Genomic DNA, 56,160 nt, shown 5'->3' on the forward strand with positions numbered 1-56,160 from the left:
GCTCGACGCTCGCGTTCATCTTCGGCGCAGTCGCGGTGCTCGCGGTGCCGGCCGGCGCCGACACGATGGACGCGGTCAAGCAGGCGACGGGCGCGCTCGGCCCGCTGATGCTCGTGCTGTTCCTGCTCAGCGTGATCAGCCACAACGCGCTGAACCTGTACGGCGCGGTGCTCGCGGTCATCACGTCGGTGCAGACGTTCGCGTACCGGTGGATTCCGACCGCGAAGGCGCGCGCGGTGCTGTCGGTCGTGATTTTCGTGGCGTGCTGCTACGCGGCGATCGGCGCGTCGACGAACTTCATCGGCCACCTCGTCGATCTCGTGCTCGCGCTGCTCGTCGTGCTGGTGCCGTGGACCGCAATCAACCTGATCGACTTCTACGTGATCCACAAGGGGAAGTACGACATCAAGTCGATCTTCCTCGTCGACGGCGGCATCTACGGACGCTTCAATCCGCAGGCGCTGCTCGCCTATGCGGTCGGGATCGTCGTGCAGATTCCGTTCATGAACACGCCGATGTATGCAGGCCCGATTCCCGCGCATCTCGGCGGTGCGGATCTGTCGTGGCTGGTCGGCCTCGTGCTGACCTCGCCGCTGTACTACTGGCTCGCGACGCGCGACAGCGCGTATCGCCGCAAGCAGACGGCCGCGTCGCTGCCGTCGAGCGCCGCGCGCTGAGCCGGGCGCGCGACGCGGGCGGCAAGCGCTGCGCGGCCGGCGCACGGCATGCCGCGCGCCGGCCCGCCGCTCAGACGGTCGCCGAGCGCACGACGCGCACCGGCACCGACTTGTACGACGGCGTGCCGCTTTCCTTGTCGATATAGTCGAGCGGCACGAGCACGTTCGCTTCCGGGTAGTACGCACCGACCGAGCCGGGCGCGATGTCGTACTCGATCGCGGTGATCTTCTCGAGACGCAGCGTGCGGCCGGACGCGCTGATCGTCTCGATGTCGACGAGATCGCCGTGCTCGAGACCGTACTTCTCGAGATCCGCCGGATTCATGAACAGCACGTCGCGCCGCCCGAACACGCCGCGATAGCGATCGTCGAGCCCGTAGATCGTCGTGTTGTACTGGTCGTGACTGCGCAGCGTGATGAGCCGCAGCACCTGCTCGCCGCCGAGCACTTCCGCGTCTTCCGCGACGCCCTTGTACACCGAGAACATCGCCTTGCCGGTCGGCGTCGGCCACACGCGTTCGGTCGGCGGCAGCGGCAGCCGGAAGCCGCCCGGCGTGCGGATCCGTTCGTTGAACGCTTCGAAGCCGGGAATCGTGCGGTCGATCAGATCGCGGATCCGGTCGTAGTCGGCGATCAGGTCGAGCCATGCGACCTTGCTGTTCGGCAGCGTCGCATGCGCGATGCCGGCGACGATCGCGGGCTCCGAGCGCAGATGCTCGGAGGCCGGCTTCAGCTTGCCGGCCGACGCATGGACCATCGACATCGAATCCTCGACCGTCACCGACTGCGGGCCGCCGGCCTGCACGTCGAGCTCGGTGCGCCCGAGCACCGGCAGGATGTAGGTCTCCTTCGCGACGAGCAGATGCGAGCGGTTCAGCTTCGTGCCGAGATGCACGCTCAGATCGAGCTTCGACATCGCGGGGAACGACTGCTCGGGATCGGGCAGCGCGACCGCGAAATTGCCGCCGAGACAGAGCAGCGCCTTCGCGGTGCCGTCGATCATCGCCTGCATGGCCTGCACCGCGTCGTGACCGTGATGCGACGGCGGCGTGAAGCCGAACACGTCCTCGAGCTTCTTCAGGAACTCGGCGGACGGCTTTTCGGTGATGCCGACCGTGCGGTTGCCCTGCACGTTCGAATGGCCGCGCAGCGGACAGATACCGGCGCCCGGCTTGCCGATGTTGCCGCGCAGCAGCAGCAGATCGGCGATCAGCCGCACGTTCGCGGTGCCCTTGTTGTGCTGCGTGACGCCCATCCCGTACGTGACGATCGTCGCGTTCGACTTCGCATAGGCGAGCGCGACCTGTTCGAGCTGTGCCTGGCTGAGCCCGCTCGCATGCTCGATGTCGTCCCACGACGTCGCTTCGAGATCGGCCGCGAATGCGTCGAAGCCTTCGGTGTGCTGCGCGATGAACGCGCGATCGAGCACGTCGCCGCGCTCGGCCTCGAGCTGCAGCAGCGCCTTCATGATGCCCTTCAGCGCGGCCGCGTCGCCGCCCGCATCGACCTGATAGTACGTCGATGCGATCCGCGTCGAACCGAACGACGCCATCTCGATCATGTCCTGCGGATCGGCGAAGCGTTCGAGCGCGCGCTCGCGCAGCGGATTGAACACGATGATCGGCACGTGGCGGCGCGCGCATTCGTGCAGCGTGCCCATCATCCGCGGATGGTTCGTGCCGGGATTGTGGCCGATCGAGATGATCAGCTCGCACCGGTCGAAATCCTCGAGCGACACGGTGCCCTTGCCGATGCCGATCGACTGCGGCAGCCCGACGCTCGTCGGCTCGTGGCACATGTTCGAGCAGTCGGGGAAGTTGTTCGTGCCGAGTTCGCGCGCGAACAGCTGATACAGGTACGCGGCCTCGTTCGAGGCACGGCCCGACGTATAGAACTCGATCTGCTCGGGCGGCAGCGCGCGCAGCACTTCGCCGATGCGCGCGAACGCGTCGTCCCATTCGACCGCGCGGAACGTGTCGGTCGCGCGATCGTAGACGAGCGGATGCGTGAGCCGACCCATGTTCTCGAGCTCGTAGTCCGACATGCGCAGCAGCGAGGAAACCGTATTCGCCGCGAAGAACTCGGGCGTCACGCGCTTGGTCGTCGCTTCCCACGTGACGGCTTTCGCGCCGTTCTCGCAGAACTGGAACGTCGACTTGTGCTCCTTGTCCGGCCACGCGCAGCCGGGACAGTCGAAGCCGTCCGGCTGGTTGGTGCGCATCAGCGTGATCGGTGCCTCGATGGTCTCCATCTGCGTGCGGACGGCCTCGGCTGTCGCGCGAAGCGCGCCCCAACCGCCGGCGGGCCCGTCGTACTTCCTGATGCCTGGCACTTCGCGTCGATTTGTCATGTGATTCTCCATCAGCTGCGCCGCCGTGCGGGCAGCCCGGGTTGCGCCGTGCGACGGCGGGGACGTCTGCGCCCGGCGGACGCAGACGCTCATGCGCGCCCCGATGTCGGGCCGCGCGGGTTCATCGGCGGCCGGCGCGCGCGGCGACGTGCCGCCGCGCAACCGGCCGGGGCCTCACGGCGCGTCCTTCTTCGCGCCGGACGATTTCTTGCCGGACTTCTTCGCGGGCGGCGGCACCTCGGCCGGCGCGCCGTCGCTCGCGCCGGCCTCGCCGTCGGGCCGGCCGTCGGCGGCAGCGGCACTGCCGTTGCCCTTCGCGCTGCCGTTGCCGGCCTGCTTGGCGGCCTTCGCATCCTTCGCCTCGTCCGGCGCCAGCTTGTTGAACGTCACTTCGCCGCGGCCCTTGTCGTAGTCGACCTCGACGCGATCGCCGGATTTCAGCGCGTCCGCGAGGATTTCCTTCGCGAGCCGCGTCTCGATCGTCTGCCGCACCTGACGCTTCAGTTCGCGCGCGCCGAATTCCGGCTGATAGCCCGCTTCGGTCAGATGCTCGATCAGCGATTCGCCCATCACGAGCTGGATGTCCTGCGCGGCCGCGGTGCGTACGACGCGATCGAGCTGGATCTGCACGATCGAGCGGATGTTCTCCTTCGACAGCGCATGGAACACGATCACTTCGTCGATCCGGTTCAGGAACTCGGGGCGGAAGTGGCCCTTCAGCACCTGCATCAGTTCTTCGCGGATCGCCTTGTCGGTCTTGCGCGCGGCTTCCGGCTGCGTGAGGTTGTCCATGATGATCGCCGCGCCGAGGTTGCTCGTCGCGATGATGATCGTGTTGCTGAAGTCGACGACGCGTCCCTTGCCGTCGGTGAGCCGGCCGTCGTCGAACACCTGCAGCAGCACGTTGTAGACGTCCGGATGCGCCTTCTCGATCTCGTCGAGCAGGATCACGCTGTACGGGCGGCGCCGCACGCGCTCGGTCAGCTGACCGCCTTCGTCGTAGCCGACGTAGCCGGGCGGCGCGCCGATCAGCCGTGCGACCGCGTGCCGCTCCATGTATTCGGACATGTCGATCCGGATGATCGCCTGCTCGTCGCCGAACACGCTTTCGGCGAGCGCCTTCGCGAGCTCGGTCTTGCCGACGCCGGTCGGCCCGAGGAACAGAAACGTCGCGATCGGCCGATGCGTCTGACCGAGCCCCGCGCGCGACAGGCGCACCGCATCGCTGACCGCGACCACCGCGTCGTTCTGTCCGACCACGCGCTCGCGCAGCTGCTCTTCCATCTTCAGCAGCTTCTGACGCTCTTCCTGCGTGAGTTCGGACACCGGAATGCCGGTCAGGCGCGAGACGACCTCGGCGACCGATTCGACCGTGACCTCGAGCGTCTCGGAGCCGGTCTTGCGCTGCCACGCTTCCATCTTCTCGTCGAGCGCCTTCTGTTTCGCGTTGATCCGTTCTTCGAACTGCTTCGCCTCGTCGAAGCGCTTGCGCGAGGTCGCGTAGTCCTGCTCGCGCTTGAGCTGCGCGATCTGCGCTTCGTCTTCCTGGATGTCGACCGGGCGCGAGGTCGCGCCGATCCGCACGCGCGCGGCCGCCTGATCGATCAGGTCGATCGCCTTGTCGGGCAGAAAGCGCGACGTGATGTAGCGGTCCGCGAATTCGGCGGCGGCGACGAACGCGTCGTCGGAGAACGTGACCTGGTGGTGCGCTTCGAGGCTGTCGCGCAGACCGCGCAGGATCACGATCGTCTGCTCGACGCTCGGCTCCGGCACGAATACGGGCTGGAAGCGCCGCTCGAGCGCCGCATCCTTCTCGATGTACTTCTGGTATTCGTTCAGCGTCGTCGCGCCGATCAGGCTCAGCTCGCCGCGCGCGAGTGCCGGCTTCAGCACGTTGGCGATGTCGAGCCCGCCTTCGCCGCCGCCTTGCCCCGCGCCGACGATCGTATGCAGCTCGTCGATGAACAGGATCAGTTCGTCCTGCTTCGCGGTGACCTCGTCGATCAGCTGCTTCGCGCGCTCCTCGAACTCGCCGCGATATTTCGCGCCGGCGACCATCGAATTGATGTTGACCTCGACGAGGCGCTTGCCGCGCAGCACTTCCGGTACGTCGCCATTGACGATCCGCTGCGCGAGCCCTTCGACGATCGCCGTCTTGCCGACGCCCGGCTCGCCGATCAGCACGGGGTTGTTCTTCTTGCGGCGCGCGAGCACCTCGATCGCGTTTTCGATTTCCTGCGCGCGGCCGAGCACGGGGTCGAGCTTGCCCTGGCGTGCAAGCGCGGTCAGGTCGCGGCCGAACTTGTCGAGATTCGGCGTGCCGGTCGGCGTGTCGACGCGGCCGTCTTCGGCGCCCTTGCCCACGACCTTCACGACCTTCTGGCGCAGCGCCTCGGGCGTCACGCCGTATTTCTTCAGCAGCGTGCCGGCGATGCTGTCCGGCACCGATGCGAGCCCGATCAGCAGATGCTCGGGCCCGATGTACGAATGGCCGAGATCGCGCGACGCCTGGAACGCGTACTGCACGGCCTTTTTCACGCGCGGCGAGATCGACAGCTTCTCGAGCGACTGGTCCGGATCGGCGTTGCCGGTGTGCGCATGTTCGTCGATGTAGGCCTTGATGTCCTGCGGCGACAGCTTCAGTTCCTTCAGCAGTGCCGCGCATACGTCGGTGTCGGCGAGCGCGTACAGCAGGTGTTCGGTGTCGAGTTCGTTGCGGCGCAGCTCGTGTGCCTTCTCGGCCGCGCGCTGCAGCAGCTCGAGCGTCTGCTCGCTGAACGCGTCGGTCGGATCGACCGATTCGCGCGGGATTTCCGCGGCGAGCGGCGATGCTTCGCCGAGGCCGCCGAACAGCGACGACGGACCGCCGCCGAGCAGCGAGTCGAACGGATTCAGCATGCTCTGATGGCGCATCAGCTGCCGGAAGTGATAGTCGCAGATCGAGATCGTCTTGCGTTCGCCGTCCTGCATCACGGTGGCGCGCGCAACGGCGGGCCGGGCGTGACAGATGTCGCAAAGTGCGGGCATGGTGGTCTGGCTCCTGTCAATGAAAGTGGATCGAAGGGCGACGTCCCGATGCGTGGCGGCAACGGAACGTGCTGACCGCGACACGCGGCGCGGCGCGGCGGCGCGCGCTCGGCGCCCGTACCGTCGCGCAGCGCGCGACGCGGCAGCCGGCGACGGCGTTCGGCACCGCGTACGCGCGCGCTTCGTGGAGCCCGCGGCTCGACTTCGACTGCGTTCAAAATAGCGAATCGCCGCAAGCCATCCAAGACACAGTTCCGTGTCGGTCCGTCGGCAAATTGCACCCTCGCATGCGCGCGAACGCGGGCCGCGAGGAGTACAGACGCGCGTGCGCAGCTCCGCACGGGCGGGCGCGGCGCAGGACGAGGGGAAAGGCGGCGCCAGGCGGCGCGTGCGGCGCGTGCCGCGACCTCGGCGCGCAACGCGCCGGGCGGCGGTGCGGGGCGGACGATGCGCGCGGGAAACCGCAGCGCGAGCGCGAGCGCGCGACGGCGCGCGGCGGCTGCGGTGGCCGGTGTGTCAGGGGCGGGCGCGCGGGCGGCGCAACCGCTGTGCGCCGCGCAAGCGGCGACGAAGAGGGCGGCTTGCATGGCGCGAGCCGGCCGGCGCTCGCGCGCGACGCGGCGGCGTCACGCGTCGAACGTCATCGCGAGCCGCTGTCGCGCGATCTGCTTGACGCTCGCGGACAACGCGGCGTCCGACAGACCGTCGGCCCATACGGAAAAGGAATCTTCGATCAGATTGCGCGTGTCGGGCGGCAGTTCGGCCAGCATCAGCGACACGACGGTGAACAGCACGGCGACCTCGGCGGCCCGGCTGCCGGCGTTGGCGTCGACGGTTTGCTTCAGCCCGTCGACGGCGGCTTGCAGCTTCTGCATTGCATCATTCGTATCGCTCATGATTCCCTCCATGCGGGATGGGTTCGATCGGCGACGAACGGGCGGCCGCGGTGCGGCCGCAAAGCGCGCGACGCCGGGCCGGCATCGCGCGCGGGCGGCGCATCAGGCGGCCGTGCCGGCAGCCGGCGCGACCGCGACCGACGCTTCGCTCGTCAGCATCAGGAACGTCAAGGTTTCGCGCAGATACAGGCGAACGACCTTGTCGGTGTGGCTCGCATAGCCGATCGACACGTCTTCGCCGAGATGAAGCTCGTAATCGCCGCCGCGCGTCGACAGCACGCAGCCGCCGCTGATCGCCGGCGCCCAGACGATCTCGCCGCTGACGATCCGCTTGATGTGCTCGATGACCGGATAGCCCTGATCGCGCGCCTCGCTGAGCGCGGTATAGGCGTCGGCGCCGAGCAGCACCGAGTACGGGCCGTCGACGCCCGCGAGGCGCAGCGCCTCGAGCGCATCGCTGATGGCGTCCGGATAGGCGCCGACGTCGCTCGGCAGCGTGAGCTTGCGGTTCGACGTGCCTTCGCGGATCCCGACGATGCCGGCGGCCGGATAGCCGTCGAAGATCGCGCTGTCTTCCGCGAACGCGAGTCGCTGCGCGGCTTCCTTGGCCGCCTGCCAGTCGGCGTCGCGTGCACCGCGCTCGACGCTGTCGATCGCGGCGCGGTCGAGTTCGAACGGCACCGTCAGCTCGACGATCGTGCGCACCTCGCGCAGCCGCGCATCGACGTGCTCGCGCGGCGCCGCGACGTCGCGCAGGTGCCCGGTGCCGACGGCCGAGAGTTCGGGCCCCTTCGGGCCTTCGACGTCGACCACGCGGCGGCCGGCCACCGAACGCTTGAAGGTGCGCGCGACTTCTTCCTCGATTTGCTCCCAGGCGGCGCTGGAGATCGGCGCGAGTTCGCGGTGCAGATTGTTCATACGCTTTTGACTCCTTTGAGCGATCCGATTTTCAGCGAGCCGTCGCGGTGCGGCTCGTTCGATGACGGGGCGGCCTCCGCGGCCTCGACGGGTGCGGCGCGGTCGGGCAGCGCGTCGAGCAGGTCGGCCGACGGCACGAAGAACAGCGAGCCGGTAACCGCGCGGCTGAAATCGAGCAGCCGGTCGTAGTTGCCCGGCGGGCGGCCGACGAACATATTCTCGAGCATCTGCTCGATCGGTGCCGGCGAGCGCGCATAGCCGATGAAATAAGTGCCGAATTCTCCGGCGCCCGGCCGGCCGAACGGCATGTTGTCGCGCAGGATCTTCACTTCCTTGCCGTTCTCGTCGAGCGTCGTCAGCGAGCTGTGCGACGACGACGGCTTCACGTCCGGCGCCAGCTCGATGTCGGACAGCTTCGTGCGGCCGATGATGCGCTCCTGCGTCTCGACCGGCAGCGCGTTCCAGCCGGCCATGTCGTGCAGGTACTTCTGCACGATGACGTAGCTGCCGCCGGCGAACGGCGCATCCTCGTCGCCGATCACCGTGAAGTCGACCGCATCGCGGCCTTCCGGATTCTCGGTGCCGTCGACGAAGCCGATCATCGCGCGCTGGTCGAAGTTGCGAAAGCCGTGCACTTCGTCGACGACGGTCACCGCATCGCCGAGCGCGGCGAGCAGTTGCGTCGCGAGCTCGAAGCAGAGGTCCATCGCATCGGCGCGAATGTGCAGCAGGATGTCGCCGGGCGTCGCGATCGCGACGCGCTGGCCGGCGCCGAATTCGCGGAACGGATGCAATGCCGCGGGACGCGGTGCGCCGAACAGCGCGTCCCATGCGTCCGAGCCGAAGCCGCAGACGCACGACAGGTTGCCGCCCGGCACGCGCTTGCCGACCGAGCGCACAAGCGCGGCGATGTCGCCGCACCACGAGCGGATCGTGTCGGCATGCGCGTCGCCGGGATTGATCGTCGCGACGAGAAAGATCGCGCTGCGCGTGATCGGACTGTGGACGGCCTGGGAGAGCGGGGGACGTGTTTCCATCGCGGCCTGCCGGTCAGTCATGTCGGGAAGGACGGCGCGCGGCTGCCGCGGCGCGCGAACGGAAACGGATGAACTCGGTCATGCGACTGTTCTCTTGTATGACATGCGGATGAAACGCGCTGCGTACGGTCGCAACGCGCAATGCGGCGCAATCGCCGCGCATGCGGAAAAGCGATGCACGCGGGCGCGGCGCATGCGCCCGGTGCGCGACGTTCGCTTCGCATCGCGCGGTCGAGCCTGCAATCTAGCAGCTTCGGCGAGTCTTTGGAACACGTATCGCCGATCTGTCCTGCGAATGCGCAAACCATGCACCGAATCCATCGTGCCGATGCGCGGCTGTACTCCTGCCGCACGCGCGGCTGTGCTCTTGTTTGTGCAGGTGGCGTGCAGTAGATTGGGTTCGCTCGGCCGCCGACGAGGAGCACGACGATGAATCTGCTTGAAGCGATGCGCATCTATGTTGCGGTGGTCGAGCACGGCGGACTGCCCGGTGCGGCGTCCGAACTGAAGCTCGCCGCCGCGCACGTGAGCGACCGGATCGACGGCCTCGAACGCTATCTCGGCTGCCGTCTGCTGTTGCGCTGCGCCGATGACGGCATCGCATGCACCGATGCCGGCATCGCGTTTCATCAGTGTTGCGTTCGCACGCTGTCGGCCGTCGACGATGCGACGGCCGATGCCGGCATCCGGCCGCCCGACGCACACGTCGCCGAGGCGCGCCGCGCTGCGCCGCACGCGCTGCATGCGGCGCGTCGCTGAGCTGCGCGCGTTTTCCATCGAATCACGAAACATGCTGAATACGTCCACCGTCGCCTGTTCGCCCGCCGAGCGCATTCGCCGCCGCTTCGGCCATTTTCTCCATGCGGCCGAACTCGCGGGGCTGATCGTGATCGGCCTCGCGACGGCGTTCGCGATGGCGCAGGAGGCGTGGAAGGTCGTGCTCGCGGGCGAGGTGTCGCTGACCGACCTGCTGCTGATGTTCCTGTATCTCGAAGTGCTCGCGATGGACGTGCGCTATCTGCGGCTCGGCCGCCTACCGGTGCGCTTTCCGCTGTTCATCGCGATGACGTCGCTCGCGCGCGACCTGATCCTGCGCGGCGCGACCGACAGCCCCGCGCGGATGCTGATGACGACGTTCGGCATCGTGCTGCTCGCGCTCGGCGTGCTGATCCTCAGTTTCGGCCAGCACCGGTATCCGGCCGAAGTCGGCGACGTCGAGGACGATGTGCGTGCGAGCCGGTGATCGACGCACGCGCAAGCTTTCGGTTGGCAAACGGCACGGCGTCGCGGCGCGACGCGCACGACGGAGGCTCACGCATGACGACGAACGCGAACGACTTCGCGCGCGCGATCGACTTGCAGCACGCGGCCGAGCAGGCGTACCGGCAGGCGCGCGCTGCGCACGACGCGGCCGGCGCGCAGCCTGAACCGGCTGCGGCGATGCAGGCCGCGGCCGCACGTGCGTATGTCGATGCCGCACGCGCCCGCGAACGCGCAACCGGCATCTGAACGCACGCCGGCCGCGCGGCTGCTTCGCGCCGGCCGGCAAGCGCCCGCGCCGAACCGTCGCGCCGCGGCGGGGCGCGCCTTGCAAACGAGGGGGATCGGATGAGCAAGCAACTGATCGTTGCCGTATTCGGCAGCGCGGACCTGGCCCGACGCGCGGCGAACGATTTCGACGCGTTGTCGGAGAAGAACGAAGGATTCACGATCGACAACGGTGTCGTCGTCGAACGCGATGCGGCCGGCAAGCTCGCGGTGCTCGACGCCCAGGCGCGGCCGTTTCGCGGCGGCGCGATCGGCGCGATCGCCGGCGCGCTGCTCGGCCTGCTCGCGGGCCCGCTGGGCGTCGTGACAGGCTTCGCCGCCGGTGCGGGCGCGGGCGTGCTCGCCGATGCGGCGGGCAGCGCGCTGCTCGACGGCCGCTTCGTCGAATCGGTCGCGGCGACGCTCGCACCCGCCAGCGCCGCCGTGATTCTCGAGGCGAAGGAGGCGACGCCGTTCTCGGTCGACAACGTCGTGACGGGATTCGGCGGCAAGGTGATGCGCCACGCGCTCGGCTGAGCACGGCGTCGATGCATGCCGATCGCGAGGAAGCGATGCAGATCGAACAGACATACCGGCGCTTGGACATCTCGGCGCCGCTGTCGCCGCTGCCGGCCAACCGCGCGATCGCGGCCGTCGACGTGAGCACCGACGATGCCGAACGCGTCGCCGATCCCGGCACCGGCCGGTGCCTGCAGATTCGCCGATGGGTCGAAGCGCTCGACGCGGCGCAGCTGACGGTCGTCGTCGGCGCATGCAAGGTCGCGATCGACCACGACGCGCACGACGTCGACGACGCGTGAGCGCACGCGTGCGCATCGCGCGGCAACGAAGGCGTCGCGCGGTGCGCCGATCTGTTCATTACACCCGATGAAATTCGCGTCGGCCCGCGAAACTGTCACTTACATTCGCCGAATTGACGCAGTAGGATGCCGATCCTTGTCACGATGGAATCCGCATTGCTACCCGCCTTCACTTACGGTACTGGACGATGCCCGAGCCCGCATGCCGCGGGCCGTGCGCGGCTTTCCGGCCTCGTGCGACGATGCAGGCGCGCGCCGCGCGCCGACGCGGGGCCCGTCCGATCATCGCCGACGAGGCGAGGCGGATGAAGCTCTACGAGAAGTTTGCGAACGACATCGAGAGACTCATTCGGCAAGGCGTGTACCGGCACGGCGATCGTGTGCCGTCGGTGCGGCAGGCAAGCCAGCAGCATCGGATCAGCATCACGACCGTGCTGCATGCGTACCTGCTGCTCGAAAGCCGCGGGTTGCTCGAAAGTCGGCCGCAGTCGGGCTACTTCGTGAACCTGCGCCGCGACGACGCGCATGCGCCGGTACGCGAACTGCGTCCGTCGAAGCCGATCGCGATTTCGTCGTCGGTCGACGTGAGCCGGCTCGTGCTGTCGACGCTGCGCTCGATCGGCACGGACGACGCGGTGCCGCTCGGCTCGCCGTATCCGGACCCGAGCCTGTTTCCGTTCGAGAAGCTGAACCGCTACGCGTATGCGGCCGGGCGCGACAAGTCGCTGTGGGGCGTGACCGACGGGCTGCCGCCCGGCCATCCGCGGCTGATCCGGCAGATCGCACGGCGCTACCTCGAAAACGGCATGTCGGTCGATCCGAACGAGATCATCGTGACGGTGGGCGCGACGGAGGCGATCAATCTCTGTCTGCAGGCGGTCGCGAAACCGGGCGACACGATTGCCGTGGAGTCGCCGACGTTCTACGCGATGCTGCATGCGATCGAGCGACTGGGGATGAAGGCGATCGAGGTTGCGACGCATCCGGAATACGGCATCGACATCGCGGCGCTGGCGGCGATCGCGAAATCGCAGCCGATCGCCGCGTGCATGGTGATGCCGAACTTCCAGAACCCGTTGGGCTTTCAGATGCCGGACGAGCGCAAGCGCGAGCTGGTCGAATTCGCGACGCGCGTGAACATGCCGCTGATCGAAAACGGCGTGTACAACGAACTGTATTTCGGCAATGCGCATCCGAGCGCGCTCAAATCGTTCGACCGGGAAGGCATCGTCTTGCATTGCTCGTCGTTCTCGAAGAGCCTGACGGCCGCGTACCGGATCGGATGGGCGCTGCCGGGGCGCTATCGTGAACAGGTCGAGAAACTCAAATTCCTGAACACGCTCGCAACACCGTCGCTGCCGCAACTCGCGATTGCCGAGTTTCTCGAACGCGACGGCTACGAGCATCACCTGCGGCGCTTGCGCAAGGCCTATGCGCAGCAGGCGAACCTGATGCGCGCGATGGTGTCGCGTTTCTTTCCGGAAGGCACGCGCATCTCGAGCCCGGCGGGCGGCTACGTGTTGTGGATCGAGTTGCCCGCGCAAGTCGACGCGATGCGGCTGTATCAGCTCGCGCTCGACGAAGGCATCACGATCGGGCCCGGCTACATGTTCTCGATCACCGACAACTATCGAAACTTCATCCGGCTGAACTACAGCAGCCCGTGGTCGCCGGAAATCGAGCAAGCCGTGATTACGGTCGGCAAGCTCGCGGCCGCGCGCGTCGGCTGAGCGCGCCGCGCGTCACGTGAGCCGGTACGACTGCTCGCCGGTGCCCGCGAGCGTGCCGCCGTCGACGATTAGGTAGGCCTCGCGAATCGGCCGGCGCTCGAACCAGCACTGCAGAATTTCGAGCGTACCGGCCGCGTAGCGCGCCTGCGCGGATAGCGACGTGCCCGAGATATGCGGCGTCATCCCGTTGAACGGCATCGCGCGCCACGGATGATCGGCCGGTGCGGGCTCGGGAAACCACACGTCGCCGCCGTAGCCGGCAAGATGGCCCGAGGCGACCGCACGCACGATCGCGTCGCGATCGACGAGTTTCGCGCGCGCGGTGTTGATCAGATACGCGCCGCGCTTCATGCGCGCGATCATTGCGGCATCGAACAGATGCTCGGTCGACGGATAGAGCGGAATCTGCAGATTCACGATGTCGACCGCGCTCGCGAGCGACGCGACGTCCGCGTGATAGGTCAGCGCGAGTTCGTGTTCGATCGCCGGATCGAGCCGATGCCGCTGCGTATAGTGCAGCGCCAGCCCGAACGGCTTCAGCCGCCGCAGCACCGCGAGCCCGATGCGGCCGGCGCCGACCGTGCCGAAATGCATGCCTTCGATGTCGTAGCTGCGCGATACGCAGTCGGCGATGTTCCAGCCGCCTTGCTGCGCGATCGCGTGCGACGGCAGATAGTTGCGCACGAGCGCAAGCGTCGTCATCACGACATGCTCGGCGACGCTGACGCTGTTCGATCCGGTGACTTCCGCGACGGTGATGCCCGCGCGGGCGGCCGCCGCGAGATCGACGTGATCGGAGCCGATGCCCGCAGTCAGCGCGAGCCGCAGCTTCGGCGCGCGCGCGATCCGCTCGGCGGTCAGATACGCGGGCCAGAACGGCTGCGAAATCACGACGTCCGCTTCCGGCAGCCGGCGCTCGAATTCGGAGTCGGGGCCGTCCTTGTCGCTCGTCACGATCAGCGTATGACCGTGCGCCGCCAGATAGTCGCGCAAGCCGAGCGCGCCCGATACCGAGCCGACGAGTTCGCCCGGCCGAAAACCGGGCGGCCCGGACGGCGTCGGCGCGAGCTGGCCGTCCGCGTAGTGCGTGATGACGGGAATCGTGTCGCGCACGTAGCGCGGCGGATAGCCGTCGACGGGGTCGGGGTACAGCACGCAGAGGACGGTCGCCATCATGCACTCCGGACGCGGGTCGGGACAGCGGCGCGGCAGGCGCGCCGCCGATGCGGCGTGCTGCGCCGCAACGGTGCTGACGTTCTACGCCGGCCGCGCATCGCGCACAAGCTACAGTCGCGTTTGCGTGCGCTGCGGCGCGCGCTGTACCTGTTCTTTTCGTGAAGGACGCCGATAATGGGAGCGTTGACGAACCGTGCGGGAGCGATCCCATGTCTGGAAACGCCTCCTCGGCGCCGCGTTCCGATCTCGCGCAAGGCATCGCGCTCGACGACATCGCGGACGGCGCCATGATCGAAGGCCGCGTCGGCGACGAAGCCGTGCTGCTCGTGCGGCGCGGCGATGCGCTGTTCGCGGTCGGCGCGCAGTGCCCGCATTACGGCGCACCGCTTGCGCAAGGGCTGCTGGTCGGCGACACGCTGCGCTGCCCGTGGCATCACGCGGCCTTCTGTTTGCGTAGCGGCGCACGCTTGCGCGCGCCCGCGCTCGACGGACTCAAATGCTGGCGCGTCGAACGTCGCGACGGCCGCGCGGTCGTCGTCGATGCGCGCGCGTCGGCACCGTCGCCCGCGCCGATCGAGGCGCCCGAGTCGATCGTCATCGTCGGCGGCGGGGCGGCCGCGATCTCGGCCGCGGTCACGCTGCGCGACGAAGGCTACACGCGCGCGATCACGCTGCTCAGCGCCGACGACGAACCGCCGTACGATCGCCCGAACCTGTCGAAGGACTATCTGGCCGGCACGGCCGAGGCCGACTGGCTGCCGCTGCGCGCGCCGTCGTTCTACACGGACAGGAAGATCGACCTGCGCTGCGGCACGCGCGTCGCACGCATCGATGCCGCGCAGCGTGCGGTCGAGCTCGCGGACGGCAGCCGGCTCGGCTACGGTGCGCTGCTGCTCGCGACGGGCGCCGTACCGAACCGGCTGACGGTGCCGGGCGCCGATTTGCCGCACGTGTGCGTGCTGCGTTCGCGCGCGGACTGCGATGCGCTGATCGCGCGGCTTGCGACCGCGCGCCGCTGCGTGGTCGTCGGCGCAAGCTTCATCGGGCTCGAGGCGGCCGCCGCGCTGCGCACGCGCAAGCTCGACGTGCACGTCGTCGCGCCCGGTTCGCATCCGATGGCGCACGTGCTCGGCGACGCGCTCGGCGATGCGGTGCGCGCGCTGCACGAGTCGCACGGCGTCGTGTTTCATCTCGGCGCGACGCTCGCGCGGATCGAGCACGATCGCGTGACGCTGTCGACCGGCGACGTGCTGCCTTCCGATCTCGTCGTGGTCGGCATCGGCGTTCAGCCGGACGTCGCGCTTGCGCAGGACGCGGGCCTCGAGGTCGACCGCGGCGTCAGCGTCGACCGCTATCTGCAGACGAGCGCGCCCGGCATCTATGCGGCCGGCGATATCGCGCGCTGGCCCGATCCGCTGACGGGCGAGCGCATTCGCGTCGAGCACTGGGTCGTCGCGCAACGGCAGGGCAGCACGGCCGCGCACAACATGCTCGGCCGGCAACGGCCGTTCGATGCGGTGCCGTTCTTCTGGACGCAGCACTACGACATGACGATTCGCTATGTCGGCCATGCGGAGCACTGGGATCGCGTCGAAATCGAAGGCGACCTGCGCGCGCACGACGGCTCGGTCAGCTACTGGCGCGGCGATGTGCGGCTCGCGGTCGCGACGATCGGCCGCGATCTCGATTGTCTGCGTGCGGAGGCGGCGCTCGAAACGCAGATCGCCGGCGGATGACGGCGAAGGCCGTGCGCAGGCGGCGCCATCGCGCGCGTCCGGCACGGCATCGGTCTTGACGCAAACGGCTTCGGCAACGTTGCGTACGCAACGAATGCGCGAGCCTGACGGGAAACGGAATGGACAAGTATCTGGTCGACGCACTGCTCAACGCGATCGCCGAGCGCAACATCGGTCATCGGATCGTCGATCGCGACACTGCGGGCTCGACGTCGGTCGAGCTGACGCTGGACGACGTATCGCGGCTGATGCGCGACGCGTTCGATGCGGGCCGCTGCGTGCGTGCGCCCGCGCGGCCCGGCGGCGAACGATGAGCGCGTCGCGCTCAGCGGTCGTGCGTCTTCAGCATGATGCGCCCCTGGTCGAGGCCGCCGCGCAGCGCCTCGTCGCAGGTGAGCCATTCGGGCGTGACGAGCTCGGGCGCCGGCAGGTCGACCGGTGCGCCGTCGCGGAAGATCCGCACGTGCGCGACCCACGCGCCGCGTTCGTTGCGCGTCGCCTCGACGCGAATCTCGTGACCCATGAACATTTCGCTGGCGTGCATCGTTCGAAACCCTCCATCGATCGTGATCGTCGCTTCGGTGCGACGATCGTACCAGCGCCGCGCGCACGTTGCATCCGAAGCCGATGACGACCATCCTCCGATGGGCGAGGCGGACCGCCGTTGCGGCGGTCGCGATGCAGGCGTGCCCCGCCGGCCTGCCGCCTGCGGCGCGACGCACCTCCAGCCGGAGTTGCCGATGAATACGCTGATTGCATTGTCCTACCCCGATCTCGACACGGCGCATCGCGCGCTCGCGGCGCTCGCCGCGCTGCGCGACGCGCAGACGGTCGCGCTGTCGGGCGTCGTGATCGTCGAATGTGCGCGCGACGGTAGCCGGACCGCGCACGCGGCCGATCCTGCACGCGTGTCGCACGGTTCGCTGCTCGCCGACGCGTTCGCGCGCATCGACGCATCGCTCGATGCGCTGCGCGATCGGCCGGTCGACGATGCGCTGATCGGGCGCGTCGCGCGCAAGGTGCGCGCGGGCACCGTGACGCTCGCCTTCGCGGTCACGCAACTGGACGTCGTCCGGCTCGGCGCCGCACTCGCGCCCTTCGGCGGTGACGTGCTCGACACGACGCTGTCGCTCGACGACGAGCTGAAGCTCGTCGAGGCGATCTCGAAGGCGCGCGACGGCGCGGCCGACGCCGAGCCCGATTGACGGCCGGCGTCCGCCGCCGCAGCGGGACGGCCGAACGTCCCAGCCAGCGACCGCGCCCACCGTCGCTACCAAAGTGGCCTTATAACTTGACGACAAGTGGCTATTCGCCATAAAGCCAGTGTGCTCTAGAGTTCGCTCGACATCCATACGACGAGCGAGGGCGAACATGACGCGCGTGAAGGTCGATTCATCGAGCGGCGGGGGCGCATGCCGGCCGGCAGGAGGCGACGATGCATGATGCCGCCGCCGGCCCGCTCAGGCACGACACGCTGTTTTCCGTCGCATCGCCGCGCATCGGCATCGACGAAGCGGAGGCGCTGGCGGCCGACGCGTTCGGGATCGTCGGCACGGCAAGCGCGCTGGCGAGCGAACGCGACCAGAATTTCCGCATCGACGCGGCGGACGGCGCGTCGTACGTGCTGAAGCTCACGCATCCGGCCGAGCAGGCGGGCGTGACGGAGTTCCAGACGTTCGCGCAGCTGCAGGTGATCGAGGCCGACGCGGCGCTGCCGGTGCCGCGGCTGATGCGCGACCGGTCGGGCCGTTACATTCACTGGCGCGACGTCGCGGGCGAGCACGCGCGCCAGGCAGTGCGGATGATCACGTTCGCGCCCGGCATCCCGCTGCATCGCGTCGAGCGCTCGCGACGGCAGCGCCGCGCGCTCGGTACCGCGCTCGGCCGCTTCGACCGCGCGCTGCGCGGCTTTACGCACGCGCATGCGGGGCACCGGCTGCTGTGGGACATCCAGCATCTGTCGCAGCTGCGCCCGCTGCTCGACTACGTCGACGGCGGCGAGCCGCGCGCGCTCGCGCGCCATCTGCTCGACCGCCACGACGCACACACCGCGCGCCGCATGACGACACTGCGGCGTCAGGTGATTCACAACGATCTGAACCCGTACAACGTGCTCGTCGACGAGACCGACACCGACCGCATCACCGCGATCCTCGATTTCGGCGACATGGTGCACGCGCCGCTCGTCAACGAGCTCGCGGTCGCGTCGTCGTATCAGCTTGCCGATACGACGAATCCGCTCGAGACGGCCGTCGACTGCATCTGCGCGTACCACCGCGCGAACCCGCTGAGCGGCGACGAACTGGCGGTGCTGCCGGAGCTGATCGTCGCGCGGCTGCTGATGACGGTACTGATCACGGGCTGGCGCGCGCGCGAGCATCCCGAGAACAGCGCCTACATCCTGCGCAACAATGCGCTGTCGTGGACGGGCCTGCACCGGCTCGCCGCACTGCCCGACGGCGACGCGGCGCGCATCATCGGCGACGCGATCCGCCGCGAACAGGAGAATCTTCATGCGCAGTGATCCGGCGATGCTCAACGCGTTCGACCCGCAGCGCGCATCGGCACTCGACGCGCAGGCGCGTGCGCTCGTCGAGCGGCGTGCGCGCGTGCTCGGGCCCGCGTACCGGCTGTTCTACGAAACGCCGCTGCACATCGTGCGCGGCGAAGGCGTGTGGCTCTACGACAGCGCGGGCCGCGCATATCTCGACGCGTACAACAACGTGGCGTCGATCGGCCATTGCCGGCCCGAAGTCGTCGAGGCGATCGCGAAGCAGGCGAGCACGCTGAACACCCATACGCGCTATCTGCACGACGGCATACTGGATTACGCGGAACGGCTGCTGCGCACGATGCCCGACGCGCTGTCGCAGGCGATGTTCACCTGCACGGGCAGCGAGGCGAACGATCTCGCGCTGCGCATCGCGAAGCAGTACACGGGCGGCACCGGCGTGATCGTCACGCAGCTCGCCTATCACGGCGTGACGGCCGCGATCGCCGAGATCTCGCCGTCGCTAGGCCGGCACGTGCCGCTCGGCCTGCACGTGCGCGCGGTCGCGCCGCCCGACACGTATCGCGGCGACGACGCCGACGTCGGTGCGCGGTTCGCACGCGACGTGCAGCGCGCGATCGACGACCTCGTGCGGCACGGCGTGCGGCCCGCCGCGCTGATCGTCGACACGCTGTTCACGAGCGACGGCGTGTTCGCCGATCCGCGCGGTTTTCTGCAGGGTGCGGTCGCGGCGATCCGGCAGGCCGGCGGCGTCTTCATCGCGGACGAAGTGCAGGCCGGCTTCGCGCGTACCGGCTCGAAGATGTGGGGCTTCGAGCGGCACGACGTGGTTCCGGATCTGGTGACGATGGGCAAGCCGATGGGCAACGGTCATCCGATCGCCGGTCTCGCCGCACGCGCCGAGGTGCTCGAGCGGTTCGGCAAGGACACGCGCTATTTCAATACGTTCGGCGGCAATCCGGTGTCGTGCGCGGCGGCGGCCGCGACGCTCGACGTGATCGTCAACGACGGTCTGCAGGCGAACGCGAGCCGGATCGGCGCGTATCTGCGCGAAGGGTTCCGCACGCTCGCGCGCAAGCACGGCCTGATCGGCGACGTGCGCGGCGACGGGTTGTTCCTCGGCGTCGAGCTCGTGCGCGACCGCCACGCGAAGACGCCGGCCGAAGACGAGACGCAGCGCGTCGTCAATCTGATGCGCGAGCGCGGCGTGCTGATCAGCGCGACCGGCGTGCGCGGCAACGTGCTGAAGATCCGTCCGCTGCTGCCGTTTACGCAGGAACACGCGGATCTGCTGCTCGCGGCCGCCGACGGCGCGCTCGCCGCCCTGTGACGGTTCGCGCGCAGCCGCGGCTACGTCGCCTCGAGCGTGCGCGCATACGCGCGCCCGAGCCGCTTCACGCCATCGCCGATCGCGCTTTGCGCGACGCCGCCGTAGCCGAGCACGATGCTGCGATCGGCGAGCGCGTGCGGCGCGACGAAATGCGGCCGGCCGAGAATCAGGCCGTCCGCGCGCGCGACGTCGGTCAGCGCACGCGTCGACACGTCCGCATCGAAGCTCGCGAACAGATGCAGTCCCGCGCGCGCGTCCGACAGCCGGATCGTGCTGCCGAATTCCGCATGCAGCGCGTCGCGCAGCAACTGCTGACGCTGCGCGTATTCGATCCGCATCCGCCGCACGTGCTGCGCGAAGTGGCCGTCGTCGATGAAGTCGGCGAGCGCGGCCTGGATGTGCAGCTGGCCGGGGCGGTACAGCTTCGCGCAGGCCTTCGCGAACGTGTCGGCCAGATGCGCGGGCACGACCAGATAGGCGATGCGCACGCCCGGATACATCGCCTTGCTGAACGTGCCGCCGTAAATCACGCGCGCGTCGCTGTCGAGTCCTTGAAGCGACGGCAGCGGCATGCCGTCGTAGCGGAATTCGCTGTCGTAGTCGTCTTCCATCACCCACAGGTTCCGGGTGCGTGCGCTCTGCAGCAGTTCGAGCCGGCGCGACAGCGGCATCACGGCGCCGGTCGGATACTGGTGCGACGGGCTCGTCACGACCAGCCGCGCGCGCGCCGGCGTATCGATGTCGTTCAGCGACAGGCCGGCCGCATCGATCGCGCTCGCGACGAGTTCGAGGCCGGCGGCCGACAGCACGGTCGGGAACGCCCAGTGACACGGGTTCTCGACGATCGCGACGTCGCCCGGATCGGCGAGCAGCCGCGCACAGAGATCGATCGACTGGTGCGTACCGGACGTGATGATGACCTGCTCGGGCTCGCAGACGACCGAGCGCGAGATCTTCAGGTAGCGCGCGACCGCGGCGCGCAGCGGCGCGTAGCCGCCGTCGAGCGCATAGCCGGACAGCGACAGGTCGCCCTTGCCGATATGCCGCGCGATCAGCCGGCGCCATACGTGAAACGGGAACATCGGCGTGTCGGCGACGCCGGGCACGAACGGGCCGTAGCTTTGCGTGACGCCGCCCGGCAGCCGGTCGAGCATCGCGCCGCGCTGCGACAGCGTCATCGAATGGCGCGTATGCACGATTTCGCCGGGGCCGCTCAGCGGCCGCGGGCTCGTCGGCGCGACGAACGTGCCGCTGCCGGTGCGCGCGACGAGATAGTTCTCGGCGATCAGTCGATCGTAGGCGAGCGAGACGGTGATCCGGGAAATGCCGAGTTCCTGCGCGAGCGTGCGCGACGACGGCAGTTTCTGCCCCGCGGCGAGCGTATGATCCAGCACACCGCGCCGCACGACGTCGTAGATCCGGTGCTGCAGCGTATCGCTGCCGCCATCGGACAATGCGCGCGCCAACAGGTCGGTCAACAGGACGGCTCGCATGAAATGGCATTATCATCGAGTGCGATTTGGCTATACAGGCTATAGCCATTGATTGCTATAGTCAATTCACGCGCGCGGGGTAACCGGCGGCCGCCGAATACGTAGAACGAGAACGGCGCCGGCATGCGCGCGATGCATCGGACACGGCTTCGCAGGAGACCAACAGAATGAAGGCCGATGATGTGATCGTCAGTTTTCGCGGCGTGCGAAAGACCTACGACGGCGAGACGCTCGTCGTCAAATCGCTGGATCTCGACATTCGCCGCGGCGAATTCCTGACGCTGCTCGGGCCGTCCGGCTCGGGCAAGACCACGTGCCTGATGATGCTGGCGGGCTTCGAATTCCCGACCGGCGGCGAAATCCGCCTCGACGGCGAGCTGCTCAATCACGTGCCGCCGCACAAGCGCAACATCGGCATGGTGTTCCAGAACTACGCGCTGTTTCCGCATCTGACGGTGGAGCAGAACGTCGCCTATCCGCTGACGGTGCGCAAGCTGCCGGCGGGCGAGCGCGCCGAGCGCGTCGCACATGCGCTGAAGATGGTGCAGATGGAGCGCTTCGCGAAGCGCTATCCGGCGCAGCTGTCCGGCGGCCAGCAGCAGCGCATTGCGCTCGCGCGTGCGCTGGTGTTCGAGCCGAAGCTCGTGCTGATGGACGAACCGCTCGGCGCGCTCGACAAGCAGCTGCGCGAGCACATGCAGTACGAGCTGAAGGCGCTGCACGAGAAGCTCGGCGTGACATTCGTCTACGTGACGCACGATCAGGGCGAGGCGCTGACGATGTCGGACCGCGTGGCGGTATTCGACAAGGGCATCGTGCAGCAGCTCGACACGGTGGACCGGCTCTACGAATCGCCGTGCAACGAATTCGTCGCGAACTTCATCGGCGACAGCAACCGGCTGCGCGGCACGATCGCGCGCGTCGACGGCGAGTTCTGCGAGCTGCGGCTCGGCGACGGCACGCGCCTCGTCGGGCGCAACGTCGCGAATGCCGCGCCCGGCGCAGCCGCAATCGCGTGCATCCGTCCGGAACGCATGCGTCTTTCCCGCGAGCCGGAACCGCCGGCCCCGCACGACGTCGCCGCGAATCGCGTCGCGGGCGAAGCGCTCGGGCTGATTTATTTCGGCGATCATGTGCGCATGCGTTGCGCCGTGCCCGGACAAGGCGAGTGCTTCGTCAAGGTGCCGCTCGGCACCGAAGCGCTCGACAACTTTTTCCCCGGCGCGCCGGTTTCGCTGTCGTTCGCGCCCGCGCATCTGCGCGTGTTCGCGTAACGCCGGCGCGGCCGCCGGTTTCCCCGCAGTCTGTCAGTTGTCGTCGATCACCGCCACTACGCATTTTCACCGCGACCGGAGAGGAACCACCATGAATCGAACCCGCTTTACCGCACGCCGCATTGCCGTTGCGCTGACGTTGGCCGCATTCGGCGCGTCGGCATCCGCTGCCGAACTGACGGTCGTCAACTTCGGCGGCGCGAACGGCGATGCGCAGAAGGCCGCTTTCAACCAGCCGTTCGAGAAGGCGACCGGCAACAAGGTCACCGCCGTCGAATACAACGGCGAGCAGGCGAAGGTGAAGGCGATGGTCGAGGCGAAGCACGTGAGTTGGGACGTCGTCGACGTCGAGTCCGGCGACGTCGGCCGCGGCTGCGACGAAGGCCTTTACGAGAAGCTCGACTGGTCGAAGATCGCGAAGAAGACCGATCTGATTCCCGAGGCGTACCAGACCTGCGGCGCGGGCATTTTCGTCTGGTCGACGGTGCTGTCGTACAACGCCGACAAGCTGAAGACCGCACCGGCGAGCTGGGCCGATTTCTGGGACGTGAAGAAATTCCCCGGCAAGCGTGCGATGCGCAAGGGTGCACGCTACAACCTCGAGTTCGCGCTGATGGCCGACGGCGTCGCGCCGAAGGACGTCTACAAGGTGCTGAACACGAAGGCCGGCCAGGATCGTGCGTTCAAGAAGCTCGACGAGCTGAAGCCGAACATTCAGTGGTGGGAAGCGGGCGCACAGCCGCCGCAGTTCCTCGTTGCCGGCGACGTCGTGATGTCGACCGCGTTCAGCGGCCGCATCGACGCGGCGCGCAAGGAAGGCAAGAACCTGAAGATCGTGTGGAACGGCAGCATCTACGATCTCGACTACTGGGCGATTCCGAAGGGTTCGCCGAACAAGGCGCTCGCCGAGCAGTTCATCGCCTACACGCTGACGCCGAAGCCGCAGCAGGCATATGCACAGCACATCGCGTACGGCCCGGTGAACCTCGCCGCGATCAAGTCGCTCGACGCGAAGACGCTCGCGAATCTGCCGAATTCGCCGGCCAACGGCAAGAACGCCGTGCTGCAGGACATCGGCTTCTGGACCGACCACGGCGACGAGCTCGAGCAGCGCTTCGCCGCGTGGGCGTCGAAGTGAGTCCGCAGTGCGCGGGCGCGTGCGCGTCCAGGCACTGACGTTGTCCGCCGTGCGATGCAGCGGTACGCATCGCACGGCTTTCCGCCGGACCGCGAGTCGCGGTTCGCGGTCCGGTCCGGAGACACCTCCGTTGAACACGATGACGATCGCTTCTTCCCCGACGTCGACGGCCGCGCTCAAGCGTGAACTGAAAGCCGCCGAAGCGCGCAAGCGCACGATGGCGCTGCTGCTGATCGCGCCGCTCGCGATCTTCCTGCTGCTGGTGTTCGTCGTGCCGATCGGCACGCTGCTCACGCGCGCGGTGCAGAACCCCGAGATCGCCGCCGCGCTGCCGAACACGGTCGCCGCGCTGTCGAAGTGGGACCGCAAGACGCCGCCCGCCGACGCCGCTTACGCGGCGCTCGCCACCGACATGACGAAAGTCGCCGACAGCGACGCGATGGGTGCGCTCGCACGGCGGCTGAACACCGAGATTCCCGGCTATCGCTCGCTCGTCGCGAAAACGGCGCGCGCGATGCCGCTGAAAAGCGACGATGGCACGGCGCTGACGCCGGCCGGCACGCGCGGCAAACTGCTCGAACTCGATGCGCGCTGGGGCGAGATCGCCTACTGGCAGGCCATCGCCAAAAACGGCAGCGCCTATTCGCCGTTCTATTTGCTGGCCGCGCTCGATCACAAGCAGGACGGCTTCGGTAACATCGTGCACGCCGATCCGGATCAGTCGATCTATCTGGCGATCTTCGGTCGCACGTTCGTGATCGGCATCGCCGTGACGCTGTTCGCGCTGCTGCTCGGCTATCCGCTCGCCTACTGGATCTCGACGCTGTCGGAGCGGCGCGCGAACCTGGCGATGATCCTCGTGCTGATTCCGTTCTGGACCTCGGTGCTCGTGCGCGTGGCCGCGTGGATCGTGCTGCTGCAGAACGAAGGGCTGATCAACAAGGCGCTGATCGGCAGCGGCCTGATCGCGCATCCGCTCGCGCTGCTGTTCAATCGCGTGGGCGTCTATATCTCGATGACGCACATCCTGCTGCCGTTCATGATCCTGCCGCTGTACAGCGTGATGAAGTCGATTCCGCCGACCTACCAGCGCGCGGCCGTCTCGCTCGGCAGCCATCCGTTCGCGGCGTTCTGGCGCGTGTACGTGCCGCAGACGTATCCGGGCGTCGGCGCGGGCGCGCTGCTCGTGTTCATCCTCGCGATCGGCTACTACATCACGCCGGCGCTGCTCGGCGGCCCGAACGATCAGATGGTGAGCTACTACGTCGCGTACTTCACGAACGTGACGATCAACTGGGGAATGGCGTGTGCGCTCGGCGGGCTGCTGCTCGCGGCGACGCTCGTGCTGTATGCGGTGTACGGGCGCTTCACGCGCACCAACGTGAGCCTCGGCTGAGCGCGGGCCGACAGGGAAAGGAGAACAGGACCATGAAACTGGCCAGGCCGCTGTTTGCGCCGCACATGTCGTTCGTCGAGCGCGCGTGGTACGTCGCGTTGCGCGTGCTCGTCGTGCTCACGCTGCTGTATCTGATCCTGCCGGTGCTTGCGATCGTGCCGCTGTCGTTCTCGTCGAGCACGTTCCTCGTGTATCCGATTCCGGGGTTCTCGACGCGCTGGTACGAGAACCTGATTGCGTCGGACGAGTGGCGCATGGCCGCGAAGAACAGCTTCATCGTGGCGCCGTCGGCGACGCTCGTGGCGACCGTGCTCGGCACGCTGGCCGCGATCGGGCTGACGAAGGCCGAGTTCCGCGGCAAGGGGCTGCTGATGGCGGTGCTGCTCTCGCCGATGATCGTGCCGGTAGTGGTGGTCGGTGTCGGCATGTATCTGTTCTTCGCGCCGCTGGGGCTCGCGAACACGTACATGGGGCTGATCGCGGCGCACGCGGCGCTCGGCGTGCCGTTCGTCGTGACGACGGTGGCCGCGACGCTGCAGGGGTTCAACCAGAACCTCGTGCGCGCGAGCCTGTCGCTGGGCGCGAACCCGATGACGACATTCTTCCGCGTGACGCTGCCGGTGATCGCGCCGGGCGTGATGTCGGGCGCGCTGTTCGCGTTCGCGACGTCGTTCGACGAAGTGGTCGTCACGCTGTTTCTGGCCGGTGCGGACCAGACGACGCTGCCGCGGCAGATGTTTACCGGCATCCGCGAAAACATCAGCCCGACGATCGCGGCGCTCGCGACGATCCTGATCGTGTTCTCGACGAGCCTGCTGCTCGCGCTCGAATGGCTGCGCGGCCGTCAGGCGCGGCGCGCGGTGGCGTAACGCAGAAGACGCCGCCAAAGACGCGAGGGACGCGAGAAACGCCGGAGACGAGCGCGCACGCGCGCGTGCGCCGCACGCTGCAAGTTCACCCATCGCGTATAGCGAATTGCAACCGGCGTGAACGGCCGCGCGAGCGGCATCGCGAAGATCGCAAGGCCGTGCATCGCCAACTCGCCCGCCGCAGCCCCCATCCCTGCCTGCTTCCTTGTCGATCCGCGCCGCGCATCGGTCACGCGCGCGATGCGGGCGCGCACCTTGCTCGACCGCGTGGCGGCGACGATGCCGTTGCCGCATTCGACAAGGAGGTCCGACATGAAAGCAGTCGTATTTCACGGTATCGGCGACATCCGCATCGATACCGTACCCGATCCGGAAGTCGCCGACACCACCGACGCGGTCGTGCGCCTGACGGCCAGCGCGATCTGCGGCACCGATCTGCACATGGTGCGCGGCACGCTAGGCGGCATGAAGCCGGGCACGATTCTTGGGCACGAAGGCGTCGGCATCGTCGAGGCGGTCGGCCGCGACGTGCGTAATCTGCGGCGCGACGACCGCGTGCTGATTCCGTCGACGATCGCATGCGGCCACTGCGTGTACTGCCGTGCCGGCTATACCGCGCAGTGCGACGTCGCGAATCCGGGTGGGCCGCGCGCGGGCACCGCGTTCTTCGGCGGCCCGGCCGACACGGGCGCGTTCGACGGACTGCAGGCCGAATACGCGCGCACGCCGCTCGCGAACGCGAGCCTGATCCGTCTGCCCGACGAAATCGACGACGATCGCGCGATCCTGATGTCCGACATTTTTCCGACCGGCTATTTCGGCGCGCAGCTCGCCGAAGTGAAGCCGGGCGATACGGTCGCCGTGTTCGGCGCGGGCCCGGTCGGGCAGTTCGCGATCGCGAGCGCGAAGCTGATGGGTGCGGGCCGCGTGATCGCGATCGACCGGATCGCATCGCGTCTCGACATGGCCTGTGCGCAGGGCGCGGAAGCGGTCGACTTCTCCGAGGAAGATCCGGTCGACACCGTGCTGCGTCTGACGGGTGGAATCGGCGTCGATCGCGTGATCGACGCGGTCGGTGTCGACGCGATGCGCGCGACGCATGGGCCCGCTGCGGCCGACCACGAGGCCGCGCGTGCGTTCGATGCGGAGGTCGACGCGGTCGCGCCGCGCCGCAAGCCGGACGGCCGCTACTGGGTGCCGGGCGACGGGCCGTCGCAGGTGCTGCAATGGGCGGTGCGCGCGGTCGCGAAGGCGGGCACGGTCGCGGTGATCGGCGTGTATCCGCCGCAGGCGCGCGTGTTTCCGATCGGCGAGGCGATGAACCGCAATCTCACGATCAAGATGGGCAACTGCAATCACCGGACGATCACGCCGCAACTGATCGAATTGGTGCGCAGCGGTGCGTTCGATCCGTTGTCGGTGCTGACGCAGCGCGAGCCGCTGACCAATGCGATCGACGCGTATCGCGCCTTCGACGTGCGCGAGCCGGGCTGGATCAAAGTGAAACTGGAGCCGTGATCATGGAACCCGCAACGAACCGCACCGAACTGAACGCGCGCTACGACACGTGCATGGCGGCATGCGACGCATGTGCCCATGCGTGCGACGCCTGCGCCGGCGCGTGTCTCGCGGAGCCCGACCCGCGCGCGCTGACCGCATGCATCGCGCTCGACATCGACTGCGCGCTGCTGTGCCGCTTCGCGTCCGGCGCGATGGCCCGCCGCAGCGTGCTCGCACCGCAGATCTGCGCACTGTGCGCCCAGGTGTGCGAGCGCTGTGCGGCGGAATGCCGACGCCATACGCACGAGCACTGCCGGCGCTGCGCCCTCGCCTGCGATGCCTGCGCGGCGATGTGCCGCGCGATGGCGTGAGCGCGGCCGCTTACGGGCGAGCGTGGAATTTGCGTGCGACGCGCTGAAGCAGCGCGTCGAGCACCGGCATTTCGACGGGCTTCACGAGGTGGTCGTCGAAGCCTGCGCTGGTACTGCGCGCACGGTCCGACGGTTGCGCGTGCCCCGACAACGCGACGCACGCGGTGTCGGCGAGCGCGTCGATCCGGCGCAACGCCTGCAGCAGCGCATACCCGTCGACGTCCGGCATCGTCAGATCGATCAGCATCAGATGCGGCGTGTAGTCGCGTGCGAGCGCGAGCGCTTCGTCGGCGCTGTATGCGACGCGCGGCGCGTGGCCTTTGACCTGCAGCAGCACCGCGAGCGTGTCCGCGGAGTCGCGGTTGTCGTCGACGACAACGATGCGCAGCGGCGCGACCGGCGTGTCGGCGGCCGCGCACGCGGCAGGAAGCTCGGGCTCCGCGCGCGCCGCGCGTTCGACGGGCAGACGGATGATGAACGTCGCGCCGTGGCCGGGGCCGTCGCTCTCCGCCGAGATCATCCCGCCGTGCAGTTCGACGAACGACCGGCAGATCGCGAGGCCGAGGCCGAAGCCATCGGTCGGCCGATGGGCCGCGCCTTCCTGCTCGAACAGATCGAAGATCGACTCGAGCGCGCCGGGCGCGATCCCGACGCCGCGATCGATCACGCGAATCGCGACGACCGGGCCTTCGACGCGCGCGCTGATGTCGATACGCCCGCCGCGCGGCGAAAATTTCGATGCGTTGTCGAGCAGGTTGTGCAGCACCTGCACGAGCCGCGCATCGTCGCCGCGCAGCACGATCGGCTCGGGCGGCAGATCGACGTGGATCTGCTGCTCGCGGGTCGCCAGCTTCGGCTGCACGCTTTCGACGCCGCGCGCCACGAGATCGCGTACCGTCACCGGCCGATCCTCGAGCTCGACCTTGCCCGACGTGATACGGCCGACGTCGAGCAGATCGTCGACGAGCCGCGTCAGTTGCGCGACCTGACGATGCACCGCGTCGCGGCACTGCGCGAGCGCGGGCGCCGGATCGGGCAGGCTCTGCAGCACGCCGACCGAATGGCGCAGCGGCGCGAGATGGTTGCGCAGTTCGTGCGCGAGCATCGCGATGAATACGCTGAGCCGATGCGTGGACGTTTCGAGTTCCTCGAGCCGCCTGCGCTCGGTCATGTCGCGCGTGATCTTGATGAAGCCGCACAGCTGATCCGACTCGTCGCGCACCGCGGTGATCGTCACGCTGGCCCAGAACAGCGAGCCGTCCTTGCGCACGCGCCAGCCTTCGTCCTCGAAGCGGCCATGTGTCGCGGCTTCGCGCAGCCCGTACGACGGGCGGCCGGCCGCGACTGCTTCGGGCGGGTAGAAGCGCGAGAAATGGTTGCCGACGATTTCGCTCGCGCGGTAGCCCTTGATGCGCTCGGCGCCGGCGTTCCACGTGACGACGTGGCCCTGCGTGTCGAGCATGAACACCGCATAGTCGGTGATCGAGGCGACGACGGTCTGGAAACGGAATTCCGCGAAACGGTGCAGCAGGTCGCCACCGTCCGGAGCGGGGGACGGCGGGGGATTCGAATGGGGTCGAATGTCGTCTTTCGTCATCAGAGGCGAGCTCAGCTGCAAATGGAACGCCATGGGCCGCCCGCAGGACAGCGGGACGGCGGCGCAGTGGCTGGGGGCGGCACCCCGAGAGCATACGGGATCGCCGCGTGATTCGCCAATCCGCATGCACGGACTGTGCCGGGCCGCACGCAATGAACGGATCCGATCGCTCGCGTCGCTCGCCGGCGCCGGCCGACCAGACCGACGACCGCGCCGCTTACGCACGTCGGTCGCCCGGACCGTCCGCGCCGGCCGCCTGGCGTCGCGCGCTCGCGGCCGGCACGGCACTTGCGTCCCTCGCACGCCCGACGACCGGCGCGGCCCGCTGCGGCCGCGCCGCGCATGGCAACCGCGAGGACATAGCGATGAGCACACTGAATCCCGACAACGAGCCGGCCGGCCCGGACGACGAGAACGCGAGCCGCGGCCGCGACGGGCGCGCGCTCGGCCCGAGCGACTCGTCGGACAGCGGCAGCGACACGGCCGGCGCGCGGCGCCATTCGTTCGACGTCGACTCGCCGCTCGACGCGCATGCGCTCGAGCGTGGCGACGCGACGCTCGACAGCGACACGGACCGCGCGGGCACGGGCGAGCGCGCGGCGGCGGACGGCGACGCGACGTTCGAGGAGAGCGCGGACATCGAGCCGGACCGGCTCGAACAGCTCGCCGAGCCGCCCGACGCGGGCGAAGCCGATGAATCCCACGAATTGGACGAGCGCGGCGGCGAGCGCGACGGCGAGCGTGGCGGCGAGCCCGGCTGACGCACACGCAAAAACTGCAATTCGGTTGCAGATCGGCACGACCGGCGCGTGCGGCGTACGCGTTCGGGCGCCGCACGCGCGGCATGCCGATTGCGCCGGCGACGCGGCGCGCGCGCCGGGCGGCATGGGGCCGCTCGCCGCGCACGCGGCCAAGGAGGACACGATGCAACGACGATATCCCGGGCGGCCGGTCGAACGGCGCGGCCCGCCCGATTGGCAGGAACGCAGCGAACGCGCGTACCGGGAGGCAGGCGAGCGCGGTTTTCCGGACGATCCGGCGCTGCGGCCCGAGGAGGACTACGAGTCCGCGTACCGGCGCTTCGCGAGCGAGGACGTCGGCCCCGAGGAATGGGGCAGCGAATGGACCGAGCGCGCGGCACGGCCCGCGGCGGAACTCGGCGGGCGCGGCACACGCACCGAATGGCACGGCGGCCCCGGCGGACCGGGTGAACCGCGCGGCGCGCGCGGTGCGGCGTACGACGCCGAGCGCGGTCGCGGGCAGCCGGGCGGCGGGCCGGACCCGCACCGATACGGCGGCGGCCGCGACGAGGCGCCGGGCCTGCGCGGACACTTCCGGCTCGGCTGGTACGGCGGCGGCGAGCGCGGCTACGACGATCCGCGTACGGCCGACGCGCCGGACCTGTCGCGCTTCGGCAGCGGCGCGGCGCGCGACGCCATGCGCGGCCGGCGCGGCCCGAAAGGCTATACGCGCTCGGACGAACGGATTCGCGAGGACGTCTGCGAACGGCTCGCGCATGCGCTCGACATCGACGTCAGCGACGTGAGCGTGCAGGTCAGCGACGGCCGCGTCGAACTCGACGGCACGGTGCCCACGCGCTGGATGAAGCATGCGATCGAGGACATCGCGGACGACTGCATGTGCGTGCGCGACGTCGAGAACCGCGTGCGCGTGAAGCGCGAAGGCGAGCACGACAGCGGCATGGTGCTGCACCCCGCGCAGCGAACCGTTACGCCGACCCAGCCGGCCGTGCGCGAGCCTGAGCCCGGCACGTCGGCTCAGGGCGCGGGCAGCGGCGACGCGGGCGGCGGCGGCACTGCAGGCAGCGGCGCCGCAGGCAGCGGCACCGCAGCGGGCACCGGCGGCACTGCGGCGGGCGGCACGCCGGGCCGCGAGCGCCATCACTGACGGAGGACGGCCGTCATGAACCCGCCACAACGGAACGCAGTGCGCGCATGACGCCGGCGACCGGGGACACGCGACGCGACACGCGCAGCCTGCGGCTGCGGATCGCCGGCGAGCTATGGCGTGCGATCTGGCGTTATCGCGCGCGCGTGCTCGCGGCGATCGCGCTGCTGGTGCTCGCGAAGGCCGCGGCCGTGTCGGTGCCGCTGCTGCTGAAGGAGATCGTCGACGACTTCGGCCAGCTCGCGCAGCGGCCCGCGTCGCTGCCGGTGCTGCTGCTGTTCGCGTACGCGGTCGTGCGGTTCGCGTCGAACGCGCTGAATGAAGTGCGCGACATGACGTTCGTGCAGGTCACGCAGAGCACGGTCGCCGCATTCACGGTACGCACGTTCGGCCATCTGCACCGGCTCGGCGCGCGCTTCCATTCGCAGCGCGAGACGGGCGCGGTCGTGCGCGACCTCGAGAAGGGCACGGCCGGCATCGGCTATCTGCTTGGCGTCGCCGTGTTTACGATCGTGCCGACCGCGATCGAGATCGGCTCGGTGCTCGTGATCGTCGTCAGCAAGTATGGCGGCGGCTTCACCGCGATCATCTTCGTCACGTTCGCCGTCTACGCCGCGTACACGATCGTGTTCACGCGGCGGCGCATGCGCTACCAGCGCCGCGTGAACGCGCTCGAGGCCGAATCGAATTCGCGCATTGTCGACAGCCTGCTGAACGTCGACACCGTCAAGTACTTCGCGCGCGAGGACGTCGAACGCGACCGGCTCGACCGCGTGCTGAACGCGTGGTCGGACGCGGGCGTCGACAACCAGTACGCGCTGTCGACGCTGCACATCGGGCAGAGCGCCTGCATCGGCGCCGGCATCGCGGCCGTGATGCTGCTCGCCGGCGAGCGCGTCGCGACCGGCGCGATGACGGTCGGCGACCTCGTGCTGATCAACGCGTACATCATCCAGATCAGCCTGCCGCTGAACGCGCTCGGCTTCGTGTTCCGCGAGGCGAACGACGCGATGACGAACATCGAGCGGCTGTTCGGGCTGCTCGACGCGCGCGGCAAGCCGGGCGAGGACGGCGACGTGCCGGGTGCGCAGCCGCTCGTCGTGCGCGGCGGCGCGATCGAGTTCGAGCACGTGGACTTCGGCTACGAGCCGAGCCGGCAGATCCTGTGGGACGTGTCGTTCCGGATCGAGCCCGGCCAGTCGGTCGCGGTGGTCGGCGGCAGCGGCTCGGGCAAGTCGACGCTCGCGCGGCTGCTGTTCCGGCTTTACCAGCCGGACGCCGGCACGATCCGCATCGACGGCCAGGATCTGCGCCTCGTCACCGAGCGCAGCCTGCGCGACGCGCTCGGCATCGTGCCGCAGGACACGATCCTGTTCAACGACACGATCGCGTACAACATCGCGTACGGCAAGCGCGACGCGACGCGCGCGGAAGTGGTCGCGGCCGCGCGCAGCGCGCAGCTCGACACGTTCATCGAGCGGCTGCCCGATGCCTACGACACGCGCGTCGGCGAACGCGGCGTGCGGCTGTCGGGCGGCGAGCGGCAGCGCGTCGCGATTGCGCGCGCGCTGCTGAAGGCGCCGCCGATCGTCGTGTTCGACGAGGCGACGTCCGCGCTCGACACGCGCTCGGAGCGCGCGATCCAGCAGGAGCTGATGCGTGTCGCGCAACATCGGACGAGCCTGATCATCGCGCACCGGCTGTCGACGATCGTCGATGCGGACCGCATCCTCGTGATGGAGTACGGCCGGCTCGTCGAACAGGGCACGCACGACGAGCTGCTCGCGAGCGGCGGCGTCTATGCGCAGATGTGGGCGCTGCAGGCGAAGCAGCGCGAGCTCGAACGCACCGAGGCGAAGTTCGCGCGGCAGCCGGTGCGCATCAATCCGCTCGTGTCGCAGGTGCTCGACGGGCTCGCTGACGCGGCCGAGCGGCGCGGCGTGCCGGTGTTCCGCCATTTGTCCGACGAGGACCTGATCGTGAAGGCCGATCCGGCCGCGCTGCGGCGCTTCGTGTGGGAGCTGTGCCGCAACGGGATCGACGTGAGCGGCAGCGGCGGGCGCGTCCAGGTCTATACGGAGCGGCACGATCCGGATGCACGGATCACGGTCGCCTGCGCGGGCGTCGATGCGCCGGAGCTGTCGCTGCTCGCTCTCGAGCCGCTGCAGAACGCGATCGAGGAGGCGGGCGGCTACGTCGTGCGCGAACGCGACGACGCCGGTGTCACGCTGCACGTCGCGCTGCCGCTCTGCGCGATCGCGCCGGCGTCGATGCAGCCGGCCGATGCCGTGCCCGTGCCGATCGCCGACAGGCCGCTCGACGGCCTGCGCATCGCCTGCGTCGACGATCACGACGAAGCGCGCGATGCGCTGACCGCGCTGCTGACGGTGGCCGGCGCGCAGGTCGACGCGTTCGCGTCGGGCCAGGCGCTGCTCGACACGCTATGGCGCGCGCGCCGTGACGACTGGCCGGCGCTGCTCGTCTGCGACATCGACCTCGGCGACGACGAGGAAGACGGCTATACGGTCATGACGCGCGTGCGTCAGCTCGAAGCGGCGCGCGCGAACGAGGACGGCGCATCGTCCATCGAAGCGCTCGCGCTGTCCGGCCACGCGCGCGAGCGCGACCGCGCGCGCGCCGTCGAAGCGGGTTTCCATGCGTATCTGACCAAGCCGGCGGCGCCGGCCGACCTGATCGCGGCGCTGCGCGCGCTCGCATTTTCCTCCGGAGACTCACATGCCGACTCATCTGAATCCGTCCCCCGAAGGGCTGACCGCACGTCGCGGCGGTAGCGCGTTCGCGGATCGCCAGGCCGCGATCGCGGCCGTCGAACTGCTGCTGCCGACGCTGTCGGCCGCGTTGCAGAGCGACTTCGTCGGCGACAGCGGCTGCCTGCACATCGTGATCATGGATCCGGCGCTCGGCCCGCACGACGCGTCGTTCGAAGACGCGATCCTCTACGAGTTCTCGCTGCCCGACCCGAAGGACTGGGACGCCGACTATCGCGCGTACGCGCGCGCGAAAGCGCGTTTGTCGTGGGAAACCGGCCGCGACGGCCATGTCGTGCAGGCGCTCGAGCCGTACCGGCTGCGCGCGGGCGACACGAACCTGTGGGGCGCCGTCGCGCAGCATGGGATCGTGGTCGGCGTATCGGGCGCGCAGCCGTGGTTCGACGAGGCGTTCGCGGGCTGCATCGCGCATTGCCTGCGCGCGCTCGCGAAGCATCGCGCGCAGGCGACGCCCGACGCGCTCGCGATCTGATCGCAAGCGCAGCGCGGTGCGGGCACGTTTTTACAGCCGGTTATAAAAAAGCCAGCGAACGCGCCGCGACGCGCGACGCAACGCGGTTCGAAACGGACGGGCACGAATCTCGCTGTCTTCCCTGCGATGACGCTTGTCACGACAAGCGTTCCGACGAAGTTCTTCTGACGCCGACAGGGAGGTACATGTGAACGGGACCCACGATCCAGCTCAACTGCCGCTCGCCGGCCGCACCGCACTCGTCACGGGCGGCGGCCGCGGGCTCGGCGAAGCGATCTGCGAGGAACTCGCGCGCAACGGTGCGCACGTCGTCGTCGCGGATCTCGACGGCGACCGCGCGGCGGCCGTCGCGCAGCGCCTTACGCGGCACGGCGTGAAGGCGGTCGGCCGTCCGCTCGACGTGCGCGACGAGGCGTCGGTGCTGCAGGCCGTGCACGATGCGCGCGAAGTGGTGGGCGATCTCGACGTGATCGTGAACAACGCGGCGATCGACGTGACCGCGCCGATCGACGACGTGAGCGTCGACGCATGGCAGCAGGTGCTGATGACGAACCTGTTCGGTCCATACCTGATGTGCCATGCGGTCGTGCCGATGATGAAGGCGCGCGGCGGCGGGCATATCGTCAACATCGCGTCGACCGCATCGAAACGCGCGTGGCCGAACGCATCGGCGTATCACGCGACGAAGTGGGGGCTGCTCGGTCTGTCGCATGCGCTTCATGCGGAGCTGCGCCCGGCCGGCGTGCGCGTCTCGGCGATCGTCGCCGGCGGGATGCGCACGCCGTTCCTGCTCGATCGTTTCCCGGACATCGACGAGGACACGCTGCAGCCGCCCGAGAACGTCGCGGCCGCGGTGCGCTTCGTGCTGACGCAGCCGCCGGGCACGGTCGTACCGGAAGTGATGGTGCTGCCGATGAAGGAGACATCATGGCCCTGAAGCACGATCCGCGTCCGCGCGGCGCCGTGCTGCTCGACAAGGACGGCACGCTGCTCGACGACGTGCCGTACAACGTCGATCCGGCCCGCATGCGGCTCGCGCCGGGCGCCGCGCGTGCGCTGCGCTCGCTCGCGTCGACCGGCATGCCGATCGCGGTCGTCTCGAACCAGCCGGGCGTCGCGCTCGGCCGCTTCACCGAATCTCAGCTTGGCGCGGTCCGCCAGCGTCTTGCCGAACTGTTCGAAGAGAACGGCGCGGCGCTGGCGGATTTTTTTTACTGCCCGCACCACCCGCAGGGCAGCGTGCCGCGCTATGCATGCGACTGTCTGTGCCGCAAGCCGAGGCCCGGCATGCTGCGCCGCGCGGTCGCCGCGCTCGGCGTCGAGGCCGGCGCGAGCTGGATGATCGGCGACATACTCGACGACATCGAAGCCGGCCGCGCGGCGCAGTGCCGCACGATCCTCGTCGATCGCGGCTACGAGACGGAATGGCGGATCGACGCGACACGCACGCCGCACTTCGTCGTCGACCGGCTCGATCTCGCGGCCGACATCGTCGTGCGCGAAACCGCGCGCCGTCACGGCTCGCGGGTGCGGCAATGAGCGCGCCCGCGTGGGACCGCGCGCGCCGCATTCTGTGCGTGCGGCTCGACAATCTCGGCGACGTGCTGATGACGACGCCGGCACTGCGCGCGCTGAAGGAAAGCGGCAACGGCCGGCATCTGACGCTGCTCACGTCGAGCACGGCCGCGGCGCTCGGCGCGCATCTGCCGATGGTCGACGACGTGTGGACGTACGACGCGCCGTGGGTCAAGCATCCGGACGCGCCGGCCGACCCGGTCGCCGATCTCGACATGATCGACCGGCTGCTGTCCGCGCGTTTCGACGCGGCGGTGATCTTCACCGTGTATAGCCAGAGCCCGTTGCCGGCCGCGATGATGTGCTGGCTCGCCGGCATTCCGCTGCGGCTCGCGCATTGCCGCGAGAACCCGTACCGGCTGCTGACCGACCGCGTCGCGGAGACCGAGCCCGATCAGCAGGTGCGGCACGAAGTGGCGCGCCAGCTCGCGCTGGTGCGCACGATCGGTGCGAAGACCGCCGACTGGCGGATGGCGTTCGAACCGGGCGACGCGGCGCGCCGGGCGGTGCAGGCGCGGCTGCGCGCCGCGCTGCAGCGCTTCGGCGGCCCGCGGCGCGGCGACGCGCATGGCTGCGGGCGCTGGCTCGTCGTGCATCCGGGCGCCAGCGCCGCGTCGCGGCGCTGGCCGGCCGAGCGCTTCGGCGACGCGGCCGCGCGCCTCGTGTCGCAGTTCGACGGCGTCGCAGTGACGGGCGGCAGCGGCGAACGCGCGCTCGTCGACGCGGTGTGCGAGCGGATCGGCCCGCGCGCGCTGCCGCTCGCCGGCACGCTGCCGCTCGGCGAGCTGGGCGCGCTGATCGAGACGGCCGACCTGCTGCTGTCGAACAACAGCGGCCCCGCGCATCTCGCGGCCGCGCTCGGCACGCCCGTCGTCGATCTCTACGCGCTGACCAATCCGCAGCACACGCCGTGGCGCGTTCCGCATCGCGTGCTGAACGTCGACGTGCCGTGCCGCAACTGCTATCGCAGCGTGTGCGAACAGCCGGGACATCCGTGCCTGCGCGGCGTGCGCGTCGACGATGTCGTCGATGCCGCGCACGCGCTGCTGCGCGGCAACGCGCGCGGTGCGCGGCACGCGGGTGCCCGCGCAGCCGCCGCGTCCGACACGTCGCTCGCCGGCAGCGCAGCCGGCGCGTCGAACGTGATTCCTTTCGCGCACGTCATCACCAGGAGCTGACGCATGCCCGAACCGATCTATACGCTCGGCATCAACGCCGCCTTTCACGACAGCGCCGCGTGCCTCGTGCGCGACGGCGTGGTCGTGGCCGCGGCCGAGGAAGAACGCTTCACGCACGTGAAGCATGCGAAACGGCCAGTGCCGTTTTCGACCTGGGAATTGCCGTATCACGCGATCGACTACTGTCTCGCGGAAGCGGGCATCGCGCTCGCGGACGTGCAGCATGTCGCGTATTCGTACGATCCGTGGCTCGAACTCGATCGCCGCGCCGGACAGCCGTCGCTCACGCTGCCGCTCGAACCGTCCGCGCACGCGCGGCCGCCGGGCGGCGAGTCGCCGTGGCATCCGCTGTTCCTGTCGTCGATCGTCAACGCGCCGCGTCAGCTCGCGGGCGGCGCGCCGCACCACCTGCAGCGGCGCTTTCGCGGCGTCACGCACGACGGGCCGTTCCGCTGGCATTTCGTCGAACACCACCTCGCGCACGAGGCGAGCGCGTTTCTCGCGGCGCCGTACGAGCGCTGCGCGGTGATGACGATGGACGGACGCGGCGAGCGCGCGACGACGAGCTACGGCGTGTTCGACGGACGCACGTACCGGCGCATCGCGCAGGTCGACCTGCCGCATTCGCTCGGGCTGCTGTACGAGCGCGTCACGCGTTACCTCGGCTTCCTGCATTCGTCCGACGAGTACAAGGTGATGGCGCTCGCGTCGTACGGCAAGCCGATCTACGCCGATCAGATGCGCCAGCTCGTGCGCTATCGCGGCGACGGCCGGTACGACGTCGACGAGGCGGATCTGGTCGCGCTGTTCGGCCCCGCGCGCGAGCGCGGCGGGCCGATCACGCCGAACCACTGCGACATCGCGCACGCGCTGCAGCTGGTGCTCGAGGAAACGACGCTGCGCGCGGTCGAATGGCTCGCGGCCGAAACCGGCGAGAAGCAGCTCGCGATGGCGGGCGGCGTCGCGCTGAACTGCGTGATGAATGCGCGCATTCGCGATCGCGGCCCGTTCGACGACGTGTGGGTGCAGCCGGCGGCCGGCGACGCCGGCACCGCGCTCGGCGCCGCGCTGTGGACCGACTTCCGCGAGCGCGGCGCGCGCGGCGACTGGCGCATGGATCACGCGTATCTCGGCCCGTCGTTCGAGGACGACGCGATCGAGGCCTTCATCCGCGAAGCGCAGCTGCCGTATCGGCGGCTGAACGACGTCGCCGCGCAGACGGCCGCACTGCTCGCGCAGAACCGCGTGATCGGCTGGTTCCAGGGCCGCATGGAGTTCGGCCCGCGCGCGCTCGGCGCGCGTTCGATTCTCGCGTCGCCGATCGATCCCGACATGCAGCGCAAGCTGAACCGGATCAAGGATCGCGAGGATTTCCGGCCGGTCGCGCCGGTCGCGCTCGAAAGCAAGGCACACGAGTGGTTCTCGGGCGGGCGGCGCGAGCCGCTGCATGCGCCGTTCATGCTGTTCGTCTACGACGTGCGGCCCGAGCGGGCGGAGCGGATTCCGGCCGTGCGCCATATCGACGGCACCGCGCGCGTGCAGACGGTCGGCCCGCAGCAGAACCCGCTGCTGCACGCGCTGCTGACCGAGTTCGACGCGCTGACCGGCGTGCCGGTGCTCGTCAACACGTCGTTCAACACGCGCGGCGAGCCGATCGTCTGCACGCCGCGCGACGCGATCGAATGCTTCTGGACTTCGCCGCTCGACGCGCTCGTGATCGGTTCGTTCCTGATGGAGAAGCCGCGATGAACATGCGCGACACGCAGCTGCCGCCGGTCGTGTCCGTCGTCGTGCCGACCTACCGGCGGCCCGATCTGCTCGAACGCTGTCTCGACGCGCTGTGCGTGCAGGTGTTCGATCCGACGACGTACGAGATCATCGTCGTCGACGACGATCCGGCCGGCAGCGCGCGGCCGGTGGTCGACGCATGCCGCGCGCGCATGACCGACGTGCCGGCGATCCGCTACCTGAGCGCGCCCGACACGCAGGGGCCGGCCGGTGCACGCAACGTCGGCTGGCGCAGCGCGCGCGGCGCGCTGATCGCGTTTACCGACGACGACACGATTCCCGATCCGACCTGGCTGCGCCACGGCGCGGCCGCGCTGCTCGCGGAGCCGTCCGCGGCCGCGGCGGCAGGGCGCATCGAGGTGCCGCTGCGGCCGCGGCCGACCGACTACGAACGCGACGCGGCGGGGCTCGCGCATGCCGAATTCGCGACCGCGAACTGCTTCGTGCGGCGCGCCGCGCTCGAACGCGTCGGCGGCTTCGACGAGCGCTTCACGCGCGCGTGGCGCGAGGATGCGGACCTGATGTTCGCGCTGCGCGAGCACGCGGGCCCGATCGTCGAGGTCGAGGACGCGCGCATCGTGCATCCGGTGCGGCCCGCGCGCTGGGGCGCGAGCATCGGCCAGCAGTCGAAGGTGTATTTCGACGCGCTGCTGTACAAGAAGCATCGCACGACGTACCGGCGCCATATCCGGCCGGTGCCGCCCTGGCACTACTACGGCGCGGTGTTCGCGGCGCTCGCGGCGATCGTCTGCTTCGTCGCGCGCTGGAACGCGGCCGGCGCGGTATTCGCCGGCATCTGGGCCGCGATCACCGCGTGGTTCTGCTGCAAGCGGCTGCGCGGCACGGCGCTCACGCCGTCGCACGTCGCCGAGATGATCGTCACGTCGATCGCGATTCCGCCGGTGTCGCTGTACTGGCGCATCCGCGGCGCACTTCACTTCCGGGTGTTCTTCCTATGACGCTCGACACGTCCTCCCCGCCGGCCCCGCGCACGATCGCCGTGTTCCGCGCGCTGCAGCTCGGCGACATGCTGTGCGCTGTGCCGGCGCTGCGCGCGCTGCGTCGCGGCGCGCCCGATGCGCACATCACGCTGATCGGATTGCCGTGGGCGCGCGAATTCGCGTCGCGCTTCGGCGACTACATCGACGACTTCATCGCGTTTCCCGGCGCGCCGGGACTCGGCGAGCAGGCGGAACCGGAAGCTGCCGCGCGCGACGCGTTCCTCGCGAAGTGCCGCGCGCGCGAGTTCGATCTCGCGATCCAGCTGCACGGCAGCGGCGCGCGGACCAACGCGATCGTCGCGTCGCTCGGCGCCGTGCGCACCGCGGGCTTCATGCCGGCCGACGGCGACGCGGCCGCGCTCGACTGTTCGATCGTCTGGCGCGACGAGGAGCCGGAAGTCACGCGCTATCTGCGGCTGATGCACGCGCTCGGCTATCCCGACTGGGGCGACTACCTCGAATTCCCGCTCGGCGGACTCGACTACGCGCTGTGGCACGTGCTCTGCGACGAATACGCGCTCGAAGCCGGCCGCTACGTGATCGTGCACCCCGGCGCGCGGATGGCGTCGCGCCGCTGGCCGGTCGAGCGTTTCGCAAACGCCGCGCGGCGGCTCGCGGACGATGGCTGGCAGATCGTGCTGACCGGCACGCGCGCGGAGATCGCGCTCGCCGGCGCATTCGCCGAACAGCTCGGGCGGCCGTGCGTGAATCTGTGCGGCCGCACGCCGCTCGGCGCGCTGGCCGCGCTGATCGGCCGCGCGCGCCTGCTGCTCTGCAACGACACCGGCGTGTCGCACGTCGCGGCCGCGCTCGGCACGCCGAGCGTCGTCGTCGCGTGCGGCAGCGACACCGCACGCTGGGCGCCGCTCGACGGCGAGCGCCACCGCGTGCTCGCGAACTATCCGTCATGCCGGCCCTGCATGTACGACGCGTGCCCGTACGAGCACGAGTGTGCAGTGGCGATCGGCGTCGACGACGTGATCGATCAGGCGAGCGCGCTGCTCGCGGAGGAGAGACGTCATGTCACGTAAGCGTTTGCGCGTGCTGACCTGGCACGTGCACGGCAACTACCTGTACTACCTGTCGCAGGCGCCGCACGATTTCTTCATCGTGACGAAACCGCAGCATCCGCCCGGTTACGCGGGCCGCGTCGGCCATCTGCCGTGGGGCGACAACGTGCACGAGGTGCCGGTCGAATGCGTGCGCGATACCGCGTTCGACTGCGTGCTGTATCAGCATCACAGCCACTACCAGCACGACCGGCTGCATCTGCTGAGCGACGCGCAGCGCGCATTGCCGACGCTGTTCGTCGAGCACGATCCGCCGCGCGAGCATCCGACCGACACGCTGCACCCCGTGCAGGACCCGAACGTGATGCTCGTGCACGTGACGCCGTTCAACGCGCTGATGTGGGACAACGGCATCACGCCGACGCGCGTGATCGAGCACGGCGTGCTCGTGCCCGACAACGTCGCCTATCACGGCACGCTGCCGAAGGGCGTGTCGGTCGTGAACAACCTCGCGCGCCGCGGCCGCCGTCTCGGCGTGGACGTGTTCGAGCACGTGCGCCGCAGCGTGCCGCTCGATCTGGTCGGGATGGGATCGAGCGAGCTCGGCGGCATCGGCGAAGTGCCGAATCCGGCGCTGCCGCACTTCCTGTCGCACTACCGGTTCTTTTTCAATCCGATCCGCTATACGAGCCTCGGGCTCGCGGTGATCGAGGCGATGATGATCGGCCTGCCGATCGTCGCGCTCGCGACGACCGAAATGGCGCAGCTCGTGAAGACCGGCGTAAACGGCGCGGCCGACACGCGCCCGGCGGTGCTGATCGAGGCGATGCGGATGCTGATCCGCGATGCGGACCTCGCGCGCGCGTGGGGCGAGGCCGCGCGCCGCGATGCGCGCGAGCGCTTCGGCATCGAGCGCTTCGTGCGCGACTGGGACGCGGCGCTGACCGAAGTCGCGGCGTAGCGCCATCGATGCGGGCCGCGCGACGGCGGCCCGCCCGCTCGCTCACTGGCTCGACGCGTTCGTCGCCGGGTTCGTGCCGCTTCCCGATCCGCCGCCTGCGGTGCCGGAGCCGCCCGACAGGTTCGCGACGAGATTGCGCTCGTGCTCGGGCAGCAGCGCGAGGCGGTTGTACAGCGTTTTCAGGCTGATGCCGAGCGCCTTCGCGGTGCGCGGCTTGTCGCCGTTGAAATGCCGCAGCGACGCGACGATGAAGCGCTGCTGCGTATGCGCGAGCGTCGTGCCGATATGGAGCGTCATCGCGTTGTGCCGCACTTCCTCGCGCGGCGGCTGGCGGCGCGGCAGCTGCAGGTCGATCTGCTCGTCCGCGAGGATGAACGCGCGCTCGACCGCGTTGCGCAGTTCGCGCACGTTGCCGGGCCACGTGTAGGCGCGCAGCGCCTTCATCGCCTGCGTCGACAGCCGCTTGCGCGTGCGATGGCGCGTGTTCAGCCGCTCGACGATCTGCATCGCGATCTCGCCGACGTCGTCCTCGCGCTGGCGCAGCGCGGGCACGTGCAGCGCGACCGTCGCGATGCGGTAGAACAGGTCTTCGCGCAGGCGCCCGCTGCGCACCGCTTCGACCGGATCGTGATGGGTGGCCGCGACGATGCGCACGTCGATCGGAATCGCTTCGTGGCCGCCGACGCGCATGATCGTGTTCGACTCGAGCGTACGCAGCAGCTTGACCTGCAGCTCGAGCGGCATCTCGGCGATCTCGTCGAGAAACAGCGTGCCGCCGCGCGCGGCCTCGAACATGCCGACGTGCTGCGCCACCGCGCCGGTGAAGCTGCCTTTCTCGTGGCCGAACAATTGCGACTCGGCGATATCGCCGGGAATTGCGCCGCAATTGACCGGCACGAACGGCCCGCGCCGACGCGGGCTCATGTCGTGCAGCAGTCGCGCGACAATGTCCTTGCCCGCGCCGCTCTCACCCACGATCAATACGCTTGCGCGCGTGGTGGCGACGCGCGACACCTTCAGCATCAGGGTCTGGATCGAGCGCGAGCGGCCGAACAGCCGCGTGCCGTCATCGTCGGATTTCGACATGGTCTGATATCGGAGTGGGAAGTTTTGACCGAATACGTCACGGCAGAAAGGAAAAAACGACGCGGTGTGCGTCGCCTGTTCGTGCACAGAGCATATCGTCGATATCGCTTGCGAGGCATTGAATATCGCAATCCGCGCGGCCGAAACGGATAGATTTAATCGATGAAGCGAGCACGCAAGACATGCTTCTTCTATACTGCTAAGCACTGTTACTGATGGCAGGACTGCTTGTCTGCCCCGATGACGCGCATCGCGTGATGCGCCGCCGAGTGCCCCGGCGGTCGACGCGCTGCCTACTCGCCGCGGTTCCGGCCGCTCGCGTGCCGGGCCGCACCACAAGGAGCCCAGATGCCTTACGTTCTGATCGTCGAAGACGATGCCGATACGCGCACGATGCTCGCGACGCTCGCGCGCTCGCAGCAGCTCACGTGCGACACGGCCGCGACGCTCGAAGAAGCGCGTACGCTCGTCGCGACGCATACCCCCGATCTCGTGCTGTGCGATCTCGTGCTGCCGGACGGCAACGGCATGGATCTGTTCGATGCACTACCGAAACGCGCGCACTGCGAGATGGTGCTGACCACCGGTCATGCGAGCCTCGAAACCGCGATCGACGCCTTGCGGCGCGGTGCGACCGACTATCTCGTGAAGCCGCTGAACATGCAGCGGCTGAACAGCATCTTCGCGCGCGTGCCGCGCACGACCGCGCTGCATGAAGAAATCGCGGAGCTGCGTTCCGAGCTGCAGCGGCTCGGCCGCTTCGGCCGCATGCTCGGCAGCTCGCCGGCGATGCAGGCCGTCTACGACGCGATCGGCCGCGTCGCGCGCACCGAGGCCTCGGTGCTGCTGACCGGCGAATCCGGCACCGGCAAGGAGCTGGCCGCGCAGACGATCCACGATCTGAGCCTGCGCCGGCGCGGCCCGTTCCTCGCGATCAACTGCGGCGCGATCGCCGCGAATCTCGTCGAGAGCGAGATGTTCGGCCACGACCGCGGCAGCTTCACCGGCGCCGAGCGGCAGCACAAGGGCTTTTTCGAGCGGGCGGACGGCGGCACGCTGTTCCTCGACGAAATCACCGAGATGCCGCTCGAATCGCAGGTCAAGCTGCTGCGCGTGCTCGAGACGGGGCGCCTCACGCGGCTCGGCTCGACGCGCGAGATCGACGTCGACGTGCGCATCGTCGCCGCGACGAACCGCGACCCGGAAGCCGCGATGGCCGACGGCAAGCTGCGGCCCGACCTCTATCACCGCATCAACGTGTTCCCGATTCCGCTGCCCTCGCTGCGCGAGCGCGGCGACGACATCCCGATGCTCGCCGACGCGTTCCTGCAGCGCTACAACGAGGAAAGCGGCCGCAACCTGCGCTTCGCGCCGGCCGCCCGCGAGGCGCTGAAGACGTACGCGTGGCCCGGCAACGTGCGCGAGCTGCGCAACTTCGTGCAGCGCGCGAGCATCTTCAGCGACGTCGACGTGATCGAGACCTTGCCGCCGCCGATCATGGACGAGCTCTCGAGCATGGTCGATTCTCATGAAGATCGCGTGACGGTGCCGTTCGGCACGCCGCTCGAGGAAGTCGACCGCAAGCTGATCCTCGGCACGATCGCGCAGTGCGGCGGCGTGAAGGCGCAGGCCGCCGAAGTGCTCGACGTGAGTCTGAAGACGATCTACAACCGGCTCGCGCAGCTCGAAAACGAATCGGACAAGTCGGATTCCTGATGCCGCCGCGAGCCCGTCTACGCACGCGCGCGCGCGTTGCGCCGCGCGTCGTCGGCGGCGATCAGGCGACGCATCCGTTCGACGTGCGGCGCGATCGCGCGCCGCTCGCGCAGGATCCACGGCAAGCCCGCGAACGCCCGCACGAGTCCGCGCTCGCGCCGCAGCCGCGGCAGCATCCGCACCGTATGCACGAGCGCCGCGCCGGCCGGCCAGCGCAGCCACGCGGTCCACGCGTCGTTGCGCGCGGCGACGCTCGCGCGCGTGCGCGTGTCGCGCGCCGTCGACGGATAGTGATGGACGGTCAGCGTCGGCGCGTACACGAGCCAGTCGCCGGCCGCGCAGAGGTCCAGCGCGAGCAGCGCTTCCTCGCCGCCGAGAAAATAGCGCGGATGGTATCCGCCCGCGCGCACGAACGCCTCGCGCCGGAACATCGTCGCGCCGGCCAGCAAGCCGAGGATCGGGCGGCCGGGCAGCGGCACCGGCGCTTCGAGCGGGCTCGCGGCCATCACGCCGCAGGTCGGGTCCTCGCGCTCGTCCGGGCCGACCAGCACGCGCGCCGTGAGCGCGGCCACGTGCGGATACGCGTCGAGCAGATCGGCCGCGTCGCGCAGCGAGCCGGATGCCCACCACGTGTCGTCGTCGCAGAACGCGACGTAGGGCGTGCGCGCGACCGCGACGCCGAGATTGCGGCCGGCCGCGCCCGGATTGCCGGGCGCCGCGACGAGCGCCGCGTGCGGAAAGCGCGCATGCACGAGCGCGGCCGTCGCCGCGTCGGCCGCGTTGTCGACGACGACGATCGCGGGCCGGTCCGGCAGCGCGGTGAGCCGCGCGAGCGTGCGCGCGAGCTCGTCGGGGCGCCGGTACGTGAGCACGACCGCGGTCACGCGCGGCTCGTGCGCCGTCAGCGCGACGCGCGCGGGCGTTACGCGTACGTGACGTCGCATTCGAGCTGCCAGTACGTTTCCGGTTTGCGGAGGTCCGCGAGCATATGCGGCTCGAACAGCGCGATCTGACTCGCGTACGCTTCGACCGCGCGCGCCTTGGCGTCGCGGGCCCCCGTGCGCTCGCCGGCCGGCGAGCCGACCGGCCGCGCGATCCAGCCGTGCTCGCGCCAGCCGACCACGCGTTTCGCCATCAGCCCCTCGATGCGCCGATACGGCACGTCTTCGTAGAAACGCCACACGCGCGCCGTATCATCGTCGCGCAGCAGCATCAGCATTGCCTGCTGCACCTGCAGGTGGTCGCGATGGAACAGGCCGGCCGGCGCGAGCACGCCGTAGCCGGGATGCTCGGCGATCGCGGCCGCCACGCGCGCGGCAATGGCCGACGGCGCGGCCGGCGTGCCGTACTGGTCGTCGAGGAAGTCGAGCCATACCGGCCGCGCATCGAGGATCGACAGCGCGCGGCGATCTTCGTCGCGGCGCGCGCGCATCGCTTCGTCCGCGCTGCGAAAGCCGGCGCGCCGATCCCAGGGCGGCGCGACGGTCCCGGCCGGCGGAATGCCGGCGAACACCGTGACGACGACCGACCCGGGTGCCTGCGCGAGCAGTTGCCCGCAACTGAACACCGCGTCGTCGAGATGCGGCGAAACAACGAGCCAGCGAGTGGGAGCAGTCATGGCAGAGGGGACTCCATCGTATGCGGCAGCGTCCGCGGTGCGCATCGGCAAGCACGCGGCATGCCCGCGCCGGCGACGCGCCACGACGGCCGGGCGACACGCCGGGAGCGCAGCCGATGAGTGAAAAGATGCGCACGCATGCCGGAAATTGCGCGACGGCCGTCATGTTCGTCGCGATCGCGACGGTGCTGCAGGCGCTCGCGATTCGCTTCGGCGGCGCCAACATGCCGCTCGCGGTGTACTACCCGTTGCTCGCGGCGATCGCCTGGGCGACGTCGTTCCTGTTCGGCCTGATCGCGACGCTCGCGAGCAGCGTGCTCGTGTGGACGCTGTTCCTGTCCGATCCGGCCGCGTACGCGATGTCGCTGTCGGAGCGTCTCGTGCGGCTCGGCGAATTTGCGCTGATCGGCGTGCTCGCGTGCGCAGTCGTCGCGGCGGTGCGCCATGCGCGCGTGACGAACGAGCGTGCGCGACGCCGCGAAGCCGCGGCGCGCGCGCAGTTCGAGGCGCTGCTGAATGCGCTGCCGGACGGCGTGATCGCCGCCGATACGAACGCGCGGCTGACCTACGTGAACGCGGCGGCGGCCGCGCTGCTCGGCTGCCGGCCGGACGACGCGGCCGGCCGCGCGCTGCGCGCCGTGCTGCAGCTGACCGATCGCGACGGACGGCGCGTGCAGACCTCGGCGCTCGAACATGCGCTCGGCGGCACGCGCACGACCTGCGAGCGCCACTGGCTGCGCGTGGCCGGCGGCGAGCCCGTGCCGGTCGCGGAGACGGCCGCGCCGATCGCCGATGCGGACGGCAACGTCGACGGCGCAGTGCTGCTGCTGCGCGACGCGAGCGCGGACCGCGCGCGGGCGGACGCCGCGCAGGTCCGGCGCGCGGTCGTCGACGCGTCGCCCGATGCGCTCATCGGGATCGACCGCGACGCGCGTATCGTCAGCTGGAATCCGGCCGCGCAGCGCATCTTCGGCTACGACGAAGAGGCGGCCTACGGCCGCCGTTTCGACTCGCTGATCGCGATGCGCTGGCTCAAGCGTCATCCGCTCGTGCAGACCTTCGACCATCTGCGCGAAATCGTCGGGCCGGTCGACCTGCTCTGCGTGCGACGCGACGGCGGACGCTTCCGCGCGACGGTCGCCGCGCGGCCCGTGCGCGGCGAGGCACGCGACGGCGTCGCGCTGTCGATCACGCTGCGCGAGACCGGCGCACAGCGCCGTCAGGACCGGCGCACGCAACGCTCGCTGCGCAGCGCGCGCGACGCGGGCGAGCAGGCCGCGACGTCGAATCGTCTGAAGGATGAATTGCTCGCCACCGTATCGCACGAATTGCGCACGCCGCTGAACGTGATCTACGGGTGGATCGAGGTGCTGCGCAATTCGGGCGACGACGCGCTGCGCGTGCAGGCGATCGACGCGATCGACCGCAGCGCGCGCTCGCTCACGCGCATGGTCGGCGACATCCTCGATGCGTCGTCGCTGTCCACAGGCAAGCTGCGGCTCGACACGATGCCGGTCGACGTCGTGCGGCTGTTCGCCGATGTCGTCGCCGCGTTCCAGACGGCCGCATCGAGCACCGGCATCGCGCTCGAATTCGAGTCGCGTGTCGCGACCTGCATCGTCTCGGGCGACGCCGAGCGGCTGCGGCAGATGCTGTCGAACCTCGTATCGAACGCGCTGAAATTCACGCCGGCCGGCGGCGACGTCACGGTCAGCGTCGCGCACGACGACACGCATGCCGTGCTGACCGTGACCGACACCGGGCAGGGCATCGCGCCGGAGTTCGTGCCGCACGTGTTCGACATGTTCCGGCGCGCGGACGATTCGCCGGCCTCGTCGCGGCGCGGCCTCGGGCTCGGCCTGTCGATCGTCCGGCATATCGTGCAGCTGCACGGCGGCACGGTCGTCGTCGACAGCGCGGGGCGCAATCGCGGTACGACCTTCACCGTGAAGCTGCCGGCCGGCTGGCAGCCGATCGGCGCGATGGCATGGGGGATCGCGCAGACGGTCGTCGCGCGCGAACGGCTCGGCCTCGACACGCAGCGGATCCTGATCGTCGACGACGACGCGACCACGCGCGCGAGCCTGACCGCCGCGCTGCGCACGCTCGGCGCCGAAGTCGCGGTCGCATCGTCGGGCCATCAGGCCGTGACGATCGCCGCGCAGATGCGGCCGACCGTCGTGCTGTCGGATCTCGCGATGTCGGACGGCGACGGCTTCTGGCTGCTCGACGCGATCCGCCGGCGCGCGGCCGAAGGCGACGACGCGTGCAACCCGCGCGTCGTCGCGGTGACCGCGCACGCGGGGCTCGCCGACGAGCGGCGCGCGCGCGCGGCCGGCTTCGACGGCTATCTCTGCAAGCCGGTCGACGTCGGCGATCTCGCGCGCGAGATCGCGCGCGTGACGAGCCGCGACGACTGAGCCGACGCGTGCGCCGCGCTCAAGACGTCGGCGCCGCGCGGTTGCGCGTGCCGATCTGCGCGAGCATGTGCGACGCGATCTGCGTGCTGCGCACGAGATCGCCGGGCGCATGGTGCGCGGCTTGCCGATGGATGAAATAGCGCGCGGTATGCGCGAGCCCGCTCGCGAACGGCGTCGTCGCGCGCCAGCCGAGCCGCTTGCGCGCCGCGTCGAGATTCGGCCGGCGCTGGCGCGGATCGTCGGCCGGCAGCGGACGAAACTCGATCGGCACCGTCGCGCCCACCACGCGCACGACTTCGCGCGCGACGTCGATCATCGCGATCTCGTCGTCGCTGCCGAGATTGACGGGCTCGCACGCGTCGCCCGGCTCGTCCATCAGCCGCACGAGCGCGTCGATCATGTCGTCGACGTAGCAGAACGAGCGCGTCTGCGTGCCGTCGCCGTAGACGGTCAGCGGTTCGCCCGCGAGCGCCTGCGTGATGAAGTTCGACACGACGCGGCCGTCGGCCGGATGCATGCGCGGCCCGTAGGTGTTGAAGATCCGCGCGATCCGCACGTCGACGCCGTACTGCCGGTGATAGTCCATGAACAGCGTTTCCGCGCAGCGCTTGCCTTCGTCGTAGCACGCGCGGATGCCGATCGGATTCACGCGGCCGCAATAGCGTTCGTCCTGCGGATGCACGTCGGGGTCGCCGTACACCTCGCTCGTCGACGCCTGCAGGATGCGCGCCTTCACGCGCTTGGCGAGACCGAGCAGGTTGATCGCGCCGTGCACGCTCGTCTTCGTCGTCTGCACGGGGTCGCGCTGGTAGTGCACGGGCGACGCGGGGCACGCGAGGTTGTAGATTTCGTCGACTTCGACGTAGAGCGGGAACGTCACGTCGTGACGCATCAGCTCGAAATTCGGCGCGTCGAGCAGGTGCGCGATATTGTCCTTCGCACCGGTGTAGAAATTGTCGACGCACAGCACGTCGTGGCCGGCCGTCACCAGACGCTCGCAGAGATGCGAACCGAGAAAGCCGGCGCCGCCCGTCACGAGCACGCGTTTTCGATCGTAGCCCTTCATCACGCATTCTCCTTGCGGGTGGCCAGCACGGCCGGTGTCGTCGCGACCGGCGTGCGGCGCGACGTGGCTGCCGTCGTGCCCGCACGCTCGCGCGCGACGTCGCGATAGACGTCGACGAGCCGGTCGACGACGCCGCGCCACGTATAGAAGCGATGCGCGCGTTCGTAGCCCGCGCGGCCGAGCGCCGCGCAGCGATCCGGTTGCGCGCGCAACTGCACGAGCCGCTCGGCGAGCGCGGCCGGATCGCGTGGCGGCACGAGATAACCGGTCTTGCCGTCCTCGACCGTCGTGCGGATGCCGCCGACGTCGCTGCCGATCACGGGCGTCGCGCACGCCATCGCCTCGACGGGCGTGATGCCGAACGGCTCGTACCACGGCGTCGTCACGAACACGTCGGCGGCGCTGTAGTAGAGGTGCAGCGCGTCGCGGTCGCGCCGGCCGACGAACGTCACGCGATCGGCGATGCCCACGTCGTGCGCGAGCGCGACGAGCCGCGCGAGTTCCGGATCGTTCGCCGGGTCGGGCGTCGCCTGGCTGCCGCCGACCACGTACAGCCGCGTCGGCCGCTGCGGATCGCGCGGCATGCGCGCGAGCGCGTCGATCACGTTGTCGATTCCCTTGCGCGGCACGAGGCGGCCGAGCTGCAGCACGACGAACGCGTCCTCGGGCCAGCCGAGCTGCGCACGCGCGGCCGCGCGCGGCACCGGCCGGAATTCGCGCGCGTCGAATCCGCACGGCACGATCTCGATGCGCGATGCATCGGCGCGATAGTGCGTGGTCAGATCGAGCGCGTCCTGCGGGCATTCGGCGATCAGCCGGTCCGAGCGGCGCGCGAGCGTGTCCTCGATCGCGAAGCGCGCATCGGGGAAGCCGTCGGCCGCGCCCTGATGCAGACGCCGCACGCGGCCGAGCGCATGGAACGTCGTCACGAGCGGAATGCCAAGGCGCTTCTTCACGCGCAGCGCCGCTTCGCCGGACATGAAGAAGTTTGCGTGCATCACGTCGACCGGATCGGGCTCGCGGCGCATGCGCGCGATCATGTACTCCGCGAACGCGCCCATGTACGGCAGGAGCTTTTCCTTCGGCACGTCGACCGGCGGGCCGGCCGGCACGTGGATCACGCGCATCCGCGTGCCGATCCGTACGACTTCCGGCAGGTGCGCATTGTCGCAACGCGTATACACGTCGACGTCGAGCCCGCGCTCGGCGAGCTGCTTCGCGACGTTTGCGACATAGATGTTCTGCCCGCCTGCATCGACGCCGCCGATGACCCCCAGCGGCGACGCATGTTCACTGATCAACGCGATTCTTTGCATGGTGTCGCTCCCGATATCGGGGCCGCGCCGGTGCGTCCCTCGAAGCTTCTCCGGCAATCGTCATGCCCGCTGCTACGCGCGCGCGCGCGTACGGGAGAGCGCCGCAAAAATTACAACGCGTTGGATGAAAGGGCGTCTGATCATCGGCGTGCAGGCGCCGAACGCGGTTCGACCGGACGTGACGCGCGCGTGGGCGGTGCGGCACGCCGCTTGCGCCGGCGTGGCGTACCTGCCGGCTCGCCCGGCGTGACAAAAAGGAGGTCACGATGAAGCTCAACTCGCTGCAAGCCCGTTCTCCGCGACTTCGCGGTCGTCGCACGCGCCGCATCGGTCTCGCGATCGCGGTCGCCGCCGCCACCTGCGCGCTCGCCGCGCCGAACGTGTACGCCGCCGGCGACGACAGCGCGTCGTCGTCCTCGTCTTCGTCGTCGTCGCATTCGTCGACCGGCACGAAAATCCGCGACGCGACGATCACGACGAAGGCGAAGGCCGAACTGGTCGGCACGAGCGGCCTGACGAGCGGCGACATCCACGTGAAGACGCGGCATGGCGTCGTGATGCTGACCGGCAGCGTGCCGGACGAACAGCAGCGCACGATGGCCGTCGACGCGGTCAAGAAGGTCGACGGCGTGCAGAGCGTGCGCGACCAGCTGACGATCCGGCCGAAATAACTGACGGCACCGCCGAAGGAGTCCAGTGATGAACTGCATGCTCAAACCGGTCGGCGAGCAGACGATCGTGATCACCGGCGCGACGAGCGGCATCGGCCTCGTAACGGCGCGCAAGGCGGCACGGCGCGGCGCGAAGCTCGTGCTGTTCGCGCGCAACGCGGACGCGCTCAACACGCTCTGCGAAGAAATCCGCCAGCACGGCGGTCTCGCGGTGCCGGTCGCCGGCGACGTCGCGAACATCGAGGATCTGCAGCGCGCGGCCGCGCAGGCGGTCGAGACGTACGGCGGCTTCGATACCTGGGTCAACAACGCGGGCGTGTCGATTTTCGGCACCGCGGCGACGGTGCCGCTCGAGGATCAGCGGCGCCTGTTCGACACGAACTACTGGGGTGTCGTGCATGGCTCGCTCGTGGCGGCCGACCATTTCCGTCGCCAGAACGACCTGCGCGGCGGCGCGATCATCAACATGGGCAGCGAGGCGTCCGACGCGCCGCTGCCGCTGCAGAGCGCGTACGTCGCGTCGAAGCACGCGGTGAAGGGGTTTACCGATTCGCTGCGGCTCGAACTGGAGTCGGACCGGCTGCCGGTGTCCGTGACGCTGATCAAGCCGGCCGCGATGGACACGATGTTCGTGATGCACGCGAAGAACTACATGAACGTCGAGCCGAAGCTGCCGCCGCCGATCTACGACCCCGAACTCGTCGCCGACGCGATCCTGTTCGCGGCCGCGCATCCGCGCCGCACGCTGTTCGTCGGCGGTGCCGCAAAGCTGACGTCGGCGAGCGCGTATCACGCGCCGCGGCTGTTCGACCGGCTCGCGGCGACGCTGTTCTCGCGCGGCCAGCGCACGGTGCGGCCGGCGCGGCCGCGCGACGACAACGCGCTCTACGAGTCGCGTCATGCGCTGCACGAGCGCGAAGGCATGGAAGGGCCGGTGCTGCGCTCGTGCGCGTACAACACGGTCGTGCAGCGTCCGAAGGTCGCGAGCGCCGTTGCGCTGACCGCGGCCGCGCTGCTGTTCGCGGCCGTCGCGCGGTCGCGCCGCGCCGCGGCGTGATTTCGTTTCACTTTTCGAAGGAGGCATCGCAATGACATCCCGACAACATACGGGTCACGAGCACAGCCACTCGCGCGCGCACGAAGGCGAGCGCACGCAGCAGGATCACGACAAGGGCGGGCACCAGACCGGGCACGGCAAGCCGCCGAGCCCGATCGACGTGCAGAAGGCGCTGAAGGGGCTCGACTATCCGGCGAGCAAGTCGGACGTCGTCGAGTGCGCGGAGCGCTCGCACGCGGATCCGGACGTGCTGGAGATGCTCAAGCAAATCCCCGATCGCGAGTACGAAACGCCGGCGTCGGTCTCGAAGGAACTGGGCCGGCTGATGTAAGCGCCGCGCCGCCGCGCGCCGGCCGCGCGCGCGGTGCACCGTCACGAGGAGCAGAGCAATGGCGATGATCGTCGCAGGTCGGTTCACGACCTTCGAGGAAGCGGAAGGCGGCGCGCGCCGCCTTTACGAGCGCGCATTCGGCCCGGACGACGTGTCGATCTTCTTCCTGAATCCGGACGGGCAGCATGCGCGCTTTCCGGTCGGCGGCGACGTATACGCCGATACGGCCGCGAAGCCCGGCGGCCGCGGCGCGGTCGTCGGCGTGATGCGCGGGCTCGCGATCGGGCTCGTCGTCGGGTTGATCGTCTATGCGATCGGCTTGCGCTACTGGTTCGTGCCGGTCGCGGGCGCGCTCGCGGGCGCGTATCTCGGCGCGTTCGGCGGCGCGCTCGGCCGGATGCGCGGGCAGCAGGCCGAAGGGCGCGGCACGCTCGCGAAGACCGAATCGGGCGTGATCCTCGCCGCGCGCGTGACGCCGGGCAGCGCGACGACCGCCGAAGACGTGCTGCGCGCGACCGGCGCGACGTCGATCGAGCGCGTCGAAGGCGACTGGCAGAACGGCGAGTGGCGCGATTTCGATCCGGTGCGCCGTCCCGACGAGGCCGGCGCCGCGGGACCGCGTTGAGCCGCGTATTTTCTGCACGCATTTTGCAATGCCGCGCGCGCGAGGCCGCGCCGTCGGCGCCGCGCGGGCGCGCGGCGCACGGCACGGCGCTTGCGTCGCGCTGCGCACACCGTCGTTGAAGGAGGAACCCCATGACCACGGCACAGACGCCGCCGCCGCAGAAGCAGACGCAGCAACCGGGCACCGAGCGCGAGATGAATCCGAAGCCGCGGGACGAAGCCGCCGATTACGTCGGCAGCGGCAAGCTCGCGGGCAAGGTCGCGCTCGTCACCGGCGGCGACAGCGGGATCGGGCGCGCGGTGGCAATCGGTTTCGCGAAGGAAGGGGCGGACGTCGCGATCGTCTACCTGAAGGAGTCCGACGATGCCGCGCATACGAAGCGGCTGATCGAGCAGGCCGGGCGGCGCTGCGAAGCGATCGCCTGCGACGTCGGCGACCGGCGGCAGGCATTCGACGCGGTGGCGCGCACGGTCGAGCGGCTCGGCCGGCTCGATGTGCTCGTCAACAACGCGGGCGAACAGCATCCGCAGCCGAGCCTCGAGGAAGTCAGCGAAGAACAGCTCGAACGCACGTTCCGCACCAACGTGTACGGCATGTTCTTCTGCACGCAGGCCGCGCTCAAGCACATGCAGCCCGGCGCGCGCATCGTCAACACCGCATCGGTGACGGCCTATCACGGCAGCCCGAAGCTGCCCGACTATTCGGCGACGAAGGGCGCGATCGTCGCGTTTACGCGCTCGCTGTCGATCGAGCTCGCCGAGCGCGACATCCGCGTGAACGCGGTCGCGCCGGGGCCGATCTGGACGCCGCTGATTCCGTCCACATTCACGGCCGAGCAGGTCGCGAAATTCGGCTCGAACGTGCCGCTGAAGCGGCCGGGGCAGCCGGACGAACTGATCGGCTGTTACGTGCTGCTCGCATCCGAAGGCGCGAGCTACATGACGGGGCAGACGCTGCACCCGAACGGCGGCTCGATCGTCGGCGGCTGACGCCGCCTCACGCAAGGAGGAACCGAATGAGAACCCACAACTGGACGATCGCGGCACTCGCCGCCGCGGGCGTGCTCGGTCTGTCGACGGCCGCGCACGCACAGATGCCGAGCGAGCCGCCGGCATCGAATTCGCACGTGCCGGGCGGCGTCGTGAACCCGTCGTCGGGCGCGGCCGCTGCCGACAGCGGCATCGCGAAGTCGCCGCAGGGCACCGACGCCGAGTTCGTCGACAAGGCGGCGCTCGGCGGCAAGACCGAAGTGCAGGCGAGCCAGCTCGCGCTGAAGCAGGCGAAGTCGGCCGACGTGCGCACGTTCGCGAAGCGGATGGTCGCCGACCACGGCAAGGCGAACGCGCAGCTGACCAAGCTCGCCGCGCGCAAGGGCATCAAGCCGCAGGCCGAGCAGATCGCCGACCCGGACGTCGAGGCGCTGCGCGGCAAGCAGGGCCACGACTTCGACGTCGCGTACGTCGCGGCCGCGGGCCCCGATGCACACCGCAAGACGATCGCGCTGTTCGAGAGCGAGGCGCGCGACGGCAAGGATGCCGATCTGCGTGCGTTCGCCAAATCGACGCTGCCGACGCTCAAGCATCACCTGAGCATGGCGGAGGCGCTGCAGCGCAAGGTGGGCGCGCAGTAACGCGCGCCCGGTTCAACCTGTGGGCCGCGCGTGCGGCCCGATTTTTCGGAGGCAGTCATGGCCCAACGGCAATCGAAGCACGAAGGCATCCTCGAACTGCTCTGCCAGGCGTACGAGACCGAGCTTGGCGGCGCGAAGATCTACGAGGCCGCGCTGCAGTGCGCGACCGACGAGGACCTGCACAAGGAGTGGGAGAAGTACCATCGCGAAACGCTGCATCACCAGGAGGTGCTGCGCGACGTGTTCAAGACCCTCGGCCTCGATCCCGACGCGCAGTCGCCCGGCCGCGCGGCGGTGGCGGCCACCGGCGAATCGCTGGTCCAGGTCATCGAGCAGGCGCGGCAGCAGGCGGACCCGGCCGTCGCGCAGGTCGTCGCGGCCGAGTGCGTGGTGCTCGCCGAAACGAAGGACCACCTGAACTGGGAGCTGATCGGCTATGCGGCGGACCAGCTGCCCGACAGCGAAGCGGCGAAGGTGCTGAAGGCCGCGCATGACGAGGTCGAGGCCGACGAAGACCATCACCTGTACCACACGCGCGGCTGGGCCCGCGAGATGTGGATCCAGTCG

At 69.5% G+C, this 56,160-nt stretch carries 53 protein-coding genes (2 of these 53 cut by a window edge); 38 read left to right on the plus strand and 15 right to left on the minus strand.

Annotation, left to right across the window (positions count from 1 at the left end):
• A protein-coding gene (locus NP80_RS01295; RefSeq protein ID WP_006398862.1) for a purine-cytosine permease family protein crosses the window boundary here: on the plus strand, positions 1-677 show its 3' portion. 745 nt of this gene lie to the left of the window's left edge; the window shows 677 of its 1,422 coding nt (coding positions 746-1,422); its start codon lies beyond the left edge, outside the window; it ends in the stop codon at positions 675-677.
• 70 nt (positions 678-747) lie between these two features.
• On the opposite strand, the gene NP80_RS01300 is transcribed toward NP80_RS01295, so the two are convergent.
• From NP80_RS01300 to NP80_RS01320, 5 genes are all read right to left on the minus strand, one after another.
• The gene (locus NP80_RS01300; RefSeq protein ID WP_035946910.1) at positions 748-3,027 is read right to left on the minus strand and encodes an FdhF/YdeP family oxidoreductase; all 2,280 of its coding nucleotides are present in this window, start codon (positions 3,025-3,027) and stop codon (positions 748-750) included.
• 174 nt (positions 3,028-3,201) lie between these two features.
• Complete coding sequence (locus NP80_RS01305) at positions 3,202-6,054, minus strand: ATP-dependent Clp protease ATP-binding subunit (RefSeq protein ID WP_045592815.1); 2,853 nt, start codon at positions 6,052-6,054, stop codon at positions 3,202-3,204.
• 626 nt (positions 6,055-6,680) lie between these two features.
• Positions 6,681-6,950: a hypothetical protein gene (locus NP80_RS01310; RefSeq protein ID WP_006407382.1), complete on the minus strand. Its 270-nt coding sequence runs from the start codon at positions 6,948-6,950 to the stop codon at positions 6,681-6,683.
• Between the two features lie 102 nt (positions 6,951-7,052).
• Positions 7,053-7,868 (minus strand): family 1 encapsulin nanocompartment shell protein, encoded by an 816-nt coding sequence (locus tag NP80_RS01315; RefSeq protein ID WP_006407383.1) that lies wholly within the window; start codon positions 7,866-7,868, stop codon positions 7,053-7,055.
• Positions 7,865-8,926, minus strand: coding sequence for a Dyp-type peroxidase (locus tag NP80_RS01320; protein WP_035947774.1), 1,062 nt, complete (start codon positions 8,924-8,926; stop codon positions 7,865-7,867). Before NP80_RS01320 ends, NP80_RS01315 begins: the two co-directional genes overlap by 4 nt.
• Before the next feature lie 408 nt (positions 8,927-9,334).
• Between NP80_RS01320 and NP80_RS01325 the strand changes: the two genes are divergently transcribed.
• The 6 genes from NP80_RS01325 (at position 9,335) to NP80_RS01350 (ending at position 12,983) form a co-directional block, all read left to right on the plus strand.
• A complete protein-coding gene (locus tag NP80_RS01325; protein ID WP_006411266.1) occupies positions 9,335-9,664 on the plus strand; it encodes a helix-turn-helix domain-containing protein in 330 nt (109 codons plus the stop codon).
• 31 nt (positions 9,665-9,695) lie between these two features.
• Complete coding sequence (locus NP80_RS01330; protein WP_006411264.1) at positions 9,696-10,148, plus strand: phosphate-starvation-inducible protein PsiE; 453 nt, start codon at positions 9,696-9,698, stop codon at positions 10,146-10,148.
• A 74-nt stretch (positions 10,149-10,222) separates the two neighbouring features.
• Positions 10,223-10,414: a hypothetical protein gene (locus NP80_RS01335; RefSeq protein WP_006407388.1), complete on the plus strand. Its 192-nt coding sequence runs from the start codon at positions 10,223-10,225 to the stop codon at positions 10,412-10,414.
• 99 nt (positions 10,415-10,513) lie between these two features.
• Positions 10,514-10,969 carry a DUF1269 domain-containing protein gene (locus tag NP80_RS01340; RefSeq protein WP_045592817.1) on the plus strand — a complete coding sequence of 152 codons (456 nt, stop codon included), beginning with the start codon at positions 10,514-10,516 and terminating at the stop codon, positions 10,967-10,969.
• A gap of 11 nt (positions 10,970-10,980) precedes the next feature.
• Positions 10,981-11,253, plus strand: coding sequence for a hypothetical protein (locus tag NP80_RS01345; RefSeq protein ID WP_006409196.1), 273 nt, complete (start codon positions 10,981-10,983; stop codon positions 11,251-11,253).
• A gap of 305 nt (positions 11,254-11,558) precedes the next feature.
• Entirely contained in the window at positions 11,559-12,983 is a 1,425-nt protein-coding gene (locus NP80_RS01350; protein ID WP_006407392.1) for an aminotransferase-like domain-containing protein, read from the plus strand.
• 12 nt (positions 12,984-12,995) lie between these two features.
• Here NP80_RS01350 and NP80_RS01355 read toward each other — a convergent pair whose 3' ends face one another.
• Positions 12,996-14,156 carry an NAD-dependent formate dehydrogenase gene (locus NP80_RS01355; protein WP_006407393.1) on the minus strand — a complete coding sequence of 387 codons (1,161 nt, stop codon included), beginning with the start codon at positions 14,154-14,156 and terminating at the stop codon, positions 12,996-12,998.
• Between the two features lie 212 nt (positions 14,157-14,368).
• On the opposite strand from NP80_RS01355, the gene NP80_RS01360 reads away from it, so the two are divergent.
• The gene (locus NP80_RS01360; protein WP_006407395.1) at positions 14,369-15,895 is read left to right on the plus strand and encodes an FAD-dependent oxidoreductase; all 1,527 of its coding nucleotides are present in this window, start codon (positions 14,369-14,371) and stop codon (positions 15,893-15,895) included.
• Positions 15,896-16,014: 119 nt separating this feature from the next.
• Positions 16,015-16,209, plus strand: a complete 195-nt coding sequence (locus tag NP80_RS01365) for a hypothetical protein (protein ID WP_006398878.1) — start codon at positions 16,015-16,017, stop codon at positions 16,207-16,209.
• 11 nt (positions 16,210-16,220) lie between these two features.
• Here the strand turns inward: NP80_RS01365 and NP80_RS01370 are convergent, their stop codons facing one another.
• Positions 16,221-16,439 carry a DUF6566 family protein gene (locus NP80_RS01370; RefSeq protein ID WP_006398879.1) on the minus strand — a complete coding sequence of 73 codons (219 nt, stop codon included), beginning with the start codon at positions 16,437-16,439 and terminating at the stop codon, positions 16,221-16,223.
• Positions 16,440-16,635: 196 nt separating this feature from the next.
• Here NP80_RS01370 and NP80_RS01375 point away from each other — a divergent pair, with 196 nt between their 5' ends.
• The 3 genes from NP80_RS01375 to NP80_RS01385 all read left to right on the plus strand — a co-directional run bounded on the left by NP80_RS01375 (position 16,636) and on the right by NP80_RS01385 (position 19,737).
• The gene (locus tag NP80_RS01375; protein WP_035946006.1) at positions 16,636-17,100 is read left to right on the plus strand and encodes a DUF1269 domain-containing protein; all 465 of its coding nucleotides are present in this window, start codon (positions 16,636-16,638) and stop codon (positions 17,098-17,100) included.
• Between the two features lie 230 nt (positions 17,101-17,330).
• Entirely contained in the window at positions 17,331-18,419 is a 1,089-nt protein-coding gene (locus tag NP80_RS01380) for a phosphotransferase (protein WP_006407399.1), read from the plus strand.
• Positions 18,409-19,737, plus strand: coding sequence for an aspartate aminotransferase family protein (locus NP80_RS01385; protein ID WP_006409192.1), 1,329 nt, complete (start codon positions 18,409-18,411; stop codon positions 19,735-19,737). The genes NP80_RS01380 and NP80_RS01385 overlap by 11 nt, the downstream gene beginning before the upstream one ends.
• A gap of 20 nt (positions 19,738-19,757) precedes the next feature.
• On the opposite strand, the gene pdxR is transcribed toward NP80_RS01385, so the two are convergent.
• Positions 19,758-21,230 (minus strand): MocR-like pyridoxine biosynthesis transcription factor PdxR, encoded by a 1,473-nt coding sequence (gene pdxR, locus NP80_RS01390; protein ID WP_006407401.1) that lies wholly within the window; start codon positions 21,228-21,230, stop codon positions 19,758-19,760.
• A 167-nt stretch (positions 21,231-21,397) separates the two neighbouring features.
• Between pdxR and NP80_RS01395 the strand changes: the two genes are divergently transcribed.
• The 4 genes from NP80_RS01395 to NP80_RS01410 all read left to right on the plus strand — a co-directional run bounded on the left by NP80_RS01395 (position 21,398) and on the right by NP80_RS01410 (position 25,907).
• On the plus strand, positions 21,398-22,504 hold the full coding sequence (locus tag NP80_RS01395; RefSeq protein ID WP_045592819.1) for an ABC transporter ATP-binding protein: 1,107 nt from the start codon (positions 21,398-21,400) through the stop codon (positions 22,502-22,504).
• 91 nt (positions 22,505-22,595) lie between these two features.
• On the plus strand, positions 22,596-23,642 hold the full coding sequence (locus tag NP80_RS01400; RefSeq protein ID WP_006398886.1) for an ABC transporter substrate-binding protein: 1,047 nt from the start codon (positions 22,596-22,598) through the stop codon (positions 23,640-23,642).
• A 130-nt stretch (positions 23,643-23,772) separates the two neighbouring features.
• Entirely contained in the window at positions 23,773-25,038 is a 1,266-nt protein-coding gene (locus NP80_RS01405; protein ID WP_045592821.1) for an ABC transporter permease, read from the plus strand.
• 32 nt (positions 25,039-25,070) lie between these two features.
• A complete protein-coding gene (locus NP80_RS01410) occupies positions 25,071-25,907 on the plus strand; it encodes an ABC transporter permease (protein WP_045592824.1) in 837 nt (278 codons plus the stop codon).
• Here the strand turns inward: NP80_RS01410 and NP80_RS01415 are convergent.
• Complete coding sequence (locus NP80_RS01415) at positions 25,883-26,221, minus strand: hypothetical protein (RefSeq protein WP_035946001.1); 339 nt, start codon at positions 26,219-26,221, stop codon at positions 25,883-25,885. The genes NP80_RS01410 and NP80_RS01415 overlap by 25 nt on opposite strands.
• Between NP80_RS01415 and NP80_RS01420 the strand changes: the two genes are divergently transcribed.
• Both NP80_RS01420 and NP80_RS01425 read left to right on the plus strand, forming a co-directional pair.
• Positions 26,220-27,425 (plus strand): zinc-dependent alcohol dehydrogenase, encoded by a 1,206-nt coding sequence (locus NP80_RS01420; protein ID WP_006398890.1) that lies wholly within the window; start codon positions 26,220-26,222, stop codon positions 27,423-27,425. The two genes, NP80_RS01415 and NP80_RS01420, sit on opposite strands and share 2 nt — an antisense overlap.
• 2 nt (positions 27,426-27,427) lie before the next feature.
• Positions 27,428-27,778 carry a four-helix bundle copper-binding protein gene (locus NP80_RS01425; RefSeq protein ID WP_006407406.1) on the plus strand — a complete coding sequence of 117 codons (351 nt, stop codon included), beginning with the start codon at positions 27,428-27,430 and terminating at the stop codon, positions 27,776-27,778.
• A 10-nt stretch (positions 27,779-27,788) separates the two neighbouring features.
• Here NP80_RS01425 and NP80_RS01430 read toward each other — a convergent pair whose 3' ends face one another.
• Positions 27,789-29,375: a hybrid sensor histidine kinase/response regulator gene (locus NP80_RS01430; RefSeq protein WP_006407407.1), complete on the minus strand. Its 1,587-nt coding sequence runs from the start codon at positions 29,373-29,375 to the stop codon at positions 27,789-27,791.
• A 365-nt stretch (positions 29,376-29,740) separates the two neighbouring features.
• Between NP80_RS01430 and NP80_RS01435 the strand changes: the two genes are divergently transcribed.
• The 11 genes from NP80_RS01435 to NP80_RS01485 all read left to right on the plus strand — a co-directional run bounded on the left by NP80_RS01435 (position 29,741) and on the right by NP80_RS01485 (position 42,057).
• On the plus strand, positions 29,741-30,136 hold the full coding sequence (locus tag NP80_RS01435; RefSeq protein WP_045592895.1) for a hypothetical protein: 396 nt from the start codon (positions 29,741-29,743) through the stop codon (positions 30,134-30,136).
• Positions 30,137-30,299: 163 nt separating this feature from the next.
• Positions 30,300-31,283, plus strand: a complete 984-nt coding sequence (locus tag NP80_RS01440; protein WP_045592897.1) for a BON domain-containing protein — start codon at positions 30,300-30,302, stop codon at positions 31,281-31,283.
• 47 nt (positions 31,284-31,330) lie between these two features.
• The gene (locus NP80_RS01445) at positions 31,331-34,075 is read left to right on the plus strand and encodes an ABC transporter transmembrane domain-containing protein (protein ID WP_006407411.1); all 2,745 of its coding nucleotides are present in this window, start codon (positions 31,331-31,333) and stop codon (positions 34,073-34,075) included.
• Positions 34,020-34,544: a hypothetical protein gene (locus NP80_RS01450; RefSeq protein WP_012217870.1), complete on the plus strand. Its 525-nt coding sequence runs from the start codon at positions 34,020-34,022 to the stop codon at positions 34,542-34,544. Before NP80_RS01445 ends, NP80_RS01450 begins: the two co-directional genes overlap by 56 nt.
• Positions 34,545-34,731: 187 nt before the next feature.
• Complete coding sequence (locus tag NP80_RS01455; RefSeq protein WP_006398898.1) at positions 34,732-35,481, plus strand: SDR family oxidoreductase; 750 nt, start codon at positions 34,732-34,734, stop codon at positions 35,479-35,481.
• Positions 35,472-36,083, plus strand: coding sequence for a D-glycero-alpha-D-manno-heptose-1,7-bisphosphate 7-phosphatase (locus tag NP80_RS01460; RefSeq protein ID WP_006398899.1), 612 nt, complete (start codon positions 35,472-35,474; stop codon positions 36,081-36,083). The genes NP80_RS01455 and NP80_RS01460 overlap by 10 nt, the downstream gene beginning before the upstream one ends.
• Entirely contained in the window at positions 36,080-37,297 is a 1,218-nt protein-coding gene (locus NP80_RS01465; protein ID WP_006407413.1) for a glycosyltransferase family 9 protein, read from the plus strand. Before NP80_RS01460 ends, NP80_RS01465 begins: the two co-directional genes overlap by 4 nt.
• Before the next feature lie 3 nt (positions 37,298-37,300).
• Entirely contained in the window at positions 37,301-39,046 is a 1,746-nt protein-coding gene (locus NP80_RS01470) for a carbamoyltransferase family protein (RefSeq protein WP_006410003.1), read from the plus strand.
• On the plus strand, positions 39,043-40,044 hold the full coding sequence (locus tag NP80_RS01475) for a glycosyltransferase family 2 protein (protein ID WP_006407415.1): 1,002 nt from the start codon (positions 39,043-39,045) through the stop codon (positions 40,042-40,044). The genes NP80_RS01470 and NP80_RS01475 overlap by 4 nt, the downstream gene beginning before the upstream one ends.
• A complete protein-coding gene (locus NP80_RS01480; protein WP_006407416.1) occupies positions 40,041-41,117 on the plus strand; it encodes a glycosyltransferase family 9 protein in 1,077 nt (358 codons plus the stop codon). Before NP80_RS01475 ends, NP80_RS01480 begins: the two co-directional genes overlap by 4 nt.
• Positions 41,107-42,057, plus strand: a complete 951-nt coding sequence (locus tag NP80_RS01485; RefSeq protein WP_006408806.1) for a glycosyltransferase — start codon at positions 41,107-41,109, stop codon at positions 42,055-42,057. The genes NP80_RS01480 and NP80_RS01485 overlap by 11 nt, the downstream gene beginning before the upstream one ends.
• 42 nt (positions 42,058-42,099) lie before the next feature.
• Here the strand turns inward: NP80_RS01485 and NP80_RS01490 are convergent, their stop codons facing one another.
• Entirely contained in the window at positions 42,100-43,143 is a 1,044-nt protein-coding gene (locus NP80_RS01490; protein WP_006407418.1) for a sigma-54 interaction domain-containing protein, read from the minus strand.
• A gap of 348 nt (positions 43,144-43,491) precedes the next feature.
• On the opposite strand from NP80_RS01490, the gene NP80_RS01495 reads away from it, so the two are divergent.
• Complete coding sequence (locus NP80_RS01495) at positions 43,492-44,859, plus strand: sigma-54-dependent transcriptional regulator (RefSeq protein ID WP_006398906.1); 1,368 nt, start codon at positions 43,492-43,494, stop codon at positions 44,857-44,859.
• 17 nt (positions 44,860-44,876) lie between these two features.
• On the opposite strand, the gene NP80_RS01500 is transcribed toward NP80_RS01495, so the two are convergent.
• Positions 44,877-45,803 (minus strand): glycosyltransferase family 2 protein, encoded by a 927-nt coding sequence (locus NP80_RS01500; RefSeq protein ID WP_006408807.1) that lies wholly within the window; start codon positions 45,801-45,803, stop codon positions 44,877-44,879.
• Positions 45,782-46,477 carry a PIG-L family deacetylase gene (locus NP80_RS01505; RefSeq protein WP_006407421.1) on the minus strand — a complete coding sequence of 232 codons (696 nt, stop codon included), beginning with the start codon at positions 46,475-46,477 and terminating at the stop codon, positions 45,782-45,784. The genes NP80_RS01500 and NP80_RS01505 overlap by 22 nt, the downstream gene beginning before the upstream one ends.
• 116 nt (positions 46,478-46,593) lie before the next feature.
• Here NP80_RS01505 and NP80_RS01510 point away from each other — a divergent pair, with 116 nt between their 5' ends.
• Positions 46,594-48,897, plus strand: coding sequence for a hybrid sensor histidine kinase/response regulator (locus NP80_RS01510; protein WP_045592899.1), 2,304 nt, complete (start codon positions 46,594-46,596; stop codon positions 48,895-48,897).
• Positions 48,898-48,916: 19 nt separating this feature from the next.
• On the opposite strand, the gene NP80_RS01515 is transcribed toward NP80_RS01510, so the two are convergent.
• The gene (locus NP80_RS01515; protein ID WP_006398911.1) at positions 48,917-49,963 is read right to left on the minus strand and encodes a UDP-glucuronic acid decarboxylase family protein; all 1,047 of its coding nucleotides are present in this window, start codon (positions 49,961-49,963) and stop codon (positions 48,917-48,919) included.
• Positions 49,963-51,279 carry a glycosyltransferase family 4 protein gene (locus NP80_RS01520; RefSeq protein ID WP_006407424.1) on the minus strand — a complete coding sequence of 439 codons (1,317 nt, stop codon included), beginning with the start codon at positions 51,277-51,279 and terminating at the stop codon, positions 49,963-49,965. The genes NP80_RS01515 and NP80_RS01520 overlap by 1 nt, the downstream gene beginning before the upstream one ends.
• A 266-nt stretch (positions 51,280-51,545) precedes the next feature.
• On the opposite strand from NP80_RS01520, the gene NP80_RS01525 reads away from it, so the two are divergent.
• The 7 genes from NP80_RS01525 to NP80_RS01555 all read left to right on the plus strand — a co-directional run.
• A complete protein-coding gene (locus tag NP80_RS01525; protein ID WP_006407426.1) occupies positions 51,546-51,950 on the plus strand; it encodes a BON domain-containing protein in 405 nt (134 codons plus the stop codon).
• A 28-nt stretch (positions 51,951-51,978) separates the two neighbouring features.
• Entirely contained in the window at positions 51,979-53,007 is a 1,029-nt protein-coding gene (locus tag NP80_RS01530; protein WP_006398915.1) for an SDR family oxidoreductase, read from the plus strand.
• A 31-nt stretch (positions 53,008-53,038) separates the two neighbouring features.
• Positions 53,039-53,338 (plus strand): DUF2795 domain-containing protein, encoded by a 300-nt coding sequence (locus NP80_RS01535; RefSeq protein ID WP_006398916.1) that lies wholly within the window; start codon positions 53,039-53,041, stop codon positions 53,336-53,338.
• A 58-nt stretch (positions 53,339-53,396) separates the two neighbouring features.
• On the plus strand, positions 53,397-53,963 hold the full coding sequence (locus NP80_RS01540; RefSeq protein WP_006407428.1) for a hypothetical protein: 567 nt from the start codon (positions 53,397-53,399) through the stop codon (positions 53,961-53,963).
• A gap of 131 nt (positions 53,964-54,094) precedes the next feature.
• Positions 54,095-54,952 carry an SDR family oxidoreductase gene (locus tag NP80_RS01545; RefSeq protein WP_006411765.1) on the plus strand — a complete coding sequence of 286 codons (858 nt, stop codon included), beginning with the start codon at positions 54,095-54,097 and terminating at the stop codon, positions 54,950-54,952.
• Between the two features lie 26 nt (positions 54,953-54,978).
• Entirely contained in the window at positions 54,979-55,593 is a 615-nt protein-coding gene (locus NP80_RS01550) for a DUF4142 domain-containing protein (RefSeq protein WP_006407430.1), read from the plus strand.
• 57 nt (positions 55,594-55,650) lie between these two features.
• Positions 55,651-56,160, plus strand: partial view of a DUF892 family protein gene (locus tag NP80_RS01555; RefSeq protein WP_006407431.1) — the 5' portion only. It continues 102 nt past the right edge of the window; the window shows 510 of its 612 coding nt (coding positions 1-510); it begins with the start codon at positions 55,651-55,653; its stop codon lies beyond the right edge, outside the window.

This window comes from Burkholderia multivorans ATCC BAA-247 (assembly GCF_000959525.1).
Classification (GTDB): Bacteria; Pseudomonadota; Gammaproteobacteria; order Burkholderiales; family Burkholderiaceae; genus Burkholderia; species Burkholderia multivorans.

Bases quoted from the DNA above. Each gene is read 5' to 3' on its own strand.
- NP80_RS01495 (WP_006398906.1), top strand. From the start codon at position 43,492: ATGCCTTACGTTCTGATCGTCGAAGACGATGCCGATACGCGCACGATG.
- NP80_RS01340 (WP_045592817.1), top strand. From the start codon at position 10,514: ATGAGCAAGCAACTGATCGTTGCCGTATTCGGCAGCGCGGACCTGGCC.
- NP80_RS01320 (WP_035947774.1), bottom strand. From the start codon at position 8,926: ATGACTGACCGGCAGGCCGCGATGGAAACACGTCCCCCGCTCTCCCAG.
- NP80_RS01505 (WP_006407421.1), bottom strand. From the start codon at position 46,477: ATGACTGCTCCCACTCGCTGGCTCGTTGTTTCGCCGCATCTCGACGAC.
- NP80_RS01360 (WP_006407395.1), top strand. From the start codon at position 14,369: ATGTCTGGAAACGCCTCCTCGGCGCCGCGTTCCGATCTCGCGCAAGGC.
- NP80_RS01520 (WP_006407424.1), bottom strand. From the start codon at position 51,279: ATGCAAAGAATCGCGTTGATCAGTGAACATGCGTCGCCGCTGGGGGTC.
- NP80_RS01550 (WP_006407430.1), top strand. From the start codon at position 54,979: ATGAGAACCCACAACTGGACGATCGCGGCACTCGCCGCCGCGGGCGTG.
- NP80_RS01545 (WP_006411765.1), top strand. From the start codon at position 54,095: ATGACCACGGCACAGACGCCGCCGCCGCAGAAGCAGACGCAGCAACCG.
- NP80_RS01410 (WP_045592824.1), top strand. From the start codon at position 25,071: ATGAAACTGGCCAGGCCGCTGTTTGCGCCGCACATGTCGTTCGTCGAG.
- NP80_RS01460 (WP_006398899.1), top strand. From the start codon at position 35,472: ATGGCCCTGAAGCACGATCCGCGTCCGCGCGGCGCCGTGCTGCTCGAC.
- NP80_RS01330 (WP_006411264.1), top strand. From the start codon at position 9,696: ATGCTGAATACGTCCACCGTCGCCTGTTCGCCCGCCGAGCGCATTCGC.
- pdxR (WP_006407401.1), bottom strand. From the start codon at position 21,230: ATGCGAGCCGTCCTGTTGACCGACCTGTTGGCGCGCGCATTGTCCGAT.
- NP80_RS01400 (WP_006398886.1), top strand. From the start codon at position 22,596: ATGAATCGAACCCGCTTTACCGCACGCCGCATTGCCGTTGCGCTGACG.
- NP80_RS01450 (WP_012217870.1), top strand. From the start codon at position 34,020: ATGCCGACTCATCTGAATCCGTCCCCCGAAGGGCTGACCGCACGTCGC.
- NP80_RS01530 (WP_006398915.1), top strand. From the start codon at position 51,979: ATGAACTGCATGCTCAAACCGGTCGGCGAGCAGACGATCGTGATCACC.
- NP80_RS01375 (WP_035946006.1), top strand. From the start codon at position 16,636: ATGAATACGCTGATTGCATTGTCCTACCCCGATCTCGACACGGCGCAT.
- NP80_RS01380 (WP_006407399.1), top strand. From the start codon at position 17,331: ATGCATGATGCCGCCGCCGGCCCGCTCAGGCACGACACGCTGTTTTCC.
- NP80_RS01305 (WP_045592815.1), bottom strand. From the start codon at position 6,054: ATGCCCGCACTTTGCGACATCTGTCACGCCCGGCCCGCCGTTGCGCGC.
- NP80_RS01500 (WP_006408807.1), bottom strand. From the start codon at position 45,803: ATGCGACGTCACGTACGCGTAACGCCCGCGCGCGTCGCGCTGACGGCG.
- NP80_RS01370 (WP_006398879.1), bottom strand. From the start codon at position 16,439: ATGCACGCCAGCGAAATGTTCATGGGTCACGAGATTCGCGTCGAGGCG.
- NP80_RS01365 (WP_006398878.1), top strand. From the start codon at position 16,015: ATGGACAAGTATCTGGTCGACGCACTGCTCAACGCGATCGCCGAGCGC.
- NP80_RS01435 (WP_045592895.1), top strand. From the start codon at position 29,741: ATGAGCACACTGAATCCCGACAACGAGCCGGCCGGCCCGGACGACGAG.
- NP80_RS01485 (WP_006408806.1), top strand. From the start codon at position 41,107: ATGTCACGTAAGCGTTTGCGCGTGCTGACCTGGCACGTGCACGGCAAC.
- NP80_RS01420 (WP_006398890.1), top strand. From the start codon at position 26,220: ATGAAAGCAGTCGTATTTCACGGTATCGGCGACATCCGCATCGATACC.
- NP80_RS01310 (WP_006407382.1), bottom strand. From the start codon at position 6,950: ATGAGCGATACGAATGATGCAATGCAGAAGCTGCAAGCCGCCGTCGAC.
- NP80_RS01325 (WP_006411266.1), top strand. From the start codon at position 9,335: ATGAATCTGCTTGAAGCGATGCGCATCTATGTTGCGGTGGTCGAGCAC.
- NP80_RS01430 (WP_006407407.1), bottom strand. From the start codon at position 29,375: ATGACGAAAGACGACATTCGACCCCATTCGAATCCCCCGCCGTCCCCC.
- NP80_RS01355 (WP_006407393.1), bottom strand. From the start codon at position 14,156: ATGGCGACCGTCCTCTGCGTGCTGTACCCCGACCCCGTCGACGGCTAT.
- NP80_RS01395 (WP_045592819.1), top strand. From the start codon at position 21,398: ATGAAGGCCGATGATGTGATCGTCAGTTTTCGCGGCGTGCGAAAGACC.
- NP80_RS01515 (WP_006398911.1), bottom strand. From the start codon at position 49,963: ATGAAGGGCTACGATCGAAAACGCGTGCTCGTGACGGGCGGCGCCGGC.
- NP80_RS01315 (WP_006407383.1), bottom strand. From the start codon at position 7,868: ATGAACAATCTGCACCGCGAACTCGCGCCGATCTCCAGCGCCGCCTGG.
- NP80_RS01470 (WP_006410003.1), top strand. From the start codon at position 37,301: ATGCCCGAACCGATCTATACGCTCGGCATCAACGCCGCCTTTCACGAC.
- NP80_RS01345 (WP_006409196.1), top strand. From the start codon at position 10,981: ATGCATGCCGATCGCGAGGAAGCGATGCAGATCGAACAGACATACCGG.
- NP80_RS01385 (WP_006409192.1), top strand. From the start codon at position 18,409: ATGCGCAGTGATCCGGCGATGCTCAACGCGTTCGACCCGCAGCGCGCA.
- NP80_RS01350 (WP_006407392.1), top strand. From the start codon at position 11,559: ATGAAGCTCTACGAGAAGTTTGCGAACGACATCGAGAGACTCATTCGG.
- NP80_RS01540 (WP_006407428.1), top strand. From the start codon at position 53,397: ATGGCGATGATCGTCGCAGGTCGGTTCACGACCTTCGAGGAAGCGGAA.
- NP80_RS01475 (WP_006407415.1), top strand. From the start codon at position 39,043: ATGAACATGCGCGACACGCAGCTGCCGCCGGTCGTGTCCGTCGTCGTG.
- NP80_RS01440 (WP_045592897.1), top strand. From the start codon at position 30,300: ATGCAACGACGATATCCCGGGCGGCCGGTCGAACGGCGCGGCCCGCCC.
- NP80_RS01510 (WP_045592899.1), top strand. From the start codon at position 46,594: ATGAGTGAAAAGATGCGCACGCATGCCGGAAATTGCGCGACGGCCGTC.
- NP80_RS01425 (WP_006407406.1), top strand. From the start codon at position 27,428: ATGGAACCCGCAACGAACCGCACCGAACTGAACGCGCGCTACGACACG.
- NP80_RS01415 (WP_035946001.1), bottom strand. From the start codon at position 26,221: ATGTCGGACCTCCTTGTCGAATGCGGCAACGGCATCGTCGCCGCCACG.
- NP80_RS01480 (WP_006407416.1), top strand. From the start codon at position 40,041: ATGACGCTCGACACGTCCTCCCCGCCGGCCCCGCGCACGATCGCCGTG.
- NP80_RS01525 (WP_006407426.1), top strand. From the start codon at position 51,546: ATGAAGCTCAACTCGCTGCAAGCCCGTTCTCCGCGACTTCGCGGTCGT.
- NP80_RS01535 (WP_006398916.1), top strand. From the start codon at position 53,039: ATGACATCCCGACAACATACGGGTCACGAGCACAGCCACTCGCGCGCG.
- NP80_RS01335 (WP_006407388.1), top strand. From the start codon at position 10,223: ATGACGACGAACGCGAACGACTTCGCGCGCGCGATCGACTTGCAGCAC.
- NP80_RS01445 (WP_006407411.1), top strand. From the start codon at position 31,331: ATGACGCCGGCGACCGGGGACACGCGACGCGACACGCGCAGCCTGCGG.
- NP80_RS01300 (WP_035946910.1), bottom strand. From the start codon at position 3,027: ATGACAAATCGACGCGAAGTGCCAGGCATCAGGAAGTACGACGGGCCC.
- NP80_RS01490 (WP_006407418.1), bottom strand. From the start codon at position 43,143: ATGTCGAAATCCGACGATGACGGCACGCGGCTGTTCGGCCGCTCGCGC.
- NP80_RS01465 (WP_006407413.1), top strand. From the start codon at position 36,080: ATGAGCGCGCCCGCGTGGGACCGCGCGCGCCGCATTCTGTGCGTGCGG.